Annotated in this window: 49 protein-coding genes, 1 tRNA gene and 1 pseudogene (1 of these 51 running past the window's edge); 27 read left to right on the top strand and 24 right to left on the bottom strand. The window is 71.9% G+C overall.

The genetic code is table 11. The features are described 5' to 3' along the window. The 5 genes in view from Aau02nite_RS00500 to Aau02nite_RS00520 are tightly spaced (each overlapping or abutting the next) and all read right to left on the bottom strand, a layout consistent with a single transcriptional unit that may run on beyond the window. Positions 1–549: the beginning of a lipopolysaccharide biosynthesis protein gene (locus Aau02nite_RS00500; RefSeq protein WP_246594793.1), read on the bottom strand. 756 nt of this gene lie to the left of the window's left edge; 549 of the gene's 1,305 nt are visible here — the first part of the coding sequence; it begins with the start codon at positions 547–549; its stop codon lies beyond the left edge, outside the window. Beyond that, a complete protein-coding gene (locus tag Aau02nite_RS00505) occupies positions 542–2,359 on the bottom strand; it encodes a tyrosine-protein kinase domain-containing protein (RefSeq protein ID WP_212986263.1) in 1,818 nt (605 codons plus the stop codon). The genes Aau02nite_RS00500 and Aau02nite_RS00505 overlap by 8 nt, the downstream gene beginning before the upstream one ends. Continuing rightward, positions 2,346–3,653, bottom strand: coding sequence for a glycosyltransferase family 4 protein (locus Aau02nite_RS00510; RefSeq protein ID WP_246594794.1), 1,308 nt, complete (start codon positions 3,651–3,653; stop codon positions 2,346–2,348). The genes Aau02nite_RS00505 and Aau02nite_RS00510 overlap by 14 nt, the downstream gene beginning before the upstream one ends. After that, entirely contained in the window at positions 3,650–4,780 is a 1,131-nt protein-coding gene (locus Aau02nite_RS00515) for an aminotransferase class I/II-fold pyridoxal phosphate-dependent enzyme (protein ID WP_212986264.1), read from the bottom strand. The genes Aau02nite_RS00510 and Aau02nite_RS00515 overlap by 4 nt, the downstream gene beginning before the upstream one ends. After that, on the bottom strand, positions 4,773–5,543 hold the full coding sequence (locus Aau02nite_RS00520; protein ID WP_212986265.1) for a polysaccharide deacetylase family protein: 771 nt from the start codon (positions 5,541–5,543) through the stop codon (positions 4,773–4,775). The genes Aau02nite_RS00515 and Aau02nite_RS00520 overlap by 8 nt, the downstream gene beginning before the upstream one ends. A 205-nt stretch (positions 5,544–5,748) precedes the next feature. Here Aau02nite_RS00520 and Aau02nite_RS00525 point away from each other — a divergent pair, with 205 nt between their 5' ends. The 6 genes from Aau02nite_RS00525 (at position 5,749) to Aau02nite_RS00550 (ending at position 11,526) form a co-directional block, all read left to right on the top strand. Then, the gene (locus Aau02nite_RS00525) at positions 5,749–6,762 is read left to right on the top strand and encodes a lipid II:glycine glycyltransferase FemX (RefSeq protein ID WP_212986266.1); all 1,014 of its coding nucleotides are present in this window, start codon (positions 5,749–5,751) and stop codon (positions 6,760–6,762) included. Between the two features lie 100 nt (positions 6,763–6,862). Beyond that, positions 6,863–7,177 (top strand): hypothetical protein, encoded by a 315-nt coding sequence (locus tag Aau02nite_RS00530; RefSeq protein ID WP_212986267.1) that lies wholly within the window; start codon positions 6,863–6,865, stop codon positions 7,175–7,177. Between the two features lie 750 nt (positions 7,178–7,927). After that, complete coding sequence (locus Aau02nite_RS00535; RefSeq protein WP_212986268.1) at positions 7,928–8,512, top strand: hypothetical protein; 585 nt, start codon at positions 7,928–7,930, stop codon at positions 8,510–8,512. Positions 8,513–8,623: 111 nt separating this feature from the next. Then, positions 8,624–9,031 (top strand): YciI family protein, encoded by a 408-nt coding sequence (locus Aau02nite_RS00540; RefSeq protein ID WP_212986269.1) that lies wholly within the window; start codon positions 8,624–8,626, stop codon positions 9,029–9,031. Beyond that, positions 9,031–10,257, top strand: a complete 1,227-nt coding sequence (locus Aau02nite_RS00545; RefSeq protein ID WP_212986270.1) for an RNA polymerase sigma factor — start codon at positions 9,031–9,033, stop codon at positions 10,255–10,257. The genes Aau02nite_RS00540 and Aau02nite_RS00545 overlap by 1 nt, the downstream gene beginning before the upstream one ends. Positions 10,258–10,353: 96 nt before the next feature. Next, positions 10,354–11,526, top strand: coding sequence for a MarP family serine protease (locus Aau02nite_RS00550; RefSeq protein ID WP_212986271.1), 1,173 nt, complete (start codon positions 10,354–10,356; stop codon positions 11,524–11,526). Between the two features lie 7 nt (positions 11,527–11,533). Here Aau02nite_RS00550 and Aau02nite_RS00555 read toward each other — a convergent pair whose 3' ends face one another. Continuing rightward, positions 11,534–12,829: a hypothetical protein gene (locus Aau02nite_RS00555; RefSeq protein WP_212986272.1), complete on the bottom strand. Its 1,296-nt coding sequence runs from the start codon at positions 12,827–12,829 to the stop codon at positions 11,534–11,536. A 108-nt stretch (positions 12,830–12,937) separates the two neighbouring features. Then, a complete protein-coding gene (locus tag Aau02nite_RS00560; RefSeq protein ID WP_212986273.1) occupies positions 12,938–13,105 on the bottom strand; it encodes a hypothetical protein in 168 nt (55 codons plus the stop codon). Between the two features lie 269 nt (positions 13,106–13,374). Between Aau02nite_RS00560 and Aau02nite_RS00565 the strand changes: the two genes are divergently transcribed. Beyond that, positions 13,375–13,863 (top strand): GNAT family N-acetyltransferase, encoded by a 489-nt coding sequence (locus Aau02nite_RS00565; protein WP_212986274.1) that lies wholly within the window; start codon positions 13,375–13,377, stop codon positions 13,861–13,863. A 5-nt stretch (positions 13,864–13,868) separates the two neighbouring features. Here Aau02nite_RS00565 and Aau02nite_RS48010 read toward each other — a convergent pair whose 3' ends face one another. Both Aau02nite_RS48010 and Aau02nite_RS00570 read right to left on the bottom strand, forming a co-directional pair. Continuing rightward, the gene (locus tag Aau02nite_RS48010) at positions 13,869–14,141 is read right to left on the bottom strand and encodes a glycosyl hydrolase family 65 domain-containing protein (protein WP_438841082.1); all 273 of its coding nucleotides are present in this window, start codon (positions 14,139–14,141) and stop codon (positions 13,869–13,871) included. 64 nt (positions 14,142–14,205) lie between these two features. Further along, positions 14,206–14,723: pseudogene (locus Aau02nite_RS00570) on the bottom strand (family 65 glycosyl hydrolase); the annotation flags it as partial. A gap of 14 nt (positions 14,724–14,737) precedes the next feature. Between Aau02nite_RS00570 and Aau02nite_RS00575 the strand changes: the two are divergent. Then, positions 14,738–14,968 carry a hypothetical protein gene (locus tag Aau02nite_RS00575; RefSeq protein WP_281420945.1) on the top strand — a complete coding sequence of 77 codons (231 nt, stop codon included), beginning with the start codon at positions 14,738–14,740 and terminating at the stop codon, positions 14,966–14,968. A gap of 7 nt (positions 14,969–14,975) precedes the next feature. Here the strand turns inward: Aau02nite_RS00575 and Aau02nite_RS00580 are convergent, their stop codons facing one another. After that, on the bottom strand, positions 14,976–15,392 hold the full coding sequence (locus Aau02nite_RS00580; protein ID WP_212986276.1) for a hypothetical protein: 417 nt from the start codon (positions 15,390–15,392) through the stop codon (positions 14,976–14,978). Between the two features lie 208 nt (positions 15,393–15,600). Here Aau02nite_RS00580 and Aau02nite_RS00585 point away from each other — a divergent pair, with 208 nt between their 5' ends. Continuing rightward, the gene (locus Aau02nite_RS00585) at positions 15,601–16,212 is read left to right on the top strand and encodes a hypothetical protein (protein ID WP_212986277.1); all 612 of its coding nucleotides are present in this window, start codon (positions 15,601–15,603) and stop codon (positions 16,210–16,212) included. Positions 16,213–16,601: 389 nt separating this feature from the next. Then, a complete protein-coding gene (locus Aau02nite_RS00590) occupies positions 16,602–17,273 on the top strand; it encodes a hypothetical protein (RefSeq protein ID WP_212986278.1) in 672 nt (223 codons plus the stop codon). 5 nt (positions 17,274–17,278) lie between these two features. On the opposite strand, the gene Aau02nite_RS00595 is transcribed toward Aau02nite_RS00590, so the two are convergent. Beyond that, the gene (locus tag Aau02nite_RS00595; protein WP_212986279.1) at positions 17,279–17,974 is read right to left on the bottom strand and encodes a phosphatase PAP2 family protein; all 696 of its coding nucleotides are present in this window, start codon (positions 17,972–17,974) and stop codon (positions 17,279–17,281) included. 546 nt (positions 17,975–18,520) lie between these two features. On the opposite strand from Aau02nite_RS00595, the gene Aau02nite_RS00600 reads away from it, so the two are divergent. From Aau02nite_RS00600 to Aau02nite_RS00610, 3 genes are all read left to right on the top strand, one after another. Then, positions 18,521–18,931 carry a hypothetical protein gene (locus Aau02nite_RS00600; RefSeq protein WP_212986280.1) on the top strand — a complete coding sequence of 137 codons (411 nt, stop codon included), beginning with the start codon at positions 18,521–18,523 and terminating at the stop codon, positions 18,929–18,931. Beyond that, positions 18,921–19,451, top strand: a complete 531-nt coding sequence (locus Aau02nite_RS00605; protein WP_212986281.1) for a GNAT family N-acetyltransferase — start codon at positions 18,921–18,923, stop codon at positions 19,449–19,451. The genes Aau02nite_RS00600 and Aau02nite_RS00605 overlap by 11 nt, the downstream gene beginning before the upstream one ends. 66 nt (positions 19,452–19,517) lie before the next feature. Further along, the gene (locus Aau02nite_RS00610) at positions 19,518–20,480 is read left to right on the top strand and encodes a DUF4034 domain-containing protein (RefSeq protein WP_212986282.1); all 963 of its coding nucleotides are present in this window, start codon (positions 19,518–19,520) and stop codon (positions 20,478–20,480) included. Here Aau02nite_RS00610 and Aau02nite_RS00615 read toward each other — a convergent pair. Further along, positions 20,431–20,913, bottom strand: coding sequence for a MarR family winged helix-turn-helix transcriptional regulator (locus tag Aau02nite_RS00615; RefSeq protein WP_212986283.1), 483 nt, complete (start codon positions 20,911–20,913; stop codon positions 20,431–20,433). The two genes, Aau02nite_RS00610 and Aau02nite_RS00615, sit on opposite strands and share 50 nt — an antisense overlap. A 73-nt stretch (positions 20,914–20,986) precedes the next feature. Between Aau02nite_RS00615 and Aau02nite_RS00620 the strand changes: the two genes are divergently transcribed. Together Aau02nite_RS00620 and Aau02nite_RS00625 are read left to right on the top strand one after the other, a co-directional pair. Beyond that, positions 20,987–21,352 carry a VOC family protein gene (locus tag Aau02nite_RS00620; protein ID WP_212986284.1) on the top strand — a complete coding sequence of 122 codons (366 nt, stop codon included), beginning with the start codon at positions 20,987–20,989 and terminating at the stop codon, positions 21,350–21,352. Then, positions 21,349–22,266 (top strand): DNA-3-methyladenine glycosylase family protein, encoded by a 918-nt coding sequence (locus tag Aau02nite_RS00625; RefSeq protein ID WP_212986285.1) that lies wholly within the window; start codon positions 21,349–21,351, stop codon positions 22,264–22,266. The genes Aau02nite_RS00620 and Aau02nite_RS00625 overlap by 4 nt, the downstream gene beginning before the upstream one ends. On the opposite strand, the gene Aau02nite_RS00630 is transcribed toward Aau02nite_RS00625, so the two are convergent. Next, positions 22,256–23,692 (bottom strand): aldehyde dehydrogenase family protein, encoded by a 1,437-nt coding sequence (locus Aau02nite_RS00630; protein ID WP_212986286.1) that lies wholly within the window; start codon positions 23,690–23,692, stop codon positions 22,256–22,258. The genes Aau02nite_RS00625 and Aau02nite_RS00630 overlap by 11 nt on opposite strands. 156 nt (positions 23,693–23,848) lie before the next feature. Between Aau02nite_RS00630 and Aau02nite_RS00635 the strand changes: the two genes are divergently transcribed. Both Aau02nite_RS00635 and Aau02nite_RS00640 read left to right on the top strand, forming a co-directional pair. Next, a complete protein-coding gene (locus tag Aau02nite_RS00635) occupies positions 23,849–25,219 on the top strand; it encodes an FAD-binding oxidoreductase (RefSeq protein ID WP_212986287.1) in 1,371 nt (456 codons plus the stop codon). Between the two features lie 30 nt (positions 25,220–25,249). Further along, complete coding sequence (locus tag Aau02nite_RS00640; RefSeq protein WP_212986288.1) at positions 25,250–25,555, top strand: trypco2 family protein; 306 nt, start codon at positions 25,250–25,252, stop codon at positions 25,553–25,555. 1 nt (position 25,556) lies between these two features. Here the strand turns inward: Aau02nite_RS00640 and Aau02nite_RS00645 are convergent, their stop codons facing one another. The 3 genes from Aau02nite_RS00645 to Aau02nite_RS00655 all read right to left on the bottom strand — a co-directional run bounded on the left by Aau02nite_RS00645 (position 25,557) and on the right by Aau02nite_RS00655 (position 30,018). Beyond that, on the bottom strand, positions 25,557–27,962 hold the full coding sequence (locus tag Aau02nite_RS00645; RefSeq protein ID WP_212986289.1) for a trypsin-like peptidase domain-containing protein: 2,406 nt from the start codon (positions 27,960–27,962) through the stop codon (positions 25,557–25,559). A gap of 218 nt (positions 27,963–28,180) precedes the next feature. Next, a complete protein-coding gene (locus Aau02nite_RS00650; protein WP_212986290.1) occupies positions 28,181–29,365 on the bottom strand; it encodes a sensor histidine kinase in 1,185 nt (394 codons plus the stop codon). Further along, the gene (locus Aau02nite_RS00655; protein ID WP_212986291.1) at positions 29,362–30,018 is read right to left on the bottom strand and encodes a response regulator transcription factor; all 657 of its coding nucleotides are present in this window, start codon (positions 30,016–30,018) and stop codon (positions 29,362–29,364) included. The genes Aau02nite_RS00650 and Aau02nite_RS00655 overlap by 4 nt, the downstream gene beginning before the upstream one ends. A 106-nt stretch (positions 30,019–30,124) precedes the next feature. On the opposite strand from Aau02nite_RS00655, the gene Aau02nite_RS00660 reads away from it, so the two are divergent. The 4 genes from Aau02nite_RS00660 to Aau02nite_RS00675 are packed head-to-tail and all read left to right on the top strand — an operon-like array spanning position 30,125 to position 33,541. Beyond that, positions 30,125–30,673, top strand: coding sequence for a hypothetical protein (locus Aau02nite_RS00660; RefSeq protein WP_212986292.1), 549 nt, complete (start codon positions 30,125–30,127; stop codon positions 30,671–30,673). Beyond that, positions 30,670–31,704 (top strand): peptidoglycan-binding protein, encoded by a 1,035-nt coding sequence (locus Aau02nite_RS00665; RefSeq protein WP_212986293.1) that lies wholly within the window; start codon positions 30,670–30,672, stop codon positions 31,702–31,704. Before Aau02nite_RS00660 ends, Aau02nite_RS00665 begins: the two co-directional genes overlap by 4 nt. After that, entirely contained in the window at positions 31,701–32,357 is a 657-nt protein-coding gene (locus tag Aau02nite_RS00670; RefSeq protein WP_212986294.1) for an ABC transporter ATP-binding protein, read from the top strand. Before Aau02nite_RS00665 ends, Aau02nite_RS00670 begins: the two co-directional genes overlap by 4 nt. After that, positions 32,354–33,541 (top strand): ABC transporter permease, encoded by a 1,188-nt coding sequence (locus Aau02nite_RS00675; RefSeq protein ID WP_212986295.1) that lies wholly within the window; start codon positions 32,354–32,356, stop codon positions 33,539–33,541. Before Aau02nite_RS00670 ends, Aau02nite_RS00675 begins: the two co-directional genes overlap by 4 nt. Positions 33,542–34,177: 636 nt before the next feature. Here the strand turns inward: Aau02nite_RS00675 and Aau02nite_RS00680 are convergent. After that, the gene (locus tag Aau02nite_RS00680; RefSeq protein ID WP_212986296.1) at positions 34,178–34,660 is read right to left on the bottom strand and encodes a hypothetical protein; all 483 of its coding nucleotides are present in this window, start codon (positions 34,658–34,660) and stop codon (positions 34,178–34,180) included. Between the two features lie 300 nt (positions 34,661–34,960). Here Aau02nite_RS00680 and Aau02nite_RS00685 point away from each other — a divergent pair, with 300 nt between their 5' ends. Together Aau02nite_RS00685 and Aau02nite_RS00690 are read left to right on the top strand one after the other, a co-directional pair. Further along, a complete protein-coding gene (locus Aau02nite_RS00685; RefSeq protein ID WP_212986297.1) occupies positions 34,961–35,167 on the top strand; it encodes a hypothetical protein in 207 nt (68 codons plus the stop codon). Then, positions 35,121–35,963 (top strand): hypothetical protein, encoded by an 843-nt coding sequence (locus Aau02nite_RS00690; protein WP_212986298.1) that lies wholly within the window; start codon positions 35,121–35,123, stop codon positions 35,961–35,963. Before Aau02nite_RS00685 ends, Aau02nite_RS00690 begins: the two co-directional genes overlap by 47 nt. Before the next feature lie 13 nt (positions 35,964–35,976). Here Aau02nite_RS00690 and Aau02nite_RS00695 read toward each other — a convergent pair whose 3' ends face one another. Next, the gene (locus Aau02nite_RS00695; RefSeq protein WP_212986299.1) at positions 35,977–37,239 is read right to left on the bottom strand and encodes an MFS transporter; all 1,263 of its coding nucleotides are present in this window, start codon (positions 37,237–37,239) and stop codon (positions 35,977–35,979) included. A gap of 122 nt (positions 37,240–37,361) precedes the next feature. Here Aau02nite_RS00695 and Aau02nite_RS00700 point away from each other — a divergent pair, with 122 nt between their 5' ends. Next, complete coding sequence (locus Aau02nite_RS00700; protein WP_212986300.1) at positions 37,362–38,072, top strand: VOC family protein; 711 nt, start codon at positions 37,362–37,364, stop codon at positions 38,070–38,072. Between the two features lie 57 nt (positions 38,073–38,129). Here Aau02nite_RS00700 and Aau02nite_RS00705 read toward each other — a convergent pair whose 3' ends face one another. From Aau02nite_RS00705 to Aau02nite_RS00730, 6 genes are all read right to left on the bottom strand, one after another. After that, entirely contained in the window at positions 38,130–38,552 is a 423-nt protein-coding gene (locus Aau02nite_RS00705) for a YkvA family protein (RefSeq protein WP_212986321.1), read from the bottom strand. 83 nt (positions 38,553–38,635) lie between these two features. Further along, entirely contained in the window at positions 38,636–41,254 is a 2,619-nt protein-coding gene (locus Aau02nite_RS00710; RefSeq protein WP_438841081.1) for a transglutaminase TgpA family protein, read from the bottom strand. A gap of 198 nt (positions 41,255–41,452) precedes the next feature. Further along, entirely contained in the window at positions 41,453–42,598 is a 1,146-nt protein-coding gene (locus Aau02nite_RS00715; RefSeq protein WP_212986302.1) for a DUF58 domain-containing protein, read from the bottom strand. 403 nt (positions 42,599–43,001) lie between these two features. Continuing rightward, complete coding sequence (locus Aau02nite_RS00720; protein ID WP_212986303.1) at positions 43,002–43,988, bottom strand: AAA family ATPase; 987 nt, start codon at positions 43,986–43,988, stop codon at positions 43,002–43,004. Positions 43,989–43,997: 9 nt separating this feature from the next. Beyond that, complete coding sequence (locus Aau02nite_RS00725) at positions 43,998–46,637, bottom strand: fibronectin type III domain-containing protein (protein WP_212986304.1); 2,640 nt, start codon at positions 46,635–46,637, stop codon at positions 43,998–44,000. A 128-nt stretch (positions 46,638–46,765) separates the two neighbouring features. Then, the gene (locus Aau02nite_RS00730; RefSeq protein WP_212986305.1) at positions 46,766–48,175 is read right to left on the bottom strand and encodes a fibronectin type III domain-containing protein; all 1,410 of its coding nucleotides are present in this window, start codon (positions 48,173–48,175) and stop codon (positions 46,766–46,768) included. Between the two features lie 188 nt (positions 48,176–48,363). Here Aau02nite_RS00730 and Aau02nite_RS00735 point away from each other — a divergent pair. The 3 genes from Aau02nite_RS00735 to Aau02nite_RS00745 all read left to right on the top strand — a co-directional run bounded on the left by Aau02nite_RS00735 (position 48,364) and on the right by Aau02nite_RS00745 (position 50,079). After that, positions 48,364–48,448, top strand: a tRNA-Leu gene (locus tag Aau02nite_RS00735). Positions 48,449–48,721: 273 nt separating this feature from the next. Continuing rightward, positions 48,722–49,048 carry an AbrB/MazE/SpoVT family DNA-binding domain-containing protein gene (locus Aau02nite_RS00740; protein ID WP_246594797.1) on the top strand — a complete coding sequence of 109 codons (327 nt, stop codon included), beginning with the start codon at positions 48,722–48,724 and terminating at the stop codon, positions 49,046–49,048. Beyond that, a complete protein-coding gene (locus Aau02nite_RS00745) occupies positions 49,045–50,079 on the top strand; it encodes a tyrosine-type recombinase/integrase (RefSeq protein ID WP_246594798.1) in 1,035 nt (344 codons plus the stop codon). Before Aau02nite_RS00740 ends, Aau02nite_RS00745 begins: the two co-directional genes overlap by 4 nt. Positions 50,080–50,132: the final 53 nt, after the last annotated feature.

Raw genomic sequence — 50,132 nt, forward strand, 5'->3', positions numbered from 1 at the left:
CAGCAGGGCCAGCAGGAGCAGGGATTCGATGATGCGGGCGTACAGGAAATCGCGCACCCGGCCGACGCAGATCGCGATGGCCCGGGTCGCCAGGCTCGAGGCTTCGACGACCGCGTAGCCGACGATCAGCGTGATGACGACCGGCCCGGGGTCGAAACGGTCGGGCGCCAGCACGGCGAACCCGGCCGCGGCGGACAGCGCCAGCCCGCCGGGCACGACGAACAGCCGGGCGTAGGCCCGGACCGCCACCGCGGGCGTGACGTCGTGGTAGCTGGCGACGAAGCTGCGTTCGGTGCCCAGCAGCAGCACCTGGGTCGCGAGATAGACGACCTGCAGGATGAGGGCGACCTCGCCGCGCCCGGAGGGGCTCAGTGCGCGGACCATCAGCACGTTGGCCGCGAGCGCGACCACGCCGGTCAGCAGCTGGGAAGCGACGAGTTTGACGTACGGCTCGCGCAGCTGGGTGCGCAGCCAGGCAGACGGGCCGCCGCGGCGTGGGGGAACGAGCCCCGCCTCCGGCGCGGCGCGCTCCGCCTGCAACTCACTCACCGGGCTGGGACTTCTCGTCCGAGGTCCGCTGGGCCGGCAGATGCGGCGGCTCGGGCTGGACGGCCTCGCCGGCGACCCGCTCAGCGTCCCCGGCCGGCTGCCCGACACCGGCAGGCTGGGCTGTGTCGGCCCGGGCTGTGCCGGGCTCGAAGACGACGGGCTCGGTCGCGGGCCGGACCGGCACGGGCTGGGCCACGACGACCCGGGCCTGGCCGCGGGCCGCTGCCGCCCCGGCCGCGTCGCGCGGGTGCGCGGCAGCCTCTTCGGGCGTGCCGACGGTGGCCTTGACCACGGTCCCCTTGATCACGGCCGTCTCCATCCCCGCAGCACGGGGCACCGGAGCGTCGGCCACCTGGGCCCGGCCCCGCGCGGTGCCGCCGGCCGGCCGGACGAGCACCGTCTCGTCGCCGTCCACCGGGCCGTCGAACTGGTCGTCCTCCTGATCGGGCGCGCCGAACAGCTGGGTGACCAGCTCCGGATCGGACGTGGGCGGCACCTCGGCCCCCCGGTGCCAGGCGCCGCCGGTCGGCAGCTTCTTCGGCAGGGCGTTGAGCACGGCGCCGGCCAGCCGGGCGCCGACGCGTTCGAGCAGGTCCATCGAGCGCTCGACGTCGACCGTACGGGTGCGGTTGGCCCGCACCACCAGCAACGCGCCGTCGGTCACCTTGCTCAGCACGGCCGCGTCGGCCACGCCGTGCAGCGGCGGCGCGTCCACGATCACCACGTCGAAACGTTCGGTGAGTTTGCGCACCGTCGCGCCCAGCCGCGGCGACGCCAGGATCTCGCCCGGGTCGGGCGGCTGCTCGCCGGAGGGCAGCACGGTCAGCCGCCCGTCCAGCGAGTCCTGCAACACCTCGGGCACGTCGGCGGTGCCGGACAGCACGTCGGACAGGCCCCGGCTGGTGTCCAGGGCCAGATAGCGGCCGACCCCCGGGCTGCGCAGGTTGGCGTCGACGAGCACGACCGTGGCGCCGGTCTCGGCCATGGCGATGGCCAGGCCGCACGCGACGGCGGTGGTGCCCTCCTTGGGCTGGGCCCCGGTGAGCAGCAGCGACGTGCCGCGCCCGGCGTCGCTGTGCAGGCCGGCGACATCGGGCAGCAGGCTGCGCAGCCGCCGGAACGCCTCCGCCAGCGCCTCGTCGGGGTAGCCGTTGCGCCCGGACCGGCCGCCGAGCGAGATGACACCGACCGCGCCGAGCCCCAGGCGGCGCAGGTCGTCCTCCTCGCCGACGGTCTTGCGGGTCGCCTCGCGGATCGCGACCGCGACCGCACCGATGAGCAGGCCCAGCACCGCGGAGAAACCGATGTTGCGGACCAGGTTGCCGGGGACCTCGGTGGTGACCGGGTTCTGCGCGATGGACACCGACGGGGTGGGCCCGTCGGTGGGGACGGTGCTCGGCGGGTCCAGCTGCTTGGCCAGGCTGACCAGCGACGTGGTGGCGGTGGTGACGATCTCCCGGCTGCGATCGGCGGACCCGTCGGTGGCCGAGACCACCAGCAGGTCGGTGCCGTCCTGCACCTGCGCCGACAGGCTGGCCTGCACCTGGGCCGTGCTCATCGGCAGCTTCAGCTTGGCGATCACGCTCTCGGCCACCCGCGGGCCGGTGAGCAGCACGATGTAGGAGTTGAGCCGACTCGCCTTGGCGTCCGGGTCGCCGGTGCCGGTCGTCACGAACAGCACCATCGACGAGCGGTAGGCCGGCTGGGCGGTCAGGGTCAGGCCGGCCGCGGCGCCGGCGGCCAGCAGCACCGGTACGACGATCCACAGCCATCGCCGCCGGCAGGCCCGTACGTACTCACGCAGTTCCACTCGGGGTCTCCATCGTCACGCCTGCTTGGGCGGGGCCCCGGCGACCCCGCGTCCGGCCGGCCGCCGACCGGTTCAGTACGGCCTCGAACTGCGCGAACAGCAGATCGCGGGAGAACCGCTCGACGGCGAGCCGGTGTGCGGCCGCGCGCGCCTGTTCGAGCCACAACTCGTCGCGCAGGTGCGCGGCCAGCACCACGCCCGCCTGCTCGGCGTCGTACGGGTCCAGCACCAGCCCGGCCCCGGTCTCGCGCAGCAGGTCGGCCTGCCAGCCGCCGTAGTTGACGGCGATCGGCCGGGACGCGGCCAGCGCGTCGAAGAACTTGTTGGCCGAGTTGTCCCACAGGGCGCGGACCGGCCGGACGAAGCTGCTCGACATGGTCGCCGCGCCGAGGATCACCGGCAGGTCGGCCTTGGGGACCTTCTCCCACATGTGCACGGTGTGGTCGAGCAGGCCGTACTCGGCGGCGAGGCGCTTGGTGGCGTCCCATTCCTTGCCGTGCCCGACGATGAGCACCTGCGCGTCCGGGTCCGACTCGCGCATCCGGCGGGCGGCCCGCACGAGGTACTCCACGCCGTTGACCGCGCCCAGAGCGCCGGTGTAGACGATCAGCGGCCGGTCGCCGAGCCAGCGGTGCTCGTCACGGAACCGCTGGACGGCGTCCGGGGCCACGTCGAACAGTGCCAGGTCGGCGGCGTTGGGGATGACGGTGGTGCGGGTGCCCGGCCGGCGGGCGGTGACCCCCGCGGCCATGCCCGGCGAGAGCGCGACGACCTCTTCGGCGTTGCGGTAGGCGAAGGTCGCCAGGGCGCCGGCGAGCCGGCGGGCCAGCGGATTGCGCAGCACACCCATCTCGATCGGCACCTCGGGCCACAGGTCGCGGACCTCGAAGACGAACGGCACCCGGCGCAGCCTGGCCGCGACGACACCGGGCACGGCGACGGTCAGCGGGGTGCTGGTGGCGAAGACCAGGTCGGCCTTGAGGGCGGTGGCCTTGGCCGCGGCCAGGACCATGAACTCGGCGAAGGCGCGCAGCCGCCGGGCGAAGGACATGTTGTTCGCGTACGGCACGGAGAACCAGTGCACCTGGATGCCGTCGTCGTCGGTGCGCCGCCAGCCCAGCGACCGCTTGCCCGGCGTGATGTCGGTGGTGATCACGTGCACGGTGTGGCCCTGGGCGACGAGCCGGCGGGCCTGCTCGTAGGACCGGATCCCGCCGGTCATCGTGGGATTGCAGTAGTACTGGTGGATGTAGACGATGCGCATCCCGCCGCGGTCCCTTCCCTCGGTGGTCATCGGGCCACCGCCCGCACGGCCGCGACCACGCGTTCCCGGTCGTGGTCGCTCAGCGCGGAGCCGCTCGGCAGGCACAGTCCCCGGCGGAACAGGTCGGCGCTGACCGCGCCGCCGCGCATGACGCAGTCGCGGAACACCGGCTGCAGGTGCATCGGCTTCCAGGCCGGCCGCGCCTCGATGTTCTGCCGGCCCAGGTGCTCGATGATCCGGTCCCGGTCCGCGCCGAACGTGCCGGCGTCGACCAGCAGGCAGGTGAGCCACCAGTTGGGCGTGCCGTAGTCAGCGACCGGCATGAAGGTCAGGCCGGGCAGGTCGCCCAGGGCGGTGCGGTAGTAGCGGGCGGTCCGGCGGCGGGCCGCGATCAGTTCGTCGAGGCGCTGCACCTGGCCACGGCCCACGGCGGCGAGCAGGTTGCTCAGCCGGTAGTTGTGGCCGACGGCGCGGTGCTCGTAGTGCGGCACCGGCTCGCGGGCCTGGGTGGCCAGGTACCGGGCCTGGGTGGCGATCCGGCCGTCGTCGGTGACGAGCATGCCGCCGCCCCCGGTGGTGATGATCTTGTTGCCGTTGAACGACAGCACTCCGGCCAGGCCGAACGACCCGGCGGCACGACCCCGGTACGAAGCGCCGAGCGCCTCCGCCGCGTCCTCGATGAGCGCGACGCCGTAGCGGTCACACGCCACCAGCAGGGGCTCGTAGTCGGCGCACTGGCCGTACATGTCGACGGCGATCACGGCCCGGGGGAGCTGGCCGCGGGCCGCGCGCAGGCGCAGCTCCTCGGCGACCAGCCGGGGGTCGACGTTCCAGGTGTCGGGGGTGCTGTCCAGGAAGACCGGCCGGGCATCGAGGTACATCACCGCGTTGGCGCTGGCGGCGAAGGTGAACGAGGGCACCAGCACGGTGTCGCCACGGCGCACGCCGGCCGCCATCAGGGCCAGGTGCAGCGCCGCGGTGCCGCTGCTGAGCGCGACCGCGTGGCGTACCCCGATCAGCTCGGCCACCTGCGCCTCGAACGCGTCCAGGTCCGGGCCGACCGGGGCCACCCAGTTGGAGTCGAAGGCGTCGAGCAGCAGCTTGCGCTCGACGTCGCTGACGTCGGGCGGGGACAGGTAGATCCGGGCGTCAGTCATGGACGCGGGTCCGGACGGCCCAGCTCGGCCAGGCCGGGTGCAGGCCCTGGCGCTGGATCCACATCGGAGAGTCGCCCTGGTGCATCGCGGCGCGCAGGGTGGTGGCGAAGCTGCGGTAGCCCGCCTCGCGCACGATGCGCAGCTCACGCCCGCCGAAGTCGACGGCCGGATTGCCGTACGGGGCGGCGAAGTCGCGCACCTCGACGCCGAGCGCGTCCTCGATCTCCCACTTCGAACCGGCGATCTCCCGGCGGGCGGCGTCGTCACCGGTGTCGGCCAGCCGCGGGTGGGTGACGGTGTGCGAGCCGAAGTGGTGCCCGGCCGCCGCCAGGTCCCGGCAGTCCGACCAGGTGAGGTTGCCGGGCCGGCCGACCAGCCCGGAGGTGAGGAAGAAGGTGGCCGGCACGTCCAGCTCGGCCAGGATCGGGGCGACCACGTCGCGCCAGCTCAGGTGCCCGTCGTCGAAGGACAGGCAGAACATCGGCCCGGTCAGCGGGCGGCGCCCGGCCAGGACGTCCAGTGCGTCGTCCCAGGAGACCAGCGGGCCGAGGCGGCCGAACGTGCGCAGCTGCCGGCGCAGGTCGCCGGCGTACTCGGCCGGAACGTCGTGGTAGAAGGGGAAGTAGAGCCCGGCGGTGGTCGGCAGCCGCTTGAACATCCCGGCCGGTGCCAGCACCCGGCCCTGGGCGCGGGGGCGGGCCCGCAGCCTGCTGCGCAGTCCGAGCTCGTTCAGCCGTCGCTTGACGGTGGTCGGCGATCCCATGTTTCTCCCACCTGCGCTCGTCGACTTCTCCTCGTCCCGTACACCCTGACAAATGCGCGGCGGGCAGCGTCAGTAGCAATTGTCATAACGAACGTGAGAAGCGCTCACATCAATTCGAGAAGGATCCGGACGGTCCTTGCGAAATGGCCGCGCGGCGGGGCATCCTCCGTCACAGGGCCTTTTATCGAGCCGCCCGGGGAGAGTCATGCTGCGACTGCGACGGGTGGCGCCGACGGCCGCGCTCTGGGCCGACCGGGCGACGTACGACGACCGCCTGATCTTCCACACCGAGCAGTGGCTGCGCTTCGTCGCCGAGACCCAGCGCGCCGAGCCGGTCCTGGCCACGATCACCGACGGCCCCCGCACCGTCGGGCACTTCACCGGACTGGTCACCAAGCGTTACGGCCTGCGGATTCTCGGCAGCCCGATGGCCGGCTGGACAACGTCGTACCTGGGCTTCAACCTCGACCCGGCGGTGCCACGGCGGGCCGCGCTGGAGGCCCTGATGCCGTTCGCGTTCGGCGAGCTGGGCTGCGCGCACCTGGAGATCCGCGACCGCGGCCTGGCCGAGACCGACCTCGAGGGCCTGGGCCTGCGCTGGGCCGCGGCCCCGACCGCGGTGATCGATCTGGGCCCACCCGAGGACACCCTGTTCGCCGCGATGGCCGGCGCCTGCCGGCGCAATATCCGCAAGGCGGCCAAGTCCGGAGTCGTCATCGAAGAAGCACAGCCGGACGACGAAGCATTCGCCGACGATTTCTACCATCAGCTACGCGACGTATTCGCCAAACAGAATCTGGTACCGACGTATTCGATCGAGCGGGTCCGCGCCCTGATCCGCAATCTCGCCCCGGCGGGCCACATCCTGCTGCTGCGCGCCCGCGACGCCGACGGCCGCTGCATCGCCACGGCGGTCCTGCCCTGGTACCACCGCACGATGTACTTCTGGGGCGGCGCCAGCTGGCGCGAGGACCAGCACCTGCGCCCCAACGAGGCACTGATCTGGCACGCCCTGCGCTGGGCCAAGGAGCGCGGCGTCACCGAGTTCGACTTCGTGGGCGGCAACTCGTACAAGGCCAAGTACGGCACGACCGAGGTGGCGGTGCCGTGGGCCCGCCGGTCGCGGTCGCCGCTGGTGGCCGGCCTGCGCGACGCGGCCAAGGAAGGCTTCGCCCTCAAACAGCGCGCCGTGGCCCGCCTGACCCGGGTCAGCCCCTGAGCCCCTTCCATCGGCCCGCCGGCCATCCACAGGGGTTCGCACCCACCGGCGGCTGCCGCGGGCCGTACCGTTTCGGCCGGAGACCTGCGACGATGTGGCGGTGAGCCGCGCCCGCAAGATCTCGCTCAGCCTCCTCCTGCTGGTGATCGCCGTGGCCCTGGCGGTCTGGTCGTTGTTCCTCAGTGGCCGCGGCCTCGACGACGCCGACAAGATGTCCAGCGTGGCCGGTCTCATCGTGTCCTTCCCGCTGGGTGTCGCCAGTCTGGTCTTCGCGATCCTGGCCTGGCGCGACGGCCGCCAACCCCGCTCCACGGCGCCCGGGAAGGCTGGCTCGCACTTCACCGTGACGGCCGGCCGGGACGCTTACACCGCCGAGCAGATGACCATCAAGCAGGGCGACGGTCCCGCCGCGTGAGGCTGTGGCGACGGGCGAAGGTTCAGGCCGCGCGCGACGCCTACGTAGCCGACACCCAGTATTTCCAGAACGCGCCGCCGAAGCCGTACTTCCTGGCGCCGGCCCTGCTGGAACCGACCGGCGACCTGTCCACGCTGTCGCCGAGCCAGCTGCTGTCCGTCGGCAACCGGGCGGTTCCCTTCGCCTTCCGCGAGCACGAGTTGCGCGAGCTGGTGCAGTGGCGCGACGACGGCCCGGCCGTCTCGGCGCACCTCGTGTACGCCCCCGGCGGCCAGGGCAAGACTCGTCTCGCCGACAAGTTCTTCACCGACAGTGCGGCGCTGGGCTGGCAGGCCCGCGCCGCTCGCCATGTCACCGAGATGCCGTATCCGTCGGAGCCGGACGCCGGGGTCGCGGACACCATCGACGGACCGGCGCTGATCGTCGTCGACTACGCCGACCGGTGGCCGCTGGACGACCTGCTGCGCCTCGCCGCCGAGCTCGGCCGCGCCCGGACCGGGCCGGTCCGGATGCTGCTGCTCGCCCGCACGCCGGACTGGTGGATCCCCATGCGGCACCGGCTGCGGAAGCTCGGCTGGGAGGTGCGCCAGCGGCGGCTGGAGCGGCTGACCCAGCCCAGCGACGACCGGCTCGAAGCCTTCGATCAGGCCCGCGCGGTTCGCCGCGATCCTGGGCGTCGCGGAAACCCGTGCGGCAGAGCCCTGGACGCAGCTGCACGGTCAGCAGTTCGATCTCGTCCTGTCGATCCACATGTCGGCCCTGGCCTCGGTTCTGGCCGGCGCCGAGGGCGAGGTGCCGCTGGCCGATCCGGCGCGGGTGTCGGCGTACCTGTTGGATCGCGAGCGGTCCTACTGGGAGAGCATGCGCGCGGCCGGGCGGATCAACGCGCAACTGACCACCATGTCGCGGGCCGTGGTGGGCGCTGTCCTGGCCGGGCCGTTGTCCTACCCGGGCGGCGTGAGCCTGCTCGAATGTGCCCGGATCTGCTCGGCGGCCGAACCGGCGGAGCTGGTCCTCGACGATCACAAGGTCTGCTACCCCGCGGCCGATCCGGCCCACGTGCTCCAGCCGCTGTATCCCGACCGGCTGGCCGAGGACTTCCTGGCCCTGCAGATACCCGGCGCGCGATCGCGGGAGCTGGGCGACGGTGACCCGGCGATCGAGCGGATCCTGGAGAACCTGCTGCGTCCCGGTACGGATCTCCCGGCGGAAACCGTCGAACGCATCATCGTCGTCCTGGTCGAGACGGCCCGCCGCTGGGAGCACGTGGCGGACCGCCACTTCCACCCGATCGTCGCCGCCCGCCCGGACCTGGGCTTCACCGTGTTCCCCTGATCCGGCAGCCGCCAGCTAGATTCCCCCCGGTGCCGTGTCGATCCGCCGGCCGCCCGTTCGACATGGGGGTGTGCGGGCCGGCGAGCGGCCCGGCCGGACGAGGGGAACGCGATGCAGAAGTACATGCTGATCATGCGGGGTACCGACGAGACCAACGCCGCCATGATGGCCCGGATCGACGAGATGATGGCCTCGACCCGGCAGTTCATCGAGGAGATGGTGCAGGCCGGCGTCTACGTCGCGGCCGAGGGGCTGGACGATCCCGGGCAGGGTGCCGTGGTGCACTTCGGTGCCGGCGCCCCGGTGGTCACCGACGGGCCGTACGGCGAGACCAGGGAACTGTTCGGGGGTTACTTCACGGTCGAGGTCGCCTCGCGGCAGGAGGCTGTCGAGTGGGCCAAGCGGGTCCCGGCTGTCCCCGGCTCCAAGATCGAGGTGCGGCGGGTGCCCGGTGAGGACGAGGTTCCGCAGGAGAGCGGGAAGTTCGTCAAGGAGCGCGAGAGCACCGGCCGGATCTGATGGGTGCGGCCGACGTCGAGGCCGTCTGGCGCAGCGAGTCGGCGCGGATCGTCGCCACACTGACCCGGTTCACCGGCGATCTCGGGCTGGCCGAGGACGCGGCCCAGGAAGCGGTGGCCGAGGCGCTGGTGGCGTGGCCGCGGGCCGCGCCGGCCAATCCGGCCGGCTGGCTGATGGCCACGGCCCGGCGGCGGGCCATCGACGCGATCCGCCGCCGGACCGCCCTGCGGGACCGGTACGCCCTGCTGGCGGGCGATGCGGCGGCCGGTCCGGCAGTCGATGACGAGATCGACCCGGACCGGATCGACGACGACGTCCTGGCGCTGATGTTCGTCAGCTGCCACCCGGTGCTCTCGCCCGAGTCCCGGGTGGCGCTGACCCTGCGCGTGGTCGGCGGCCTGTCGACCGAGGAGATCGCCCGCGCGTTCCTGGTGTCCGTACCGACCGTGCAGGCGCGGATCACCCGGGGCAAGAAGACGATCGCGGCGGCCGGGGTGCCGTTCGAGCTGCCGGCCGCCGGTGAACGCCGGAAACGGCTGGGCGGCGTGCTCAGCGTCCTCTACGTGATCTTCACCGAGGGGTCGACGGCCACCTCGGGCGACCAGCTGGTGCGCCCGGATCTGGCGTACGAGGCGATCCGGCTGACCCGCACGCTGGCCGCACTGGTGCCGGACGAGCCGGAGGTGCACGGCCTGCTCGCGTTGTGCGAGCTGACGGCCGCGCGCTTCCCGGCCCGGACCGGCCCGGACGGCTCGCCGGTCCTGCTGGAGGACCAGGACCGGCGGCTGTGGGACTCCGCGGCGATCGGCCGGGGGATGGCCGCGCTGACCCGGGCCTCGGCGCGCGGCTTGGGCCCGTACGGTCTGCAGGCCGCGATCGCGGCCACCCACGCCTCGGCGCCTTCGGTCGGCCGGACCGACTGGGACCGGATCGTGGTGCTCTACGAGGCGCTCGGCCGGGTCGCGCCCTCGCCGATGGTCGAGCTCAACCGGGCTGTCGCCGTGGCCATGGCCTCGGGCCCGGCGCCGGCCCTGGTCATCGTGGACGAGCTGATCGCCCGGGACCGGCTCCCCGGTTCGCACCTGGTGCCGACCGTGCGCGGGGAGCTGCTGACCCGCCTCGGCCGGCGCTCGGAGGCCCGCGCCGAGCTGGAGCTGGCCGCCCGGCTGTGCGCCAACCAGCGGGAACGCTCGGTGCTGCTGCGTAAGGCCGCCGCGCTGGACTGATCGTGCTGAAGAGGGGGCGTGATCGGTTCCTCACGCCGTGCGGTTGGGCGTGCCGCTTACTGTGGCCGGCGTGAGAGCGCGGAGCACGGCGGAGGGATGCCCGTGGTCGACGGCTTCCTGATCCTGCTCATGGTCGCCTTCGCCGTCGGCGGATACCGGCAGGGCTTCGTCGTCGGTGCGCTCTCCTTCGGTGGTTTCTTCAGCGGTCTGCTGATCGGGCTGCAGATCGGCCCGCTGATCGCCGGCCAGTTCGCCGACGGCGCCGTACGGCTGGTCGTCGCGCTGGTCACGATCCTCGCGCTCGCCGTGCTCGGGCAGACCCTCGCGGGCTGGCTCGGCACCCGCCTTCGCGGGACGATCCTGAGCCCGTCGGCGCAACGCCTGGACGACGGTGGCGGGGCTGCCGTCTCCCTGGTCGCGGTGCTCGTCGTCGCGGGGCTGCTCGCCGTACCCCTGGCCTCGACCCCCTTTCCCGGGCTCAACAAGCAGGTCCGCAGCAGCGCGGTGCTGCAGGGGGTCGACCGCCTGCTGCCGCCGCAGGCGCAGGCGCTCTCCGCCGGGCTGCGCGAGTCGCTGCGCACCGACGGCTTCCCGGACGTCTTCGCCGGCCTGGCCGGCACCGGCGCCGCCCAGGTGCCGGCGCCGGATCCGCGGCTGGCCGAGGCCCGGGTGGTCACCGACGCGCGCCGGTCGGTGATCAAGGTCCGGGGCACGAGCTGCACGCAGCAGATCGAGGGCTCGGGATTCGTGTACGCGCCCGAGCGCGTCATGACCAACGCGCACGTGGTGGCCGGCACCAGCGCCGTCCGGGTGGAGACGCGCGACGGCCCCCGCGACGGCACGGTGGTGGTGTTCGACCCGGAACGCGATCTGGCGGTGATCTACGTGCCGGGCCTGCGCGCGCCGGTGCTGCCGTTCGTCCGCGAGCCGGCCGCCCCGGGCGCCGACGCGATCGTGCTCGGCTATCCGCTCAACGGGCCCTACAACGCCCAGGCCGCCCGGGTCCGGGAGTCCGGCGACATCACCGGCCCGGCCATCGACGACTCGGCCGACGTGACCCGCGAGATCTACACGATCCGTGCCCTGGTGCGCCGCGGCAACTCCGGCGGCCCGCTGGTGGCCCCGAACGGCGACGTTCTCGGCGTGATCTTCGCGGTGGCCCGCGAGGACCGCAACGTCGGCTTCGCGCTGACCGCGGCGGAGGCGTCCGGTCCGGCGAAGCTCGGCGCGGACCGCACCCGCGGCGTCGAGACCGGCGCCTGCGGCTGAGCGCCGGTCAGCCCGTCGGCCAGCGGTGGAGCACGCCGTCGCGTACCCCGCCGAGCTGGCCGGCGCCGCGGTGGTGGCAGGTGGGCACGAAGCCGGGCACGCTGCCGGTGCGGTGCCCGGTCACCGGATCCCAGATCTCCAGGCCGCCGGCTGCGGTGGCGTACAGGCGGCTGCGGTCGGCGAAGAGCGCGCCGGCCGGTCCGGCGATCGTGCCGACCTCGGTGCCGGTGGCGGCGTGGAAGATCCGGATCCCGTCCAGCAGGGCGATGTCGTCGGAGCCGATGCCACTGACCGCGACCCGGTCGTCGCCGACGAAGCACATCGGCGCGTCCCAGCGGTAGGCCCGCTCGCAGAGCGGGAGCCACGACGGTCCGTCCTCCGACTCCCAGACGTTGCCGTTCAGCCAGCGCTCGAGGCTCCAGACCGCGGGGACCCCGACCGGCGCCCACACCCAGCCGTCGTCGGCGAGCCACCGGCTGTCGGGGGAGACGTGCAGACGGCCGTGGAAGTAGTCCAGGTAGTGCGGGGGACGCTCGCCCTCGGCGACCTCGTCCGGCGTACGGGCGGTCAGCAGCTGCCCGGATGCGGCGTCGTGCACGTCCAGGTGGTTCCAGTCGGTGCGGTGCACCACGACGGTGCGGCTCGCGTGCTCGGCGAAAACCAGCGAGAACGGTACGAGGTTCGTTCGGTAGGTGCCGCTGTCCAGCAGCAGCGTCGTAGCGCCCGAGCGCCCCAGATCCACGACCCGCCCGTGACGCCCGTAGTCGTTGACGACCGCGGCGAACCGTCCGCCTGCCGACGTGTGCAGCCGCGGCGTCAGGGGCAGACCGGAGTACGACTCGTAGTCCGGCTCGGCGATCAGCACGCCGGTCGCCACCACGGTGTGGCGGTCGTCCTCCGGCTCCAATTCGACGATCTCGCCGGCCTCGGTCAGCACCAGCCACGAGCCTCCCGCGCCGGCGGCCAGGTCGAGCACCGATCCGACGCCGGCCGGCAGGCGCCAGGACAGCACCGTACGGTCCACCGCCTCCGGACGTTCCTCGATCCCCGGTTGCCCGCGCCAGCCGGTGAAACTGCCGTCCTCGGCCTCCTCGTTCAGGCGCCCGACGCACCCCTCGCAGACCTCCACCAGGGTGATCGGCGATCCGGCCGCGTCGCACTGCTCGCAGGCGAGGTCGTATTCCAGCAGCCGCCCGGTCAGCAGCCGCACGTGGCTGACGTCGTGCCGGGCCGGATCCATCAGGTGTGGGCAGACCCGGGACGGCGACTCGTGGGCGACATGCCTGCACGCCAACGTCCTCACCGCGCCAACGTAGCGCCGGCTGTCCCGGTCACGCACCACGATATCCGCGACGTGATGTCGCGCCTGGACCTTCGGGCCCGGGGCGACCGCACCCCACCACCTCTGCGCCTAGCAGAACTCCGTCCACAGGTACTTTTTGGAGGTGGGGAACCTCCAGCCACCGCGCGTACCGGAGGCGACGGTGAAGCACCGGAAGCCGAGCTGCGGGCCGACGCTGATGACTCGGAAGCTGCGGTCGGTGGAGCAGTAGTTGTCGATCCACACGGTCTGCGTCACCCAACCCTTGGTCGGCGTGACGACCGCGCATCCACCGAGCTTCACCGGTGCCGCTACGGCAGCGCCCGCCGTTCCAACAACGAGCCCGGCTGCGGCCGTGACACTGACGGCGATTCGGCCCAACAAGCGAGATGCGTTCAAGGCCTGCTCCTGAGGGTTGGGGGCTGAACTGCTGACCGCAAGCCAAGCACTCTTCCCCGCAAATGTCCCGATAGTTCACCCAGGTGAGTGCACAGCCGGATGGCTCGGCGCAGTGGCATCATCGGCCGATGACAAGCTTGCACATCCGGGTGGCCGCTCCGGGGGAACACCTCGACGAGGCGGCCACGATCTGGACCGAGGCCACGGCGGCGCGCGACGGCGACGCCGAGATCGCGCCGCTGAGCTTCGCCCGTCCGATCATCCAGCGGGTGCTCGAGAGCTCGCTCCGGTCTCTGCTGCTCGTCGCGGTCGATGACACCGGTCGGGTCGTCGGCTTCGCCGCGGTCGAACCGATGGCCGCGCACGAGACGACGGCCGACATCCGCTACCTGGCCGTGCAGCCCGGCCACTGGGGTGGCGGCGTCGCCCGGCAGCTGATGGCGGCCCTGCCCGGCCTGCTCGCCGCAGCCGGCTTCACCCACGGCGAGCTGGACGTCTACCTCGACAATCCGCGGGCGGTCAAGCTCTACGAGGGCCACGGCTGGCGCCCGTACGGCGACGCCTCACCCCACCCGCGCAGCGGCCGCCTGGAACAGCGGTACCGCCTCGATCTGTGACCCGCTCACTGCTCGCTGCCGGGGCGGCGGCCGGGTGGTTGTTGCGGGGTGGGCAGGGCCGCCACCCGTTCGTGCAGGGCCACGGTGTGCGGCCGGTCGTTGGTCACCTCGATGCCGGTGCCGGCATGCACGAGCGCCAGCGGTCGCGGGTCCTCGTCGTGCAGCGCGTACGTGGCCTGCGCCGCGGTCACGGTGACGCGCAGCTTGCGGCTCCGCCAGCGGACGGCGAAGCTGAGCCGCTCGATGCCCGCCGGCAGCGCCGGGTCGAACGCCAGCACGCCGCCGTGCCTTCTGGGCCGGGGTGAACGCGTCGCCGCACCAGTGCATGGCCAGCACCAGGTCGGCCTGCTTGACCACCTGACGGCGGTAGAGCTCGAAGTACGGCGCGCTCAGCAGCAGCGGGTACTGCGCCGGATCGTCGGTGAAGGCCCATTCCGGGTGGCCGGTGAAGCCCGCCGACTGCGCGTGCACGTCCAGTTCGGTGTCGTACGGCAGGTGGACCGCGTCGGCCGCCGTACGCCAGGACGACGCCTCCTGGTCGGTGACGCCGAACCGGATCGCGAGGTCGGGGTGCCGGACGACGGCGTCGGCCGCGCCGCGCAGGTTCCGGGCCGCCATCAGGTTGGTGAAGATGTCGTCGTCGGACAGGGCGCTGTACTCGTCCGGCCCCGTGACGCCGGGCAGGTGCCAGCCGCCGCGCCGGTCGGAGTGGCCGAGGAGTCCCACAGCCGGGCCGTCTCGACCAGCAGTTCGACGCCGCACTCGCGGTCCAGCGTGTCGTCACCGGTGACCATCCGGTAGCGCAGGACCGCGTCGGCGATGTCGGCGTTGACGTGGAAGCCGGCCGTACCCGCTTCCACGCCGCGACCTGCACCTGGTCATGAGCCCGCAGCCCGGCACCGAGCCGGCCCGGTTCCGCGTCGTGCTCGACGGGCAGCCGCCGGCCGGGGCCGCGGGCCTCGACGTGGACGCCGAGGGCCGGGGGACTCTGACCGAACCCCGGCTGTATCAGCTCGTCCGCAGTCCCGGCCCGGTCGTGGACCACCTATTCGAGATCACCTTCCTCGACCCCGGCGCGATGGCCCACGCGTTCACGTTCGGCTGACGGACTGCTAGCCGCCCGGGTAGCCCAGGCTGCTGTCCGTGGCCCATCCGACACCGCCGGGCGGCTGCTTCCAGCTACGCGCGCGACGCCCGCCGAGGGCTGCCGCCAGGTGCGGCCACCGCTTGCGGGCCGCCTGACGGCTGATGCCCACCGCCTCGCCCAGCTCGGGATATCCCGCCCCGTACAGAGTGGCGTCCGCGGCACTCTTGGCGATCAACCCGGCCAGGAGCTCCCGCATGTGTTCGCCCGCCGTCATGCGCGCGAGCTGTGAGCGTCGTCGTGCGGCCGGGTCGGGCGTCGCCGAGGCGTCCGCCTGGCCATCGTCATCCGGAGTGGCCTCGTCCAGCTGCCGCGCCCAGCGCTGGACGAGCTGATTCAGTTCTGCCCGCATCTGGTCCTGTCGGGCGGGGCTCATGGTGTGCATGCCTGTCCTCCCTCGATGCCCCAGCGTGGGCTCGACAACCAAGGTTGTCAAGGCGGTCGGCCCGGATGCGTGGCCAGCGCACGCCGTGGTGTTTTCTGACCGGCGCCGTCCACCATGGGAAAGCGTCCGGCGGACAGCCTGTCCGATTCTGTGCCGCCGCCGAGAGCGGTCGTGGCCATTTCTCCGCCCTATGGGCCACACTGGCCGCGTGTCGAATGCGGAAGGGAAGTCGCCGGCCGAAGCGGCGTCGGCCTGGATGCAGGTCGTGTTCGGCGGAATGGGAGTGACGATCGCCCTCGTCGCGCTGGTGATCGCCTATTTCGCCTGGGTCCAGCCGCATTCCCCGGTCGGCGAGAGCAAGGCCGGGCCGGCGCCCCCGGCCCCGGCCGCGAGGACCGCCACGACGACCGGCCCACCCGCCGCAGTCGACCCCGCCGTCACCGCCGCCCCGGTGCCGCTGGTGCGGCTCACGCCCACGGTCGGCGCGGACAACGTCCGGCCGGCCGGTGATGACCTGGTGATCCACTGTGCCACCGGGCAGACCAGCGACCGCCGGCGGGTGGTCGAGTACGACCTGCTCGGCCGGTACACGGCGCTGCGGGCGGAACTGCGGGTGTCGAAGGCCCGCGATGATGACACGCCGCTGCAGCTGAAGGTCTTCGCCGATGACGCGGTCGCCGCCAACCAGGTCGTCACCAAGGGGAAAAGCGCGCCGATGCGTATCCCGCTGGACGGGAAACAGAAAATGCGGGTGCAGCTGACCTGTCAGTTCCCGGACGGCGAGATCCGGCTCGGCAATCCCGGACTCGATCATTCCTGACCGGATGTCACCCGTTCGGGGATTAGCGCTTACCGCCCGCTGCCCGTAACGTTCGGGCCTCCCAGGAATGCTATTCACCAGGAGCGGCTTTGGCGGCGAATCCGCAGGCCCCGATTCCCGCGCGACCGGGCTCACCGGCCGGTCCCGCGCCGCACGGCGGGCCGCCCCACGGGAACGCCCGGCCGCGGAGCACCCAGTCGCCGCCCGGTGCGACCTACGGCCCACCGCCCTCCGGGACACCCACCCAGGCCATGCCCACCCAGGCCATGCCGTCCGGGCAGCCCACCCAGGCCATGCCGGTTGCCCCGCCCGCTCAGACCATGCCGTCCGCTGCGAGCGGGAGCGGCCCACCGGTCGCGACGGCCCCGCGCAGTCGTGGCGGTCTACTGGTGGTCACGCTGGTCGTCGCGGTCCTGGCCCTGGTGGTCGGCCTGGCCGGGATCGTCATCGCGGCGATCGCGCTGGGCCGCAGCGACAAGGCCACCACGCTGGCGACCAGCGCCAACGGGCGCCCGCTGCCACCGGCGGACGCCGAGACGCCGGCTGCTCCCGAGCCGGCGAGCCCGACGACGGAGCCGTCGGACACGGCCACCGAGACCCTGGAACCGGGAGTGACCGCCTCACCGGGCGACATCAGCCCGACGGCCGAGTTCGCGATCGCCTATCAGGACCAGCACCTGCGCGTGCAGACCGAGAAATGCCTCTCCGGTTGGGGTGCCGCGGTCGACTTCGACGAGCCCCGCGTGATCGGCGGCACCGAGGGCGACATGGTGTACGAGCAGTGCAACCCCGGCGCCGTCCAGACCGGGCTACCCCTGGCGGAGGTCTCGGGTCAGAGCGCCACTCCCGCCGACTGCCTCGAGAACATCAGAACCACTCCCGCGCAGTCACCGGTGGCTCCAGCGGAGGGGCTGACCTTCTGCTTCTTGACCTCACGCAACGACGCAGCCGCGCGGGGCACCACGCAGAAGCTCGTCTTCGTGACCGTCGACTCCATCACCGAGAAGAATGATCACGGCATCCTCAACATCACGCTGAGAGCGTGGAACGTGCCGGAGTGAGGTGCTCAGCGGGGCGGCCGGGCGTGCGCCAGCTCGGGCTCCAGGCCCTCCTCGACGACCCGTTCCGGCCGTAGCCGCGGGAACGCCGCCGCCGTCACCGCGACCACCGCGATCCCGAGCAGCCATCCCGCCACCACGTCGCTGGTCCAGTGCACGCCCAGCACGACCCGGCTCAGGCCGCACAGCACCGTCACCGCGATCGCCGAGCACCACAGCACCCAGCGCATCGCACCCTGGGCGACCGGCAGCAGCACCAGCACGAAGACCCCGGCGGCCAGCGCCGCGTTGAGCGCGTGCCCGGACGGGAACGAGTAGCCGGTGGCGCGGGCGACCGGCTCCAGCAGGTCGGGGCGGTGCCGGCCGACCAGCAGCTTCAGCAACACGCCGAGGATGCCGCCGACCGCCATCGTCGTGGCCGCCCACAGCGCGAGCCGCTTGGCCCGGCGCCGCAGCAGCCAGATGACCAGGAACAGCGCCGCCGCCCGCAGGGGCATCGGGGCGAAGATGTTCGTCAGCCAGATGTTCGCCCCGGTCCAGTGCGGATGGCCCAGCGCCCAGGTGTGCAGGGAGTTCGTGACCGTCCGGTCGAGGTCGTGCAGGGGGGACCAGCCGCCGGCGACGAGCGCGGCGATCAGCGCGAACGGCACGAGTCCCAGCAGGGCCAGGGCGGACGCCGTCGTGAGCCGCTTACCGAGCTTCATCATCCCTCTCTACCCCAGAACCGCTTTCTAAATCTATGCACATATGTGGACGCATTTCCTGTATGTAGACCCGCTGTTACTACGGACCGTGGATGGCGCGGCAGCTGGGTCCCGGCCGGTTCCTGCCGGTCACCGTCTCGTCCGGGCGCAACATCACCGCGTACGCCGTGCGGGCGACGACTGCAAGCTGCGGATCGCGGTCGGGCAGAAGGACGACACCTCTGCGGCACCGATCACCGTGTCCGTGTCAGTGGGCGGGCGCGACCGGCGGCCGGTCGCCGGCGGCGTGTACGACGCCGCCGCGGGCCGCACGTCCATCTCCTGGGCCGGGCAGTACGAGGACAACTACGTGCAGTCCTACGAGCACCGCACCGGCGTCCGGAGCGATCCGGTCCGGGTGGCCGGCGGCGACAGCGACTCGCACAACTACCCGACGCCGATCCAGGCCGCCGACGGGCACCGGCACGACCGCTACCACCGCAACATCTACTACACCGCCTTCGACCCGGCCTCGGTGACCTTCCGCTCGGCGGCACGACTCTCGGGGTGGCGCCGTTCGTGGTGTGGATGCAGCTCGACGCGGCCGGCGTGGTGCACACCCACACCGGGACGTGGGCGGGGCGCGCGGGCTGGCGCACCCGGGACGTCGCCACCCGGGTGCGGGTCCGCGACATGGAGCCGGCCGGGCCGGCGAGCTGGCGGATCTACGCGACCCCGGCGGGCGGCACGCCCGGCATCGGCGCCTACCGGCTGACCGCGGGCAGCCTCTGGCGGTACGAGGCCACGATCGCCACCCCGAAGCCGGTGCAGCGCATCGAGGTGATCGACGGCTACCGTGACCCGCCCGGATCCTGGCCACCGGGGGCAGAAGCGCCCGCGACTTGGCGGTGGCCGACGGCGCTATTTACGTCGCGGGCCGCCCCCGGCCGTGATAATCCTGGCAACCATGCTGGGTGATCTGGTGCGACTGCGAGCCATGGAACCGTCCGACGCCGAGGCGCTGTGGCGGTGGAACCACGACCCGCAGGTCATGCGCTGGATGCAGGACAACCATCCCCAGTCGCTGGCGCAGGTGACGCGGTGGCTGGGCGAGGAGCGGACCCGCAACGAGTACGGCGACGTGCTGCTGGGAGTCGAGGTCCAGGCCGATGACAAGCTCATCGGCCTGGTCCGGCTGCACGGCGCCGAGCCCGAGCTGGGCATCGCCGAGCTGGACATCTATCTGGGCGAGAAGAACTACTGGGGCAAGGGGTACGCGACGGACGCGGTGCGTACCGTGTGCCGCTACGGCTTCGACAAGATGCGCCTGCACAAGATCACCCTGACCGTGGTGCCGGAGAACGAGGCGGCCTGGCGCGCGTACCGCAAGGTCGGCTTCGTGCAGGAGGGCCGCCTGCGCGAGGTGTTCCGCCGCGACGGCCGGTGGTACGACCAGTACACGATGGGTCTGCTGGCCGGCGAGCTGATCGACGCCTGAATCCGGTACCCCGGATGGCCGGATGATCCTTTAGGATCTCCGGCCATCACGGGGAGGAAATTTCACATGTGGCCCTTCAGGAAGCGCGGTCCGGCGGCGGCCGGCCTCACGATCGATCCAGCCAACGGTGACCCGCAGGTGCGCGCGCTGATGACCGCCGTGGCGACGCGGGAGCGGTCCACGATCCGCGCCATCCTCGACGGGGCGCCGGATCCCGACACCCAGGCGTACCTGATGGAGTACGCGGCCGGTGTCGACGGCGTGCAGGACTGGATCGGCGAGTGGATCGCCGCCGAGCCGCACGCCACGCTGCCGCTGCTGCTGAAGGGCTGCCACGGCGTGTTCTGGGCCTGGGAGGCCCGCGGGGGCGCCCGGGCCGAGCACACCCGCGAGGAGCAGTTCCGCGAGTTCCACCGCCGGCTGCGGATCGCCGAGAACCCCCTGGACGAGGTCGCCGACCGCGACCCGGACAACGTGACCGCGTGGACCTGGCTGGTGACCTCGGCCCGCGGCCGGCAGGTCGCCCCCGACGAGGCCGCCGCCCGCTTCGCCGAGGTGGTCAAGCGTCACCCCGCGCACGTCGTCGCGCACGAGCAGCACCTGCAGTACCTGTGCGCCAAGTGGTTCGGCAGCGACGAGCAGATGTTCGCCTTCGCCCGGGAGGCCGCCGCGGCCGCCCCGGTCGGCAGCCTGGTGCCGGAGATCCTGGTCGTCGCGCACATCGAGAAGTGGCTGTCGCTGCCGCGGGGCGAGGACGACGCGTACCTGCGCAGTGCGCCGGTGCGTGCGGACATGCTGGCCGCGGTGCAGAAGTCGCTGTTCCACCCGGCTTTCACCGCGGGCGTCGGCTGGTTCCCGCGGGCCAACTCCTTCGCGATGGGCCTGGAGAAGGCCGGCGAGCTGGAGGCGGCGGCGCGGGTCTTCGACATGATCGGCGACCGGGTGACCGAATGGCCGTGGAGCTACAGCGGCGACGTCGTCACGGAGTTCGCGGCGGCCCGGGAACGGGTGTATCAGCACCGGGGCTGAGGTTACGGGCGCAGGCGGCCAGGGTCTCGAGCAGTTCCTGCTGCCGTTGCGGGCTCAGGCCCGTACACATTCTCTTCTGCACCGCGCTGACCGCCGAGCTGGCCGCACGCAGCTGATCGCGGCCGGCCGGGGTCAGCTCGGCCGGTAGTTCGCGGCCCCGGGCGGCGGTGGCCGGCCGGATGACCAGCCCTCGCTCCTCGAGGCCGTGCAGCACCACGTTCATCGACTGGCGGGTGACGAAGGTCCCGCGGGCCAGTTCGGCGTTGGACAGGCCGGGGCGCTGGCCGAGCAGCTCCAGGCAGGCGTACTGCGGGACGGTGAGCTGCAGCGGTCGCAGCACCGCATCCATCGCGGTGCGCAGCGCCACCGCGGCCTCTTTGAGGACGTAGCCGACGGCGTTCTCCACCGGCCCGAGCATTTCTTGTTGCACCATGTCAGCATCCTGACATACGCTGCCGGATGTCAGGACTTTGACATAGCGAATCCCGAGACGCCAGGAGTGCGCCATGACGGTTACCGGACCGGACTTCATCGCCCTGCAGGTGCGCGACCTGCCCCGCGCCGCCGCCTTCTACGAGCAGTACCTCGGCCTGCGCCGGCTCCCGGCCGGCCCGCCCGGCGCGGTCGTCTTCGCCACCGAGCCCGTGGCCTTCGCGGTGCGCGAGCCGCTGCCCGGCGTGGATCTCGACGCCGGCCGGCCCGGGCTGGGCGTCGCGCTGTGGCTGCACAGCACGGACAGCCAGGCGTTGCACGATGCGCTCGCCGCCGCCGGCGTGCCGATCGTGACGCCGCCCTTCGACGGCCCGTTCGGCCGCACCTTCACCTTCACCGACCCCGACGGCTACGCCGTGACGATCCACGACAAGCCGTGACCACCTTCCGGATGCGGGCCCGCGGCCCGTTCTCGTTGCGCAGCGCCGCCCGCTTCGTCGAGGGGTTCTCGGCCGGGCAGGGCGGCGGCGACGAGGCCCGGCTCGATCTGGCGTTCCCGGCCGAGCACGGCTGGACCCCGGTCGGCGTGCGCGTCACCGAGGACGGTGCCGGGCTGCTCGCCGACGTGGTCGCCAATCCCGGGGCGGTGCCGCTGGAAGCCATCCGGGCGCAGGTCGAGCGCATCCTGTCGCTGGACGTGGACGGCGCCGGCTTCGTGGCGGTCGGAGAACGCGATCCGGTCATCGCGGACCTGCGGGCGCGCTACCCGGGACTGCGGCCGGTGCAGTTCCACAGCCCGTACGAGGCCGCCGTGTGGACGATCATCGGGCAGCGCATCCGCCGGACGCAGGCCGCGGCCATCCGTACCCGGCTGGCGACCCGGCTGGGGGAGCCGATCGACTTCGGCGACGCACAGCTGCCGGCGTTCCCCGCGCCCGACCGGCTCGCGGGCCTGCGCGAATTCCCGGGTCTGACCGGCCGCAAGATCGAGCAGTTGCAGGCACTGGGCCGGGCGGCCGACGACGGACAGCTCGATGCCGCCCCGCTGCGGGCCGTGCCGCCCGAGGAGGCGCTGACCCGGTTGCAGACCCTGCCCGGCATCGGCCCGTTCTCCGCCGAGCTGATCCTGTTGCGCGGCGCCGGTGACCCCGACGCCTTCCCCCGCAACGAGAAAAGGCTGCACCGGGCCATGGCCGTCCGCTACGACCTCGGCGACGATCCGGATCTCGCGCAGCTGGAGGCGGTCGCCGAGCGCTGGCGTCCCTGCCGCACGTGGGTCGCGTTACTGCTGCGCGCCTGGCTGGCCGACGAGGTCGCCGCCGGCCGGCTCGCCGACGTCCGGTTCAGCCGATGATCACGGTCTGCAGCTCGGTGAACGCCTCCATCGGGTGGGCGCCGCCGACGCGCCCGAGGCCGCTGTCGGAGCCGGAACGCCCGCCGAACGGCAGGTGGCTCTCCCAGTAGTTGGTGGACTCGTTGATGTTGACCCAGCCGGTGCGCACCGCGTCGGCGAAGGCCAGCCCGGTGCTCAGATCGGCGGTGTAGACGGCGGCCAGCAGCCCGTACCGGGAGGCGTTGGTCAGCTCGACGGCCTCCTCGAGGCCGCTGATGGCGACGATCGGGGCGATCGGGCCGAAGGTCTCCTCGGTGGCGGCCGCGGCGTCGGCCGGGACGCCGGTGAGGACGGTGGCCGGCCAGTACAGGTCGGTGGCGAAGCCGGTGGCCCGGGCCCCGCCGGTCAGCGCCGAGGCTCCGCGGCGGACCGCGTCGGCGACGTGTTCGTCCATCTTGGCCGCGACCCCGGCATTGTTCAGCGGGCCCATGGTGGTGGCGTCGTCCAGCGGATCACCCAGCCGGACGTGGTCGGTGACCGCGCGGGCCAGCCGCTCGGCGAAGTCGTCGCGCACCGCGTGGTGCACCAGCAGCCGCTCGCCCGCGGTGCAGCTCTGCCCGGCGCACAGGAAGCAGGCCTGCAGGGCGCCCTCGACGGCCCGGTCGAGGTCGGCGTCGGCCAGCACCACCAGCGGACCGTTGCCGCCCATCTCCAGCAGCGTCGCCTTGCCCGCCGCGGCGCCGGCCACCGAGCGGCCGGTGGCCGTGGAGCCGATGAAGGCGACCGCGTCCGTACCGGGATGCCGGGCGATCTCGTCGCCCACCACCGGGCCGGGGCCGGTCACCAGATTGAGCACACCGGGCGGCAGGTCGGCCTCCGCGACACACTGCGCCAGCGCGACGGCCGACACGGCCGTCGACGGCGCCGGCGTCCAGACCACGGTGTTGCCGCTGGCCAGCGCGGGGGCGATGAGCTCGGCGGGCATCGTGTACGGCCAGTTCCACGGCGTGATCACCCCGACCACTCCGCGCGGGCGCCGCACCAGCAGGGCCCGCTTGCCGGTACTGGCCGAGTTCGGCAGCAATCCGCCCAGCCGCTTGCCGTCCTCGGCGGCCATCCGCCAGTACGTGACCAGCTCGTCGACCTCGTCGTAGGCCTCGGCGCGCAGCGGCTTGCCCTGGTCCAGGGTCAGCGTGCGGGCCAGATCGTCGCGCCGGGACTCGATGACGTCCGCGACCCGGTGCAGCAGGGCGGCCCGCTCGAAGGCGGAAAGCCGCGCCCAGCCGATGGTGGCCCGGCGGGCGGCGGAGATGGCGGCGCGGGCGTCCTCGCGGTCACCGTCGGGCACGGTGCCCAGCTGCTCGCCGGTCGCCGGACTGCTCGCGACGGTGGTGGCGCCGGACAGCGCGGAGATCCACACGCCGTCCACGAACATCTGATGCTGCATGACTCTCCCAGCCGGCCGGACGATGAGGCGAGCCCACCCTAGTCGGTGAAGATCTCCCATCCGGGAGCGCGAGTCGTGTTGGCGACTTCACGGGCCGTGACGACGCGGTACGGTCGCCGCACCTCGCCCGTCCCGCTCCCGCGCATCGGAGGCGTCATGACCGCCACCAGCACCCCGGCCGACCTGGCCGGCGCCGTCCGGGTCCTGCGCCCGCTGCTCGCCGACCGGCTGCTGCTGGCCGGGGACGCCGGGTTCGCCGCCGCCCGCCAGGTATGGAACGCGGCGGTGACGCGGCAACCCGCGGCGATCGCCCGCTGCACCGACGGGGCGGAGATCAGCGCGGCGGTACGGGCCGCCCGCGACGCCGGCCTGCCGCTGTCGGTGCGCTCCGGCGGCCACGACTGGGCCGGCCGGGCCCTACGCGAGGGCGGACTGGTCATCGACCTCACCGGCATGCGCGGCGTCACCGTCGACGCGGCCGGGCGCACCGCCACGGTCCAGGGTGGCGCGATCACCGCCGACCTGCTGGCTGCCACGACCCCGTACGGGCTGGCCACCGCGACCGGCGTCGTGCGCGCCGTCGGCCTGGCCGGGCTGACCACCGTCGGCGGCTACGGCCCGCTGATCGGCCGCTACGGCCTGAGCCTGGACAACCTGCTGGGCGCGTCGGTCGTGCTGGCCGACGGCACCACGGTCACCGCCGGACCGGACGACGACACCGAGCTGTGGTGGGCCCTGCGCGGCGGCGGCGGCAACTTCGGCGTGGTCACCGAGCTGCGCTACCGGCTGCACGAGGTTCCCTCGATCCTGACCGGCATGCTGATGTTCCCGTTGGAGCAGGGCGCCGCGGTCCTGTCCGGCCACGCCGAGATCATGGCCGGCGCCCCGGACGAGCTGAGCGTCATGACGGGCTTCCTGCCCGGCCCGAGCGGGCCGCTGGCGTTCCTGTGCCCGTTCTGGTGCGGCGAGCCCGCCGCGGGCGAGCAGGCGATCGCCCGGCTGCGCTCCCTGGGTGACCCGATCGTCGACCAGATCGGCCCGATGCCGTACGCGGCCGCGCTGAGCATGTTCGACCGCAGCATGGTCGACGGCAACCACTACCTGCTGCGCACCCGCTGGCTGCCCGACGTACCGCCCCCGGCAGTGGACGCCCTCGTCACCGCCGCCACCGAGATCACCTCCCCGTTCTCAGCCCTGATCCTCAACCGCTTCCACGGCGCCGCGTCCAGAGTGGAACCGGCGGCGACGGCCTTCGCCCAGCGCGCGCCGCACACCGTGCTGGAGGTGATCGCCGCCTGGCAGCCCGGCGAGCCGGCCGAACCTCATCGCGCGTGGGCGGAATCGACGGCGACGGCGCTGGACGAGCTGGCGCTGCCGGGCGGCTACCCGAACCTGCTGGGCCCGGACGACGAGGACCGCTCCCGCGACTCCTACGGCGCCAACCTGAGCCGGCTGCTGGCCGCCAAGCGCCACTACGACCCGGACGACGTCTTCGCCTCGGCCGTCCCGTCCCTATTCGGGCAGTGACATCGAGTCCGATGTATAGGCTGCGAAGGTATGGAGACAAGCGGTGAACTGACCGTCGCGGAGGCGCTCGCCAGCCTTCGTGAGCAGCTGATCGACGCCGTCGAACGGTCCGAGGGCGAGGACATGCGCTTCGTCTGCACCAGTGTGGACGTGGAGTTGCAGGTCAGCGTCACGTCGGTGCGCAAGGGTGAGGCCAAGGCAGGTCTGTGGAGCGTGGTGACCGTCGGCGGCGGTGTGGATCATTCCAACGCGTCCGTCCACAAGATCAAGCTGACGCTCGTACCGGAGTTCCAGGGGCGGCGGGGTGTCAAAGTGGCTGACCAAGGGAAGCGGTAGCTCAGATCCGCGGCGGTCCCGGAACGGGGTGCGGGGGCGGGCCGGGTGGCGGGATTTCCGGCCCCCACTGTTCCCAGATCGATTCGACGTCGCTGACCGACACTGCCGTTGCACGCCAGGACACCAGGACGGTGCGGTACGGCGTCAGCGTTCCGGACACTTCGTGCCAGCTGTAGCCGGCGCCCACGGGACCCGAGTCGTCGACGAAATGCACCTCGGTGCTCTGCGGCGTCCCTGCGGCCGGATCGACGTGCCATCGCGCGGTCCACTGGTGTGCGCCCTCCTGCTGGGACACGTCACACCGCCCTTCCCTCCACTGGCCGGGAAAACGGTCGGGTGTGTAGAAGTATCGCCAGGTGTCGACGATCCGCCAGCGCCGCGGCTCATCATGGTGCCGCGGCGGGCCGGGATCCGGATCATGCGTCGTCCGCCGCTCCACAACCCGGCCAGGAACGTCGAGGTCAGGAGCGTGGGTCGGTGCTGGGCGCGGATCGGGCGCCGGGCTCGGCCGGATCGCCTGGGCGAGCGCCGCCTCGGCCAGATTGACCGTGACGTCGTAGGTCGCGACCGCACGGTGCAAGGCCGCCTCGCAGTGGTCCAGTTGCCCGGCTGTCGCGTACGGAGCCAGCGTCGTGATGAGCCGGGCGGCTTCGCCGGTGCGCTCGGCTTCGATGATCAGGGATTCGCCGAGCCGTTCGGGCCGCATCGGTTGCAGGTAGGCGTCGTGGGTCCGCGGATACAGATCGGTGAGCCAGGCGACGATGCGATGCAGGCGATCCCCGTCGACGTCGCTCAGCACCGACAGCCGTCGCAGCAGCCGCTTGGCGTTCGCCTCGCTGTCCGCGCCGAACAGGACGCTGGCAAGGACGATCACCCGCAGCGTGTCCGGGTCGAGTCCCAGGCCTCGCCGGTTGGCGTGCCGATCGAGGTAGGCCGACTCGTGCTGGAGCAGATCGGCTTCGATGCTGAGCGTCCGGCGCGTGGTTCCCCGCCGCGGGAGCAGATCGGTCAGCACCGTCATCTGCAGGGTGAGTGCATCGGAGAATTCGTAGGCGTCGAGCGGCCGATGGCGTACGGCCAGCTGCGCCGCCTTGACCGGCCAGTCGATGGCTTGGGCGTCCGGCGGCTGATCCGCGCGGACTTCGGCCCGGGACAGGCGCAGAGCGAACTCCCGCGCACATCGCCGGAATGCGGCATGCCGCTCGGTGACCGTCGGATACAGCGGCGGCAGCGCGATGAGGCGCTGCTCGTCGAGACGCATCCGGAACGGGGGAGCGGTGAGCCAGGACGGGCCGGCACGGGTCAGCAGCAGCAACCGGAGTGGCCGGGTCCCGATCCGCGCCTTCGCCGCACTGAAGACGCTGCTCAGCCGGGCGGGACTGACCGTCTCGGCGTAGTCGATGACGAGCAGCAGCGGCGTCACCGCGGTGCGGATGCAGGTGCCGGCGATGTCCGGGAACTCGGCCGAGGAATCGGGGTCGAGGAAACCGCCCGTCCAGCCCTGTTCCGTCCGCAGGCGCAGCAGTTCGCGGGCCAGGCGCGTCTTGCCGGCACCACCCGGTCCCTGGACGACGAATACCTCCGATGCCGCTGCCGGCCCATCGCACCACGCTTGCAGCCGAGCCAGTTCGTCTCCGCGGCCGTCGAAGGACGCCACTGCCGACTCCGGCAGCAACAGCGAGGCGGGCGAATGCAGCAATGACGGAAAGCGTGGCAGCAGGGCGCCCGACAGCTCGACCGGTTCCACGATCGGTGGCCGCCCGGCGTGGCGCCGGAACACGTCGCGGAACTCCGGGTCGTCGGCGAGGGGCCACACCGGTGCCACGCCGAGCGCGGAGTGGTCGCTCGCGCCCCGGTCCTCGACGATCACTCCGAGGATGGCGTCGCACCGGGGAATCCGGCTGTCGGCGCAGGCGACGGCCGCGCCGGAAGCACCGTAGTGGGGAGATCCTCGCCGGCCCCGGAACGACGCTCCGGCCGTCACGTCCATCTGGTCGACGGGCGCGAAGTGGGCCGTGCCGGCCGACATGAATCCCTGATACTGCCGGGTGTCGAGGGTGTCGTCGGTGCGCTGCCCGATCGGGAAGCCGATCGCTGCCGTCTCCACCCGTTCGGAGCCGGAGATCGTGCGGCCGAACGGAACAGGGGCGATTCTCGTCGCGGGCCATTGCGGATCGTCGACGGACAACAGCGCGATGTCCCGGTCGCCACCGGCACGCCAGGCGACCTGCGCTGCGCTGGCCCTGCCGTCGAGTGCCGTCACAGTGATCGCGGCGTCGTCGCGGCCGACGATGTGTTCGGCGGTCAGGACGAGTCCTTGGGCGATCAGGTAGCCACTTCCCACTGCCGGGTCGTTCGAGCGCGATGCGCGCTGCACGGCGACGACCCGGTCCCGGGCGATGCTCATCGCATCATGCGATTCGGCGGTCCGGACACTGTGCGGCACCTCCGGGAGGTGAGCTTTCCCTTGTTCATAGCCGCGCCGACCGGTTGCCGCAACCGGACACCGCAGATCCTCAGTCGAGGTTGAGCAGCCCGTTGTCCAGCGCCGCCGGTGTCCAATGCCGGTAGCCGACCGAGTCGAACACCACCGTGAGCTCGTCTCGTCGCGCGTCAGCAACGTCCCTAGCGGTCGGGCAGCTCGACGGTGACGGCGAGGCCACCTCCGGGGCGCGGGTCGGCGGTGACGGTGCCGCCGTGGGCGGTCACGATCGACCGGACGATGGACAGGCCCAGGCCGCTGCCCTCGGTCGAGCCGATCCGGTCGGTCAGCCGGCGGAACGGTTCGAACAGCCCCGGGATCTCGTACGCGGCGATGACCGGCCCCGGATTGGTGACCGTGAGCCGCTGACCGGCGCAGGAGATGCGCACCTCGCCGTCGGGCACGTTGTAGGTCATCGCGTTGCGCAGCAGGTTCTGCACCAGCCGTTCCAGCAGGACCGGATCGCCGTGCACCGGTGCCGGTTTCAGCGACGCGTGCAGGGTGATGCCGGCGGCGTCGGCCTCGGGCCGGGCCACGTTGACGAGCCGCTCGGTGACCGCGGCCAGGTCGACCGGTTCGCGGGTCGTCAGGTGCTGTTCGGAGCCGGCCAGCACCAGCAGGCCCTCGATGAGCCGTTCGTGGCGGGTGTTGACGCTGAGCAGGGTCTCACCGAGCCGGCGGGTCTCGGCCGGCGCGTCGGGCCGGCTCAGCGCGACCTCGATCAGCGTCCGGTTGATGGTCAGCGGGGTGCGCAGCTCGTGCGAGGCGTTGGCGACGAAACGGCGCTGTGAGCCGAAGGCCGCGTCCAGGCGGGCCAGCATGTCGTCGAAGGTGTCGGCCAGCTGCCGCAGCTCGTCCTTCGGGCCGCTGAGGCCGATGCGTTCGTGCAGGTTGCGGTCCGCGACCCGGCGGGCGGTCGCGGTGATCTGCTGCAGCGGGCGCAGGGTCCGCCCGGCCATCAGCCAGCCCAGCCAGATGCCGATGACCGCCACCCCGGCCAGCGCGATGACGCCGCGTTGCAGCAACGAGGTCAGCGTCTGCCGGCGGAACTGCGCCTGCAGCTCCCCGGCGAGGCGCACCAGCTCCACACTTTCCGCATCCTGGGTCGCGGTGAGGCCCTGCGGGACGGTCTCGAGCGCGGCCGCGGGCGCGGCGGCGATCCGCACCCCAGGTACGGCCAACACGGCCTCCTGGCTGAAGGAGCTGGTGTTCAGCGCCTGCGCGAGCAGCAGGTAGGTGATGGCCAGCAACGCCGCCCCGGCCAGCAGGAACACCCCGCCGTAGAGGGCGGTCAGCCGGGCCCGGACGGTCAGTCGGTGGGTCGTCACGGGATCTGGTACCCCACTCCGGTCACGGTGGTGACCACCTGCGGCGGTCCGAGTTTGCGGCGCAGCGTCAGGATCGTCACCCGCACCACGCCGGTGAACGGGTCGGTGTGCTCGTCCCAGGCTTTCTCCAACAGCTGCTCACTGCTGACCACCGCCCCGTCGGCGCGTAACAGCTCCTCCAGCACGGCGAACTCCTTGCGGGACAGGGCGACGTGGTGCCCGTCGCGGTAGACCTGGCGGCGAGCGGTGTCCAGGCGGAGGCCCGCGCGTTCCAGCACCGGTGGGGCCGCCGGGCGGGCGCGCCGGCCCAGGGCCCGGACCCGGGCGATCAGCTCGACGAACGCGAACGGTTTGGGCAGGTAGTCGTCGGCGCCCAGGCCCAGACCGGCCACCCGGTCGGCCAGCGCGCCCGAGGCGGTGAGCATCAGCACCCGTACGGGCGAGCCGGAACGCACCACCGCCCGGCACACGTCGTCGCCGTGCACCACCGGTAGGTCCCGGTCCAGCACGAGCACGTCGTAGCTGTTGACCGCGAGCCGTTGCAGGGCGGCGTCGCCGTCGTAGGCCGTGTCGACAGCCAGCGACTGCAGCCGCAAGCCCTCCGCGATCGCCTCGGCCAGCACGACCTCGTCCTCCGCCACCAGTATCCGCACCGGGCCATGGTGCACGGCGAACCCGTTAGAACCCTGTTAGCGCCGGCGCTAATGATCATTTAACCGGCGTCCTGGTGTGGTGGCTCCCGACCCGAGAGGAGCTGTGATGACCCACGGATACCGGATGCGGCTGATCGCCGTACCCCTGCTGCTCGTGACCGCGCTCAGCGGATGCGCCGCCGACAAGAAGGAGCAGCAGGTGGCTTCGGCCGGCGGCGGCGGCAAGCCGAGCGCGGGCGCGTCGGCGCCGGTCGACAACGCGGCCCTGGGCCGCAAGTTCGCCCAGTGCATGCGCACCGCCGGGATCGACATGCCCGACCCCGGCCCCGACGGGATGGCCGGGATGCCCGCCACGACCGTCGGCGACGCGGCCTCGGCCAAGAAGATGGATGCCGCCCTGGAGAAGTGCCGGGAGTTCCTGCCCAACGGCGGCGAGCGGCCCAAGGCCACCGCCGAGGATCTGGCCAAGGCCCGCGACTACGCCAAGTGCGTGCGGGAGAACGGCGTGCCCGGCTTCCCGGACCCGGACCCGGAGACCGGCGGGTTCAAGATGAAGGCGGGCGAGGACGACGACCTCGAGAAGCTGGCGGAGATCGGCGAGAAGTGCCCGCAGTTCGGCGCGGGAGTGATGCCGGGCATGGAGGTGAGCCGGTGACCCGCCGCACCGCCCTGGTGGTGATCGCCGCGGTGGCCACCCTGGGGGCGACCGGCGCGGCCGCGGTCGCTCTCGACGACGACCCGGACACCCCGCCGGCGGCCGCGGGGCCGGCGGCCACCACCACGGTACGGCGCCAGACGCTGGCCAAATCCGTCACCGTCGACGGTGATCTGGGCTACGGCACGCCCGTCCCGATGAAGTCCGCGGCCGGTGGCACCGTGACGTGGCTGCCCAAGCCGGGCCGCACCATCGAGCGCGGCGGCACCGTGCTGCGCGCCGACAACCGCCGGGTGGTGCTGCTCACCGGCGTCCTGCCGCTCTACCGGCCGCTGTCACCGGGCGTCGACGGCCCGGACGTCCTGCAGTTCGAACGCAACCTGCGCGAGCTGGGCTACGGGGGTTTCACCGTCGACGACGAGTACAGCGCGGCGACCGCCCGCGCGGTCCGCAGCTGGCAGAAGAAGCTCGGCCTGCCCCGGACCGGGACCGTCACCTCGTCGTGGGTGGTGGTGGCCACCGGCACCATCCGCGTCGCCGAGCACAAGGTCCGGGTCGGTGACCCCGCCACCGGCGAGGTGCTCACCTACACCGGCGCGGGCGCGGTCGTCACGGTCGACGCCGAGGCCGACGCCGCCGACTGGGCCCAGCCCGGCGCCGCCGTGTCGGTCACCCTGCCCAGCGGCAAGAAGAGTCCCGGCACGGTGACCCACGTGGGCGCCAAGGCGACCGCCGAGGAAGGAAAGGACCCCACGGTCCCGGTGACCATCAAGCTGCGCGACCCGAAGGCCGGCGGCGGCCTGCGCGAGGCCCCGGTCGAGGTCACCTACACCGGCCAGCAGCGCAAGAACGTGCTGAGCGTGCCGGTCGCGGCGCTGGTCGCGCTGGCCGAGGGCGGGTACGGCCTGCAGGTCGTCGAGGGCGGCGTGACCCGCTACCTGCCGGTCGAGGTCGGCATGTTCGCCGACGGACGCGCCGAGGTCAGCGGGGCCGGGCTGGCTGACGGGATGACCGTGGGGATGCCGGCATGATCCGGATGAGCGAGGTCGGCAAGACCTACCCCGGCGGCGTCGCGGCCCTGCGCTCGGTGTCGATGCACGTGGACGCGGGCGAACTGGTCGGCATCGTCGGCCCGTCCGGCTCGGGCAAGTCGACGATGTTGCACCTGCTCGGCGCCCTCGACCGGCCGTCCACCGGCACCGTGAGCATCGACGGCCACGACGTGGCGAGCCTGCCCGACCGGTCGCTGTCGGCGTTGCGGGCCCGCACCATCGGCTTCGTCTTCCAGCAGTTCCACCTGGCGCCCGGCGTGTCCGCCCTCGACAACGTCGCCGACGGCCTGCTCTACACCGGGGTACGCCGCCGCGAGCGCCGCCGCCGCGCCGCGGTCACCCTGCAACGCGTCGGCCTGGAGCACCGGGCCCACCACCGCCCGCACGAACTGTCCGGCGGGGAACGCCAGCGCGTGGCGATCGCCCGGGCGGTCGTCGGTGACCCGGCGGTGCTGCTCGCCGACGAGCCGACCGGCAATCTCGACTCCGTGGCCAGCGCGGGCGTGCTGGAGCTGCTGCGCTCGCTGCACGCCACCGGCACCACGGTCGTGCTGATCACCCACGACCGGGAGATAGCCGGGGGACTGCCGCGGTGCCTGCACATGCGCGACGGCCGGCTGGCGGCGGCATGACCGCGCGCCTGCGTCCCGCGCGCCTCGCCCCCGGCGACGTCGTCCGGGTCGGCGCCGCCGGCCTGCGGACCCGGCCGCTGCGGATCGTGCTGTCCGCGCTGGGCATCGCGATCGGCATCGCCGCGATGCTGGCCGTGGTCGGCATCTCGGCCTCCAGCCGCGCCGACCTCAACCGCACGCTGGACGCGCTGGGCACGAACCTGCTGACGGTGGCCCCGGGGGAGACCCTGGGCGGCGAGGAGGCGAAGCTGCCCGCCGCGTCACCGGCGATGGTGCGGCGTATCGCCCCGGTCGAGTCGGCCACCGCCACCGGCCGGCTGGAGGCGAAGGTCTACCGCAACGAGCACATCCCGTCCGGCGAGAGCGGCAGCATCGCCGTCCTGGCCGCTCAGCCGGACCTGCTCGGCACGGTCGGCGCCCGCCTGGCCGCCGGCCGCTGGCTCAGCGACGCCGCCGACGGCCCGGCGGTCGTGCTCGGCGCGGCCGCCGCCCACCGCCTCGGCATCACAGCACCCGGTCCGCGGGTGTGGCTGGGCGGGCAGTGGTTCGCCGTGGTCGGCATCCTGGGGCCGGTGCCGCTGGCCCCCGAGCTCGACTCGGGCGCGCTGATCGGCTGGTCGGCGGCTCAGCGGCTGCTGGCTTTCGACGGCTCACCGACCACGGTCTACACCCGCTCGGCGGAGTACTCGGTCGAGCAGGTCCGCCAGGTGCTGGCGGCGACGGTCAACCCCGAGGCCCCGAACGAGGTCAAGGTGTCGCGGCCCTCCGACGCGCTGGCCGCGGCCCGGGCCGCCGACAGCGCCCTCAACGGCCTGCTGCTCGGCCTGGGCGCGGTGGCCCTGGTCGTCGGCGGGGTGGGGGTGGCCAACACCATGGTCATCTCGGTGCTGGAGCGGCGGGCCGAGATCGGCCTGCGCCGGGCCCTGGGAGCCACCCGCGGCCAGATCCGGCTGCAATTCCTGTGTGAGTCGCTGCTGCTGGCCACCCTCGGCGGCGTCGCCGGGGTGCTGATCGGCGCCGCGGTCACCGCGGGCTACGCCGGGTACCGGTCGTGGTCGCCGGTCGTGCCGGGATGGGCGCTCGCCGGTGGTGTCGTGGCGACGATGCTGGTCGGCATGGTGGCCGGGCTGTATCCGGCGGCCCGCGCGGCGCGGCTGCCCCCGAGCCAGGCCCTGTCGCACTGACGCTGCTAACCGCCTCCGAGGCAGGGAACGGACAGCGGAACCACGATAGTGATGTCGTTCGTGCACGTGGGGGATTGCGAAGGAGTGGGCTTCCCGCCCGTCGATGCGGCCGGCGCCGGGGACTCTGTGGTGCGGTTCGGCTCGCTTCTCGGCGGCGGCGGGGTGGTCGGACCGGTGGTCGTCCGTGAGGGCTGGGACGGCGCCGGCCGACGCGATGTCCTCGTCGGGCGCGGTGTCGTCGACGGAGGTGGGGGACTGGTGGCAGTCGTGGAAGGCTCCGGCGACGGTTCAGCCGTTGGCGGCGTGCCGGGTGGCACTCCTTCGTGCTGGAAGATGCCTGGATCGCCCTGCCACCAGTCCCGGACCTTGTCATAGATCGGTTTGCTGAAAGTCGATAGAAGAATGGCTATGGCGAGAACGATGAGCAGCAGCCGCCAGCGCCGACACAGCGCCCCGAGAAAAATGCGGAAAGTCCGTAGGCGCAGCTTCCACATCGGTTGGCTGAGGATGGCCGCCGTGGTGCTTGGTGCGTCGTCGTGCGGACCCGGATGCGGCATGCTCCACCCCCAGGCGATGTGTGACGTACTGCCGGAGAGAAGAACGAGCGGCGGACGAAGTGGTTCTGTCCGCCGCGGATCAGCGCCTGCGCCAGATCCGCCGCCACAGCCGCTGCCACAACGAGCCGTTCCGCGCATCTCGCAGAAAGCCGTCCTCCGGAAGTTCGACACCGTCCTGGCTGCCCGTTCGGTCACCGAAGTACGCCTCGGTCAGCTTCCGCAGGTCCTTGCGGGAAACCGGCTCCGAGCCTTCGGTGTCCGAGCGTATGGCCAGTCGATTGCGAAACGCCCTCTGCACGATGGCCACCGCTGCCTGGAAGTGTTCCCTCCCCGGGGTCCAGAACGCACCGCGGGAGGTCCAGTGCCCTAGCCGGCCGTGGACATCGACGACCATCTTGGCGTAATGCTCCCGATCGCCCTCAGGGAGCCACACCGGGGCCGTGAGGCGGGCGAGCCGTTCCAGCTGCTCGGCTTTGTCGCTCTTGTTCGCGCGCCGATGGGTGACCAGGATGCCGATCAACAGCACCACGGGAGTCAGCACCGCAAGCCACACCGTCTCCACTACGTCGGCCTCCAGGTCAGGTAGCAATCCCCTAAATGCCCATTTTCAGGGCATCTGTCAGCCCTAACGATTGATCTTGGTGAAGGTGTGCACGGTCCTGGCCGGTTTTTCCCACCGACGTCGATGACCTTGCGGACCCGGCCAGCTACGGGCCGTACCATCGCGCCCCGGGAATCGCATATTGCGGTGAATCCGGATTGAACCGGGATGGTCATCGCACCCCGGGGTACTCACGCGCCTCGCATCCCGAGCCCCAGCCGGTCCACCCCCGGACCGATCCCCCGACAGGAGCGAGACCCGATGACCGAGCCGTCCGTCCCGGTGAGACAGGCCCCGGAGGGGCCGCAGTTGTCTCCCGAGGACATCGCAGCCGGCGACAAGTACGCCGACCTGCACGATCCCGGCCCCGGCGAGCAGTACGCCGGTGAGCCCGTCCCCGACCCGTGGGAGGAGACGTCCGATGGCGAGCTGGATCCTGGTGCCGTGCCTGGTAACCCTCAGGAGTGAGTTCAACGCGCTCGCGCCCGGGCGGGACAAGGCGAGTGACGGTTCCATCGGCGACACCGCCCACTCCCAGAGCTCGTCGGACCACAACCCCGACGAGACGGGCAGTACGCCGTACGAGGACGCCGACTCGATCAACGAGGTCCACGCCATCGACGTGGACAAGGACCTGCGCCGGTCCGGCTGGACGATGCTGAAGGCGGTGGAGATCATCGTCGTGCGGCACCGGCAGGGCCGCGACAACCGCCTGCAGAACGTGATCTACAACCGCCGCATCTGGTCCCGCGCATGGGGCTGGACGGCCCGCGCCTACACCGGGGCCAACGCCCACACCCAGCATGCGCACTTCTCCGCGCGCTACACGACCGCCCAGGAACGCGACACCCGGCCCTGGGGCCTACTGGAAGCCGAGGACGACGACATGGCCACGATCACCCAGTCCGACTTCAACGCCCGCATGGACGCTTGGTGGAACGCCCGGATGAGCCCGACCGCCCGCGACAACCCGCAGCGCAACGCCCTGCGGGTGGCGCCGTGGCAGCAGACCGTCGGCCGCACCGGCCGTACCACCCACGACGTGCTGTTCACCGACATGCACACCCTGCTGCGCCAGGCCGCCGAGGACAACCCGGAGCAGGTCGCTCAGCTGGTGGTGGCCGCGATGGACAACCAGGCCATCGCGGACGCGGTGGTCGCCGCCCTGGCCGACCCGCAGCGCTCCAGCGAGGAGACCGCGGCCACGCTGCGTACCGCCCTGGGTGACCGCGCCGGGGAGATCGGCCGCCTGCTCGCCGCCTGACGCGGCGCACCGGTCAGGGGGCTCGGCGCGCCGAGATGCCCGCCAGCACCGTCCCGACACAGAGGGCGGCGGCGCTGAGCCCCAGCGACCAGTGGATGCCCACGACCGCCCCGAACAGCCCGACCGTGACGCCGCTGCCGAAGCGCAACCCGTTGGCCGACATCCCGTAGACGCCGATGACCCGCCCACGGTCGGCCGGCGGGGCGAGCAGCTGCACCAGCGTCTGCCCGATCGACATCGAGGCCAGGTTGGCCACGCCGCCGACGACCAGCAGCAGCACCGACAGCGGATAGTTCGTCGAGACGGCGAACAGCAGGGTGCTCAGCCCGTAGACGCCCGTGCTGAACACGGCCGCGGCCACGGTCGGCCGCAGCCGCCCGGTGGCCTCGAGCAGGATGCCGCCGATCACCCCACCGGCGCCGTTGGCGAACAGCAGGATCCCGTACGCGGTCCCGGCGCTGCCCGCCCCCAGATCCTGCGCGAAGATCGGCATCGACGACTGCATCGAGGCGCCGACGAAGAACGACCCCAGCCCACCGAGCACGATCATGCTGACCAGCGTCCGATTGGCGCGGACCTCCCGCAGCACCCGCACGGAGTCGACGATGCCCATCCGCCGCCGCGGCCCCCGGTCGTCCCGGGTGTGACCGGTGAACCTGGTCCGGAACAGGAACACCGTCAGCGGCAGGTAGAACGCCACGTTGGCGAAGATCCCGGCGGTCGGGCCGAGTCCGAGCAGCAGAGCCGACCCGATCACCGGCCCGAAAAGCACACCCAAACTGCGGAAGGTCGCATTCAGCCGTACGGCGGACGGCAGGTCGTCGTCGCCCACGAAGTCGTGCAGCATCAGCTGCTCGGCGGGACCCCACAACGACCCGGCCAGCCCGTGCAGCACCAGCAGCACACACGCCGACCACACCTGCAGCGAATCGGTCAGGAACAGCACACCCCAGGCCACCGAGACCAGCGCGAACAGGGTCTGCGCGGCCTGGATCACCCGCCGGCAGTCGAACCGGTCGGCCAGCCCGCCGAAATACACGGAGAAGAAAAGAAAAGGCAGCCAATGGCTGATCACCTGAAAACCGGCCAGGGCCGGAGAATGGAAGGTCTCCCACAGCACCCAGTACGTGATGACGTGCTCGATGTTGTCGGCCATCATCGCCAGCGCGGCCCCGAACAGATAAGGACGCGCGTCCTTGTTCCGAAGAGCAGCAAACCTCCGCGGTACGACGGCAGCCGCCGGCGCGTGCGCGGGTACTCCGCAGGCGGCACACATGACAGACAGACCTCCCGCCGCGCAGCCTCCCCGAACCCCTCGTCGAACGCACCACGGGTGCCCCGCCGGGTGACCGGAATTACCCGTTGGCGCTGTGCCGGGCCGCTGTCTAGGGTCTGGTGATGCACCTGCTCGCCGTGACCGTCGAAGCCCCCGAACCGGCGCGGACGGCGCAGTTCTGGGCCGCCCTGCTCAACCGCGACGTCATCGACGATGCGGGCGCTCTGCTGGTGCCGGGCGACGACACCCAGATCGGCCTCCGCTTCGTGACGGGCCGCGCGGGCCGCCTCGGCGCGAGCCGCATGCACCTGCACCTGACCAGCGCGGACGTCGACGAGCAGCAGCAGACGGTGGCGACGGCGCTGAAGCTCGGTGGCCGCCACCTGGACGTCGGGCAGCAGCCGGAGGAGGAACACGTCGTCCTGGCCGACCCGGCGGGCTACCCGTTCTGCGTGATCGAGCCCGGTAATGCTTATCTGGCCGGGTGCGGGCCGTTAGGTGAGCTCACCTGTGAGGGCAGCCGTGAAGTGGGTCTGTTCTGGAGCAAGGTGCTGGGCTGGCCGCTGGTGTGGGACCAGGACGGCGAGACCGCCATCCAGTCACCCGGCGGCGGCACCAAGATCGCCTGGGCAGGCCCGCCCGTACCCCCGAAAACCGAACCGAACCGGCAGCGCTTCGACATCGTCACCGCCGACCGGCAAGCGGCGCTCGACGCCTTGATCTCCCTCGGCGCCACCCGGCTCGCGGCCGCTGAGAATGGCCCGGCCCTGCTGGCCGACCCCGACGGCAACGAGTTCAACGTCCGGCGAACCGGCCGCGTCTCTGATCGTTGACCCACCGCGGCGAGCTGACCTGCCGCCGGATCGTTCCTGGTATCCGGGCCGCCGAGGTCAGCCCTGACCCGGGCCGTCCTCCACCCTTGAGCGGGGCGGGCCGAGTAGCCGTTCCAGCAGCCGCGGCTCCCCGGGCCAAGCGGCCATCAACACCTCCCGGGGCACCTGCCGCCCCGCGTACCGCAAGGCCAGCGCGACCACCACGATGTCGTCCAGCGGCCCGATCACCGGAATGAACTCAGGAATCAGATCGATCGGACTCGCCACCCAGATCCCCGCGACAACGATCGCGATCCGGGCCCGCCGCGGCACCCGCGGATCCTTCCGCAATCGCCGCACGGTCGTCACACAGTCCGGAATGAAGGCAGCCAGATCCCGCAGAATCCCCGGCGGCAGCCGCCGCGCCAGAACAAGCAGCAACGCCCAGCTGCCCACAAGGCACACCAGCGCAATACCGAGCCCGATAAGCCAGCCCCGCAGGTCGGTCACCCCCGAACCCTACGGCGCCGAAGCCGCCATCGAGCCCCAGTCCCGCGGCCCGCGCGTCGCTGGAGCCGCCCCTGTCAGTCGCGGTGCCAGCGCAGCGGACCCGGATGCAAACTCCACCAGAGCCGCCGCCACCAAGACCTCTTGGCCCGCAGCGCCTCCGCATACGCGACCGCCTGCTGCCCGGCCCGCTCAGCCTGCTGCTCATCAGCCGCCCCCGGCGCGAAACCAACCGTGTTGACGGCCGCCACAAGCTCATCCAACGGCGGCATCTCATAACCGGCCGGCGGCGCGGCAGCCCGCACCAACCCGAGCCCATCACGATCGGGCGCATCCTCCGGCCGCCAGCCAACCGAAGCGGCATCAACCGCGACAGCACCGCCGCCGGCCTCCGACGTGGCCCCGGGCCCTCTTATGCCAGCTGTCGGGCCCGGACCCGCACCATCACCCTGCCCCGGTCCAGCCGTCACACCGACCTGCCGCGCACTGCGCCCGCCCATGCCTGCGCCCGGCATGCCGGAATCTCCGCCCGACCCGCTCGGGCCTCCAGCCGACCCGCCCAACTCCGCGCCTGACCTGTTCAGGCCCGCGCCCGACCCGCCCGCGCCGGACCCGCCCGCGCCCGACCCGCCCGCGCCCGACCCGCCCGCGCCCGACCCGCCCGGGCCCGTGCCCGACCCGTCCGACCCGACACGCAACCTCCCGAACCTCCAACCCTTCCGCTGCCGCGGCACCGGCGGCAACGCCGCAAAAGCCGCCGCCTCACTGGCCGCAAGATGCCCCGGCACCGGCCTCCCCGCCAACCGCAAAGCGTCCGTGAACTCCCACCAAGCCCCGGTGATCCGCTCATCCGGAGCCCCCACCCCGAGCCGCCGCTGCCGCAACCCCCGCCGCATCACCACCACAGTCGCCCCCGCCGCGATCACCAGAAGCAACACCGATCCCGAAGCCCCGGTAGCCACCCACACCCCGGAAGCCCCGCCGTCCCCGGCCACCGGCGCCTGAGCAACAACCGGCGGCGCCGAAGCACTGGGCGCCTCCGAAGCCGGCGGCGGCTCGGACGTAGGAGGCGGCGACGGCTTGGGCGTGAAGTCCTCCTCGACCGGCCGCGGCTGGTCACTCTTGGGCAGCGGATCGAACGCCACCCATCCCAACTCGTCGAACAGCACCTCCGGCCACGCAACGGCGTCGCCCCCGGTCACCGGGCCGCCGTTCTTGGGCACGTCGAAACCGACCACCACCCGCGCCGGCAGCCCGGTCAGCCGGGCCAGCAACGCGAACGACGCCGCGAACTGCTCGGAAGTCCCTCGCTGCCCGCCCTGGTTGCGCGGCCCGAACAGGAAGAACTGCAGATTCGGGTACGCATGCCCGCTCGGCGAGTCCGCGACCTTGCGGTAGTGCTCGGCCAGGAACTCCTCGATGGCCGCCGCCCGGTCGAAGGCACCGGCATTGCCGTCGGCGAGCTGTTCGGCCAGCCGCGTGACGTTGTCCGGAACCCCGGCACCGACGGTCAGGAAACGCGCCACCTCGTCACCGGTGGGGGAGTCCGCCGACGGAAGCAGGTTGAAATCCGGTTCCTGCGCCTGCGATGTGACCGTGTAACGAACCCCCGGCTTCAGACCCTCCGGGCTGATCAACGTGCCACTGGCCGGGTCGTACGCGACGCGTACCCCGTCCACGCCGGTCGGTGTCGGCACCACCGGCAGCAGCCGCCCGGTCAGCTCAGCCACCGTGATGTCCTGCGTGACCCGCCGCAACGGCACGTCGGGCAGCGCGGCCGCGGTCGGCAGCACCCGCCCGGCGTTGCGGTAGGTCGCCCCGACCCGCCACGTCACCCCGTCGTAGTCGGGCAGCACCGCCAGCCGCAACCGCACCGGCCCCGGGCCCGCAACGCCGGGACCGACCTCGAGCAGCTTCTGCTCCGGCGTCAGCGCCCACCCGGAGATCCGGTTCAACGGACTCTCGTCCAGGCTGTCCACCTGCGGCGGTTCGACGTACCGCCGGGGGTCGACCGGGGTCGCGGAGACCCGGCCGCCGACCCACGGCCCGACCACGACGATCAGCCCGAGCAGCACAACCAGCCCGGCGGCCGCCCCGGCCAGCGCCCGGCCGCGCACGGCCGCGCGGGTCTTCGGCGGTACGTCGGACAGCGCCGGCCCGCTCGCCGGCCGCGCACTGACCGCCAGCGCCACCGCCACGAGCCCGGCAAACAGCACCGTCGGCCACCCGGCAGTCCCAGCATTGGGCCCGACGACGTAGAGCGCGCCCCCGTACAGCGCAGCCGCGGGCACACACCCGAGCAGCACCCGCCCCGACCGCAACGCCACCTCGGCCCCGGCCAGCCCGGCCAGCCAAGCGGCAACAACGGGAACGACCACGGTGTCCGGCGTCGACTCCACCGGAATCATCGCGGTCAACAGCCGCGGAATCCCATTGACCAGCGCATCGGTGACGATCCCGGTCAGCGATCCGGCCATCTCAGCACGGTCCGCCGCCACCCGCAGAGCCCCGAGCGTGTACCCACCCAGCAACACCACCGACATCGGCGCGATCGTCCACGACGGCAACCGCCGCGCCGCCACACTGACCCCCACCGACCCGAGCGCCGCCCCGGCGACGAGCTGCGTCAGCAACGCATCGGCATAAATCCGCCCGAGCACCACCCCGGAAAGCCCGATCAAAATCACCAGAGCCACGGGTACGACCGCAGCCCGCAACCATCTACCCACCGCGAACCTCGTCCCCGGCGCCGGGCGCACACCACGGCCCCGCCCCATCGCCGTCGCCCGCGTTGCGGGTGAGTTCTGCCTCGACCGCGAGGCCGCGCCACCTCGTCCTGTGCCCTTCTCGGGCTTGCGGCGACCTGGCCCGGACAGCGACGTGCCGCCCCGCCACTACCATCCCCGCACCCCGTCCCAGGCGCCGGCGAACTGCACCCCGTCCTCGGCCTCGATGACGATGAGCCCACCACCGGCCGACACCGGCGCCGCATCCCGGTCACCGAACAGCCCGGCGATCACCACCGGATACGCCCCCCGCAACGCGGTCACCGCACCCAGATCGGTCCGCCCACCCGGCCCGGTCAGGTAGACCAGAGTGTCCCCGAGCCGGTTCTGCCGCAGACTGCGCAACGTCTGGCTGAGATCACCGGCCCGCAACTCGGCCTCCGTGAGCACATCGAGGAACGGCCCCTGCGCGATCCCGGACACCAGATGCAACGCAACCGGCAGATCCTCCCGCACCGCCGCCGCAACGATCGAAGCCGCAGCCTCACAACACGACTCGAACGAGTCCGCGGTCCCGTCACGAACATCGGGATGCGCCCCGGCCCGATCGTCGAGCAGCACGATGATGGTCGGCTCACTGGTGTCAAGCTGCTCCCGCACCATGAGCTCACCGACCTTGGCCGAACTGCGCCAGTGCACCCGCCGCAACTCGTCCCCGATGACGTACTCCCGCAACGAATCGAACGTGATGCTGCCCTGCGGCACCTTGTCGATCCGCCCGTCGAGACTGCGCGCCATACCCGCGGGAACGGCCCGCAACAGATGAATCCGCGGATGCACCCACACACTGGCGACGCCACCATAGGTCCGCGACAACGTCATGAGCCCGAGCGGATCGGTCCGCGTAACCCGCAAAGGCCCCACCGGCACCACACCCCGCCGCTGCGTAGGAACCGGATACTCCACGGTGGTGTCCCGCCCCGGCCGCAACCGCAGCAGCGGAACGGGCACACTCGCGGACCCGCACCGATCAGCGGCAACCAGATTCGCAGCCCGCACCTTGCTGGTGTTGTGCACGGTCAAAGTCATGGTGGCCGGCTCCCCCCGCGCCACCCGGTCCGGGTCGGCCACCCGCTCCACCCCGAGCCCGGGCCGCCACACGGCGAAGACGACCCCGCAGAGCACCGCGACAGCAGCAGCGGTACCCAGCAACGCCAGATCCGGATACCCGAACCTGAACCCGGCAACCAGCAACGCCAACGCAGCAACCAGAACGCCGGCCCCGCGCGCGGTGACCCCACCGAGCCGCCTCACGCCGACGCCGCCGCTACCGCCGGGCTCCGACTTCGCGAAACCGCAGGGTCTTGATGAGCTGAAGCCGCGACCCGCTCGCCCCGCGCAGGGCTCACCGGGCGCCGATAGCCGTCGCTGCGCTGCCGACTGGAACGCACCGGGTATCGTCGGCCGTCGCGCCGCCCCCGACCCGCTTCCGCCGGGCGCCAGCAGCCGTCACCGTGCTGTCCACTAGCCTCGGCCGGGCATTGGACTTGGTCACCGCGCTGTCGGCCTGAGCTTGCGGGGCACCGGCAGGCGTCGCGGCGCTGCCGGTCCGGGCTTGCCGGGTACTGATAGGCGTTGCGGCGCTGCCGGCCCGTGCCCGCCGCGCTCCGGCAGACGTCACCGCCGCATCGACCGGATCTGCGCTCGATACCGGCGCTCATGCCCCGACGCGCTGGTTGTCCGGCAGCGGCACCGGCACCGACCGCACCGCGTCATCCAGCACCTCAACCGCCGTGACCCCGCGCAGCTGAGCATCCGGCGACAGCAGCACCCGGTGCGCGAACACCGGCCCGATCAGCGCCTTGAAGTCCTCTGGCAGCACATACCCGCGCCCGTTGATCAGCGCGTACGCCGACGCCGCCCGGGTCAGCGCGATCACCCCACGCGGGCTCACCCCGACCCGGACCTGCGGGTGGTCACGGGTCGCGGCGGCAAGCCGGACCGCGTACGTGTAGAGCGGGTCAGCGATGTGCACCCGCAGCGCCATCCGCACCATCTCGCCGACCGTGGCCGTGTCGGTGACCGGTTCCAGCGCGTCGGGGGAGCGCAGCGCCGCCCCGCGCAGCACCTCGACCTCGACGTCCTCGGCGGGATAGCCGACCGACAGCTTGACCAGGAACCGGTCGAGCTGGGCCTCCGGCAGCCGGTAGGTGCCGTCCATCTCGACCGGGTTCTGCGTGGCCACCACCAGGAACGGCTGCGGGACCGGGTGCGGCACGCCGTCGACGGTGACCCGGCGCTCCTCCATGACCTCCAGCAGGGCCGACTGGGTCTTGGGGGAGGCGCGGTTGATCTCGTCGGCGATGACGATGTTGGCGAACACCGGGCCGGGGTGGAACTCGAAGCCGCGGCTGGCCTGGTTGAAGATCGTCACGCCGGAGACGTCTGAGGGCAGCAGGTCGGGGGTGAACTGGATGCGCCGCCACTGACCGCGGACGGCGGCGGCGATGGCCCGGGCCAGCGTGGTCTTGCCGACGCCGGGCACGTCCTCCAACAGCACGTGCCCCTGGGCGAAGAACGCCGTGAGCGCGAGCCGGACGACCTCGGGCTTGCCCAGCACAACCGTGCCGATGCGGTCGGCGAGCTGCGCCGCGACGGCGGCGAAGCCCTGGATGTGCTGGTGCGGCAGGGGTTCGTTGCTCACTGGGGTTCCTCAGCAGGTGGGCAGATCGTTGATGTCGTCGCCGCCGTCGAGGTTGAGCCAGGCGAACGGGATGTAGTTCTTACCTTCGTACTTGACCTGGACCCACCAGTCCGACTCCTTGTGGTTGTTGTAGATGTAGGAGTCGATGCTCGTGCCCTTCTTCTTGCAGTACGCCTCCAGCCGGGTGCCGGGCTTGGCCCAGCCGACCTGGTTGCTCTGCTGGGAGGTGCTGGCGAAGATCTCGTTGCCGTTGCGGCCGTCGCGGTCCCGGTCGCAGTAGGTCGCGGTCTCGCCGTTCTCGCCGTTCTTGCAGGTGGCGGTGCCGAACAGCGCGTCGGTCGCCTGGTTGCGGGTGCGGGCGTCGCTAGTGCCGGCAGCGGTCTTGGCGGTCACCGTGAGCGTGTAGCTGGTGCTCGGCTTCAGACCGGCCACCTTGAGGCTCGAGCAGCTGCCGGAAGCGGAGCCGCCGCCGTTGGAGGTCTTGACCGAGCAGGTGGCCTGGGCCCCGCCGGCGTTCACGCTGAACGTGACGGTGGCCGTGTTGAAGGTCGCCGAGGAGCCGGTGATCGTCACAACCGGCTTGGGCAGGGTCTTCGCGGTGGCGGTCGCCGCCTCGCTCTCGCCGGCCTCGTTGACCGCGCGGACCTCGACCGAGACGTTCTCGCCGGTGCCGAAGCCGTTGAGGGTCGCGCCGGTGCCGTCGCTGACCTCGGTGGTCTTGCCGCCGGCGGCGACCACGTACTTGGTGATCGCCCGGCCGTTCTCCGCGGGCGCGGTCCAGGTGACCTGGATGGTGCCGGCCTTGTCGCTGACGGTGGCCGCGTCGATGTTCTCCGGCCGGTCCGGCTTGGTGAACGGGACGATGCTGTTGCTGATCGGCGACGCCTTCGAGCCGGCGCCACGCTCGTTGATCGCGACGACCGTGAACGCGTACTGCTTGCCGTACTCCAGCTCGCCGTCCTTGATGGTCATGGACGTCTCGCCCTTGACCTCGCCGAGCGGGGCGGAGGTGCCGTCGCTGACCGCTGTCACCGCGTACCGCTCGATGTCGAGGCCCTGGCCGTTGGCGGCCGGCCAGCTGACGCTGACCGTGCCGTCGGGTTTGGCTTCGGCGGTGGCGGCCGTGGGCGCGTCGGGGACCTCGGCGGTCGGGCGCACCGCGTTGCTGGTGCGGGAAGGGCCGTCGCCCTTCTTGTTGACCGCATGGACGGAGAACTTGTACGTCTCGCCGTTGGTCAGGCCGGTGACGTTCAGCGAGCGCTGGTTGGCGCCGACCTGGAACGTCTTGTCCGCGCCCTCGACCACGTACCGGGTGATCTCGGCGCCGTTCGACGGAGCGGCCTGCCAGGAGACGCGGGCCTCGGCGTTGCCGGCGGCGGCGCGCACGTTGCGCGGCGCGCCCGGCTCGCTGACCGGAGGCTTCTTCGGCTTCTGCGGGGGCGGCGGCGGGTCCGGCGGGGTGGGCGGCGGGTCGCCACCGAGGACGTCGTCGGCGTACTTGTCGACGACGCGGACCTGGTGGGCGTTGTCGACGACGCGGGCGGTGGAGGAGCCGGGGGCGTTGATGAACAGGTAGTTCTCGCGGACCTCGAGCTCGAGCGGGCCACCGGCCTGCTTGAAGCCGATGCTCTTCTGGGCCCGCCCGTTGGCGTCGAAGACGTGCACGGTGCCGGTGGACTCGTCGGCGACGTAGAAGAAGCCCTCCCAGGCGACGGCGGCCTGCAGCTCACCGCCGTCACCGGGCACGACGAAGTCGGCGACGCCACCGTTCTCGGGCACCGCGTACACGTGGCGGGCGTCGGGGACGGTGACCGGCACGACCGCGCCGTCGGTGTGCTCGGGCAGCGTGCCCGGGCCGCTGAGCGGCAGGACCTGGCTGGTGCGGGCGTCGCCGCGGAAGGTGGTGAGGGTGTTGGTGGTGCGGTCGAGGACCGCGACGCCGTTCTCCAGGGTGGAGAGGGTCAGGTCGTGGCTGGGCGTGGCCACGGTCTCAGTGCGGATCTGCACGGGGCCGGCCTGGCCGCCGGTGCCGCCGGTGGCGGAGCTGTCGGGCAGGGGAGCGGCGGTGATCGCGGACACGGTGCCCTCGCTGGGCACGGCGATCCACAGCCGGCCCTCGCCGTCGAAGACGCCGCCGGTGATGCCGGGCGGATAGCGCAGCGACTCGCCGATGGGGGTGAGCGTGCGCGGGTCGAGCTGGCGCACCTCGCCCTGGACGGCGTCGATGACGAACGCGGCGTCCTCGTGCAGAGCGACGCTGACGCCGATACCGGCGGTCATGGGCGGGCCGACGAAGATCTGCAGGGAGGTGAGATCCATCGAGCTGATGACGCCGGTCTGCTGGTCGCGCAGCAGCACGAAGCGGTCGTTCTGCGAGATCTGGACCTGGTGGCCGCGGGCCTGGGGAACATTGACGCGAGTGTCGACGCGGGCGGTGACGCCGTTGATGCGGGCGGCCTCGCTCTTGGTCTTGCTCCACACCCAGGAGGCGGCGTCGTAGCTGGCAACGGCCTGATCAGCGGCGCCCAGGCCGAGGACGGTGAGTCCCAGGCCCGCGACGAGGCTCAGGACAGTGCCCAGGGTGACGAGACCACCACGACTGCGCCACAAGCGCCTGCGCTGGCCGATCACGACATCTGCACTGGCCACAGCCTGCCTACCTCCCCGTTTGCCGGCGGCGCCCCGTTCAGGACGCAGGCCATCATAGGGGGACGGCGGTCGGTGTGGACACCCGGCGAGTCACGGTTGTGGATAGTGATGATCGCCGAGAGTGATCATCATTTGCCGGGCGACGGTGTGGCCGAGCCGCCGACCCGGCTGGTGCAGATCTGCGGCGAGGTGGAGAACTGGCTGGTGGTGTAGACAGCCACGACCGCGAAGCAATAGTCCAGGTCAGCGTTGAGTCCATTGAGATCGAAGGTGGTCGTGGTGGGCCCGACCTGACCCATCGGCCGCAGCTGTTCCCCTGGCTTGCCACCGGTGACGACGAACGAGGCCTTGCCGTTGGCGGGATCAGCCCAGAACAACTTGACCGACGATCCGTAGTCACGCATGCGCACATCGCTAGGAGCGGGGCCGGCGAGAGTTGGCACATCAGAGGCCGGATCGTCACCGCGGTTGGCCAGAACGACCACCAGCGCGACCACGGCGATGATCACCCCGAAGACCGCGGCGATCGCCGCGAAAATCGCCGGAGCCTTCCGGGAGTACGAGGAATCGTCGGTGCTCGCCGGGACGGCTGAGGTGATCGGTGGCGCGGAGATGATCTGTGGCATGGGCTGCTGGTCGAAGCGGCTCTGCTGGAAGTAACCGGACTCAGGCTGATAGCCGTGGCCAGGGAGATCGGTCGCGGCAGGCGGCGGTCCAGGCTGCGCAAAAGCCGGGGGTACGCCGGGAGCGCGGCTCGGCGTGGCATGCGGCGCTGGCACCGGGCCGTAGCTGGGCGGAGCCGGCTGTGCCGCAGGGCTCTGGTCGTAGTTGAGGGGCGCCGGCTGTGACGCGGCGGCCTGGTCGTAGCTGTGGAAGGGCGGTGCCGACGCGGAGCCGGCGGACTGGCCGTAGCTCGCCGGTGCCGGCTGCCCGTAGGCGTGATCCGCTTGGGACGGGCTCTGGTCGGGTTCGGGGAAGTAGCGGGGCGGGGGCTCGACCGCAGGCTGCTGCGGGCGTACCAGCGCTTGGTGGTCTCGGGGTGCCTCCCGCTGCGGCGGGATCTGGAAGCGTTGCAGCTGCTCGGCGGGCAGCTCCATCCGTACCGTCGGCGGGTCTTCCCCCAGGTAGGAGCGCGCGCGGACGACGGCCCAGTGGTCCGCGCCGAGCACGGCCGGGCCGTGCGCGGCCACCCGGCCGAACGCGCGCCGGGCCTCGTGCCGGTTCTCCATCTCCTCAGCGACCACGCCCAGATCGAAGGAGATCCCCAGCATGACCGGGTCGGTGTCCCCGAGCCGCCACTGCCCGGCCGCGTACGCCTCCTCCAGCACCCGCCGCGCCCCGGACGGATCATCGGCACGCTGATGCACGGTCGCGAGCTGCTGGGCGGTAAGCAGGACGTCCGGATCATCCTCACCGAGATTGGCCCGCCCCAGATCAACGGCATGCTCGAGCACAGCACGCGCCTGGCCAAGATCGCCCGAATCGGCGAGGGCCTGCGCACGCTGCCGGGCGGCGAGAAGCGGGGACGGCTGAGACACGCAGGCCATGCTGCCCCCTGCCGTGCGGCGACGCCAGTACGCATGGACGCGCTGTCCCGATATGCCCGGTCCAGGGGTGGCGTGTGAGGGGGCCGGAGGGGCGTGTATATTTCTCTCCTGTGCAGCCCGCCGGGCGGCCACTTGCGGATGCGAACCGCAGGTCGAACCGGTTACGCTGTGCTCACCTTGTCCGGGTGGCGGAATGGCAGACGCGCTAGCTTGAGGTGCTAGTGTCCTTTATCGGACGTGGGGGTTCAAGTCCCCCCTCGGACACTCCTGCGCAGCATCCCTGCGTTACCAGATGTACGTGTGGTCAAGCGCGCTTGATCACCAAATCTCAGCTCTTACGACACCCTCGAATGCCGCTGTTCCGGCTCGGGGGTGTTCGTCATGAGCGGACCGTCTCAGCCGCCGGTGATCCCCGCGGTCGTTCTGGCAGATCGGCCGGATCCGCCTCGGTGGCGGCCGCCATCCAGGCCAGCCGTCCGCCGGCCGCTGCCTTTGGCGAAGCTGTCGGAAAAGCGTGCCGGTACGGCCGTTTATGGCGTGAGTACGTTGGACGCGAGCGGGCGGATTGCCGACCGTGTGATCATGCGGGCGTTGGGTTGGGCGACCGGCTTTCGCCTCGACATTCGCGAGAGTAAGGGTCTGACGGTCGTTGCTGCCGACGACAACGGTCTGTTCCGTGTAACGGAGCAGGGCAATGTTCACCTGCCTGCCGCCGTTAGGCACTGGTGCCGGCTAGGGCCAGGTGATCGGGTGCTGCTGGTCGCCTATCCGGCTGCGGGCCTGCTGGTGGTTCACAGTCCGGCCTCGCTCGATGCCCTGGTCGACGCCATCCACGCCCAGGCGCTCAGTGGTGAGCAGTCATGAGTGGGTCGGGTCTTGATGAGGCGGCGGTGGAGGCCGCCCGGCTGTTGTTGTCGCGGATGGGTATCTCGCCGCATGATCTGGTCGCCTCAGCTCCGGTGCGTCCGCTTGCGCCGACGTTCGCCGAGTATGTGCCGGTCGTGCTGGCGGCGGCGACGCCGGGTTCGAAGAAGGCGTACGGGACGTACTGGAACCGGGCTGTCGAACGGTGGGGGACGCGTCGCCTGGATGAGGTGACCCCATCGGACATCGAGCACTTCATCGTGGCTATCAAGGCCAACGCGGTGCAGCGCCGTAACGGCCGTGGTGGTCGTAGTGCGGCTGAGCATGTGGTCGCGGCGTTGCGGTGTCTGTATCGGCGTGCGGTCGCTGATGGGCTGATCGCCGAGTCGGATAATCCGGCGGCCAAGGTTGCCAAGCCGCGGCGGTTGTCCAGCACCCGCCGGGCTGTTCCGGATGCCCGGTTGGCGGAGATCAACGACGTGGTCGCGACGACCGGGGATGATCCCGCGTTGGACAGTCTGCTGATCCGGTTGCACACCGAGACGGCGTGCCGTCGTGGGGGAGCGCTGGCACTGCGTCCGATCGACTTGGATCAGGATCAGTGCCTGGTGTTGCTGCATGAGAAGGGTGGTTCGGTGCGGTGGCAGCCGGTGTCGCCGACGCTGATGGGGTACCTGCATCAGCACGCCGCCGAGCGCGGTGCACCACCCGCGGGGCAGCTGTTGCGGTACCGCGGCGGCCAGCCGATCACGTACCGGCGTTACGACCATCTGTGGGTCCGGGTCGGCCAGCAGTTGCCGTGGGCCGCGAGTCAGCAGATCAGCACCCACTGGCTGCGGCACACTACCTTGACGTGGGTGGAACGCAACTTCGGCTACGCCGTGGCGCGTGCCTACGCCGGTCACGCCGAGGGCGGGGGCAGCGATGTAGGCGCCACCGCCGGCTACGTGAAGGCAAGCCTGCAAGAAATCGCCGAAGCGCTGGCGACCTTGACCGGTGAACTCCATCCGTTGTGTCCCGCTCGGGAGTAGATAGCCGAAGCTCGAGTCAGGCCTAGTTCCTAAGAACTCCTAACGCGATCTCT

This window comes from Actinoplanes auranticolor, assembly GCF_018332655.1.
GTDB classification, from domain to species: Bacteria; Actinomycetota; Actinomycetes; order Mycobacteriales; family Micromonosporaceae; genus Actinoplanes; species Actinoplanes auranticolor.

What these genes read in the sequence shown, in the direction of transcription:
- Aau02nite_RS00510 (WP_246594794.1), bottom strand. Translation starts at nt 3,653, where the DNA reads ATGACCACCGAGGGAAGGGACCGCGGCGGGATGCGCATCGTCTACATC.
- Aau02nite_RS00515 (WP_212986264.1), bottom strand. Translation starts at nt 4,780, where the DNA reads ATGACTGACGCCCGGATCTACCTGTCCCCGCCCGACGTCAGCGACGTC.
- Aau02nite_RS00520 (WP_212986265.1), bottom strand. Translation starts at nt 5,543, where the DNA reads ATGGGATCGCCGACCACCGTCAAGCGACGGCTGAACGAGCTCGGACTG.
- Aau02nite_RS00525 (WP_212986266.1), top strand. Translation starts at nt 5,749, where the DNA reads ATGCTGCGACTGCGACGGGTGGCGCCGACGGCCGCGCTCTGGGCCGAC.
- Aau02nite_RS00535 (WP_212986268.1), top strand. Translation starts at nt 7,928, where the DNA reads ATGTCGGCCCTGGCCTCGGTTCTGGCCGGCGCCGAGGGCGAGGTGCCG.
- Aau02nite_RS00540 (WP_212986269.1), top strand. Translation starts at nt 8,624, where the DNA reads ATGCAGAAGTACATGCTGATCATGCGGGGTACCGACGAGACCAACGCC.
- Aau02nite_RS00545 (WP_212986270.1), top strand. Translation starts at nt 9,031, where the DNA reads ATGGGTGCGGCCGACGTCGAGGCCGTCTGGCGCAGCGAGTCGGCGCGG.
- Aau02nite_RS00550 (WP_212986271.1), top strand. Translation starts at nt 10,354, where the DNA reads ATGCCCGTGGTCGACGGCTTCCTGATCCTGCTCATGGTCGCCTTCGCC.
- Aau02nite_RS00565 (WP_212986274.1), top strand. Translation starts at nt 13,375, where the DNA reads ATGACAAGCTTGCACATCCGGGTGGCCGCTCCGGGGGAACACCTCGAC.
- Aau02nite_RS00580 (WP_212986276.1), bottom strand. Translation starts at nt 15,392, where the DNA reads ATGCACACCATGAGCCCCGCCCGACAGGACCAGATGCGGGCAGAACTG.
- Aau02nite_RS00595 (WP_212986279.1), bottom strand. Translation starts at nt 17,974, where the DNA reads ATGAAGCTCGGTAAGCGGCTCACGACGGCGTCCGCCCTGGCCCTGCTG.
- Aau02nite_RS00605 (WP_212986281.1), top strand. Translation starts at nt 18,921, where the DNA reads ATGCTGGGTGATCTGGTGCGACTGCGAGCCATGGAACCGTCCGACGCC.
- Aau02nite_RS00610 (WP_212986282.1), top strand. Translation starts at nt 19,518, where the DNA reads ATGTGGCCCTTCAGGAAGCGCGGTCCGGCGGCGGCCGGCCTCACGATC.
- Aau02nite_RS00615 (WP_212986283.1), bottom strand. Translation starts at nt 20,913, where the DNA reads ATGGTGCAACAAGAAATGCTCGGGCCGGTGGAGAACGCCGTCGGCTAC.
- Aau02nite_RS00620 (WP_212986284.1), top strand. Translation starts at nt 20,987, where the DNA reads ATGACGGTTACCGGACCGGACTTCATCGCCCTGCAGGTGCGCGACCTG.
- Aau02nite_RS00630 (WP_212986286.1), bottom strand. Translation starts at nt 23,692, where the DNA reads ATGCAGCATCAGATGTTCGTGGACGGCGTGTGGATCTCCGCGCTGTCC.
- Aau02nite_RS00635 (WP_212986287.1), top strand. Translation starts at nt 23,849, where the DNA reads ATGACCGCCACCAGCACCCCGGCCGACCTGGCCGGCGCCGTCCGGGTC.
- Aau02nite_RS00640 (WP_212986288.1), top strand. Translation starts at nt 25,250, where the DNA reads ATGGAGACAAGCGGTGAACTGACCGTCGCGGAGGCGCTCGCCAGCCTT.
- Aau02nite_RS00645 (WP_212986289.1), bottom strand. Translation starts at nt 27,962, where the DNA reads ATGAGCATCGCCCGGGACCGGGTCGTCGCCGTGCAGCGCGCATCGCGC.
- Aau02nite_RS00660 (WP_212986292.1), top strand. Translation starts at nt 30,125, where the DNA reads ATGACCCACGGATACCGGATGCGGCTGATCGCCGTACCCCTGCTGCTC.
- Aau02nite_RS00670 (WP_212986294.1), top strand. Translation starts at nt 31,701, where the DNA reads ATGATCCGGATGAGCGAGGTCGGCAAGACCTACCCCGGCGGCGTCGCG.
- Aau02nite_RS00675 (WP_212986295.1), top strand. Translation starts at nt 32,354, where the DNA reads ATGACCGCGCGCCTGCGTCCCGCGCGCCTCGCCCCCGGCGACGTCGTC.
- Aau02nite_RS00685 (WP_212986297.1), top strand. Translation starts at nt 34,961, where the DNA reads ATGACCGAGCCGTCCGTCCCGGTGAGACAGGCCCCGGAGGGGCCGCAG.
- Aau02nite_RS00690 (WP_212986298.1), top strand. Translation starts at nt 35,121, where the DNA reads ATGGCGAGCTGGATCCTGGTGCCGTGCCTGGTAACCCTCAGGAGTGAG.
- Aau02nite_RS00695 (WP_212986299.1), bottom strand. Translation starts at nt 37,239, where the DNA reads ATGTGTGCCGCCTGCGGAGTACCCGCGCACGCGCCGGCGGCTGCCGTC.
- Aau02nite_RS00700 (WP_212986300.1), top strand. Translation starts at nt 37,362, where the DNA reads ATGCACCTGCTCGCCGTGACCGTCGAAGCCCCCGAACCGGCGCGGACG.
- Aau02nite_RS00745 (WP_246594798.1), top strand. Translation starts at nt 49,045, where the DNA reads ATGAGTGGGTCGGGTCTTGATGAGGCGGCGGTGGAGGCCGCCCGGCTG.